The following is a 56,765-nucleotide window of genomic DNA, read 5'->3' as shown; positions in this document are numbered from 1 at the left end:
TCGAGATGCTAAAATATCAATATCTAAAACAAACAGAATCATACAGCTGGCACTTCAATGCTCTTTCAGCCGTCCAAAGCTTCGCTTTGGCATACGGCGTGAGGTTATTATAGTGCAAAATTCAAGATGCTAAAATATCAATATCTAAAACAAACGGAATCATACAGCTGGCACTTCAATGCTCTTTCAGCCGTCCAAAGCTTTGCTTTGGCATACGGCGTGAGGTTATTATAGCATATCAGGGGCAAATATTCCATATTTTCACGGAAATGTTCATAATTTATTTAACATACAAAAAGCGGCGCAAAATGCAGGTAATCACAGGAAATAAGGTGTAGCTCAATGCCCTGATACTCCCCTGTTACCGCCCTGCGGGATGCCTGCGTACCGTGAATGTGGCCAAAATAGCATTTTGAAATTCCGCGGTCTAATAAAATCTGCAATATCTCTTTACAAACCATTCCGTCATAAACGGGCGGGTAATGCAAAAAAACAATTGGTGTAAGCCCTTGTGCGACAGCGTGGTTAATTGAGGTAATTAACCTGCCTGCCTCCCGATTCACAATTTTAATGTCTTCATCGGTCGCCGCATTATAAAGCCAACCCCGTGTACCACAAATTCCATATTTGCCAACTGCATAAGAATCATTATGGATGATGTGTAGCGAATGAAAGCCCTTTTCGGCTAGATAGGTATCAATTTTATTTCTGGTACTCCACCAGTAATCATGATTGCCCTTTAAAAGCAGCTTTGTGCCCGGCAGAGAATGTAAAAAGGAAAAATCCTTTTCTGTTTCTTCCAGCTTCATTGCCCATGAAATATCGCCGGCAATGACTACTGTATCTTCCGGTTTCACAATGCTGCGCCAGTTTTCCTCCAGCCTCTCAACATAATTGTGCCAGCCCTCAAAAACATCCATCGGCTTATTGGTGCCAAGAGAAAGGTGCAGGTCGGCAATCGCATACAATGCCATGTGCTACCTCGTTTCTATTCTTTAGGCTTTTGGCTCAAGCCCAGCCATTTGTAGAACAACCTGGGGCATTTGCGCAACCTCGCAGCAATTCTGGAAACGTATTGTTTTTTCCTGAAGCTGAGCAATTGGCGCAGGCGCAACCGTGCTGGTAAGAGAAGAAAGCTGCTGAACCTTAGCAAAGTCATCCTCTTCCTGCTTTTGTGCTGGTGCCACTGCCTCGAGCACACTATCTGCAAACTTATAAGGGCTTGCAGTTGAAACAATTACTGTGGGAGTAGACTTGTCCCCAGTGGCCTTTACATACTGCTCATATACATCGGACGCCACAGCAGTGTGAGGGTCACAAAGATAATTCTTACTCAGGAACATTTCGTAGATTGTTTTCTGTGTCTGAGCATCATCACAGCAACCGGAGAAAAACAGGTCTTTCAGTACGGCAGTCAACTCAGAACCAACGGAATAGCGGCCTGTGGTGTTCAGTTCAGTCATCCAACTTGCGACCTGGTCAGAGTTGCAGCCGGTTAAGTCAAACAGCAGGCGCTCCAAGTTGCTGGACACCAAAATATCCATAGATGGAGAGATTGTTGTATAGAATTTACGGTTGCGGTCATAAACACCGGTGCTTAAAAATTCAGTCAGTACATTATTAGAGTTTGAGGCACAAATTAGCTTCCCAATCGGCAAACCCATTTTTTTTGCATAATATGCAGCTAAAATATTACCAAAATTGCCGGTAGGCACTACAATATTCAAGGGTTGACCCATTTCTAACATGCGTTGCTCTGCGGCATCGCAGTACGCAGAAAAATAATAAACTATCTGCGGTAGCAGGCGGCCCCAGTTAATGGAGTTTGCACTGGAGAACAGCATACCGTTGTCTTCCAGCTCTTTACGAATTTCAGGATTGGTAAAGATGCGTTTTACGCCAGTTTGTGCATCATCAAAATTACCCTCGATTGCGCAGACAGCAACGTTTTCACCTTCCTGTGTATTCATTTGGCGCTGCTGCATTGCACTAACGCCCTTATCTGGATAAAACACCAGAATTTTGGTGTCGGGAACATCACGGAAGCCTTCCAAAGCCGCCTTCCCTGTATCGCCAGAGGTGGCAACAAGAATAACCGCTGTTTTATCACATTTTGTCTTTTTTAAAGAACGCGTGAGCAAATGCGGCAATAGCTGTAAAGCCATATCTTTAAAAGCACAGGTTGGCCCGTGCCATAGCTCTAGAAAAGCCTGGTTGCTGCCTGCAATACGGTGAAGCGGAGCTGCACCACCAGGGAATTTTTGTTCAGAGTACGCACTCTCTACACATTCCTTAATTTCTTCTACTGTAAATTCCGGTAAGAAATCGGCAACGATATGTGCGGCACGCTCTGTGTAGCTTTTTTTGCAAAGCTGCTTTAAATCGTCAGCGGAATAGGACGGAAGGCTCTCTGGAACAAACAGTCCTCCATTTTCCGAAATTCCCTGAACAATCGCCTGTGCGGCGGAAAGTGATTCTGCTTTGTTTCTGGTGCATTTATACTGCAAGGTGATTCCCCCTTTTTGTTCGTTCCTTGCCCTATTTTATAATAAAACGTTCGGTGTGTCAAAGAATATTCAAAAATTGAGATGTGTAAAAAACACATAAGCTATTTTGAGCGCAAAGTCTCTCTTTTCCATACAAAAACGAGGGAGAAATCAAGTGATTTCTCGGAGAATTATGCAAAACGCCCTTGCGCTTCAAATGCGTTTTCAATATATTCCAAAGAAAACGCAGCACCTTCCCCTGCTGTTCGCACTACAGCAACGTCAAACCGAGGTTGCAAATATGTTTCGTTCTGCGATAGAAATTGCAAGGCAGTGGAAATGATTTTTCGTTGTTTAGAGGCAGATACCGCTTCTTGCGGAACACCAACGCAACGCTTTCCGCGGGTTTTTACCTCAACAAATATCAAAAAGCTACCGTTCTGCGCAATAATGTCGATCTCGCCGAAGCGGGAACGATAATTTCGGCACAGAATTCGGCAGCCTCGTTTTTCCAACTCATCTGCAACATATTGCTCACCCAGTTTACCAGAGTGATTATCCAACCAAACCCTCTCCCAGTATCTTTTTCAAGAAGCTTTTGCGGTGAACTGCGCAATAACCATGTTTGAGCAAGAGCTCTCTATGTAGTGCAGTTCCGTAGCCTTTGTGTTTTTTAAATTGATATTCCGGGTAAATTTGGTCAAGCTCCAACATCACACGGTCTCGGCTAACCTTTGCTAAGATAGAAGCTGCGGCAATGCTTGCGCTGAGGGAATCCCCTTTGATAATGAGCGAGGTTTCCACCGGAAGCCGAGGGTCGCGGTTACCGTCTACCAGTGCACAGTCTGACGCAAGAGATAAACCGGAAAAGGCACGGTTCATAGCTAGAAAGGTTGCTTGCAATATATTAATTTCGTCGATTTCCTGTTCCGTTGCAAAGGCGATGGAATACGAGAGAGCTTGCTGCTGAATTTGGTCAAACAACAACTCCCTCTTTTTCTCGCTTAACTTTTTAGAATCGTTAAGCCCATCAATTTCACAATGGTTCGGTAATATAACTGCGGCAGCAAACACCGGCCCTGCTAAAGGCCCCCTGCCTGCTTCATCAATACCACAAACAGCAGTAAATCCTTTTTGCTGTGCTTCATTCTCATAAGAAAACCAGTTCGTCATTTCTGCACCTGCTCCAAAGTAACTCGACCTAGCTTTGCTCCACGGAATTCATCGAGCACCATAATAGCGGCACGCTCCATGTCGACCTCTCCACCAGAGATAAGCATTCCTCGCTTTTTACCAATTAAGCTGAGGATTTCGTACCCCTTCATACCAGTAAAATCCACTTCTTGCAGCTTATAGCGTTCCTTGAGTGGTGCGGGGTAAGATACCGTAAGCACCTCTAACAAACGGGCAGCCAGATTTTCAGTGTCGACTACATCGTCCTTTACAGCGCCGGTAAAGGCCAAACGTTCACCTACGAGTGGGTCTTCAAATTTAGGCCAGAGAACACCGGGAGTATCTAAAAGCTCAAAGCCGCCGCCCAGTGTAAACCACTGGTTATTTCGGGTAACACCCGGTCTATCCTCTACATTGGCTTTTCCCCCGCGGGAAAGCTTATTGATAAAGGAAGATTTACCTACGTTCGGCACTCCAACAACCATAACACGAATGGGTCGCCCAACCATTCCCTTTGCTCGCCAAGAAGCAATGCGCTCCGAAAGCTCATCACGCACCAGCGGGAAAAAGGCTTTTAAGTTTTTGCCGGAACGGCTGTCTAATGCAACTGCTGAAATTCCCTTCGACTGGTAGAAGCGGATCCAGCGCTCGGTCTGCGCGGGATCCGCTAAATCGGATTTATTCATTAAAATAACCCGCGGCTTGTTTTGAATCAAGCTGTCCAACACAGGGTTCCTGCTGCTAACTGGAACGCGGGCATCAATCATCTCCGCTGCAATATCTACCAGCTTAAGGCTTTTTTCAATTTGTCGTTTTGTTCGGGTCATGTGACCCGGATACCAATGAACTGATTGTGGCTCGCTCATGATCCAATCCTTCCAAACCGGGGCACCGGAAACAGAATCATTTCCGCTTTCCCCAAAATATAACGTTCATCTACCATGCCAACTGCTTCAAAACGGCTGTCTTCTGAAACCTCTCGGTTATCACCAAGAACAAAAATATGGCCTGCCGGAACAGTTTGCGGAAATTGAAGCAAAGATTCCGAGGTCATGGGCTCATGAGTAATCCCGCTTTCAATATACGAAGACTCGTCAATCTCTTTACCGTCAACAATTACATTGCCCGAAATATAGTCAATATCAACCGTTTGTCCCGGTAACGCAATCACACGCTTTACAATTGGCTTTGTTAAACCGATGGTTCGTTTTAACACCACCACATCGCCTTGTTTGGGCTGATAAAAATAGCTGGAAACCACAATTCGGTCTCCGCTAAAAAGATTCGGCAGCATAGAGGTTCCATCCACCGTAACTACTCGAAACAGAAAAGTGAACAGAATCACCACAGCGACCAGAGCCATCACCAGAGAATCTACCCACTCAAAGCAACTTACCGTAAAGGCACTGGGGTGAGGAGACGGATCATTCGGGTTCAGGTTACCTTGTTGCAGCTCTGATTGCTCAAGGACGTTGTTATCTTCTTCTTGCAACGCACGAACGCCTCCTTTTGATGAATAGCAAAAAAGGGACAATCAATGTCCCTTTTTCACCATGGAAAGCAATGCAAAGTTTTCTTCGCACGCTTTTCAAAGACCAAATATAATGGGAGCCATTTTCGCTATTAGCGAATCTGCTCTTTAACCTTTGCAGCCTTACCAACTCTATCGCGTAGGTAGTACAGCTTCGCACGGCGTACACGACCCTTACGAACAATGGTAACATCCTTCACGTTGGGGGAATGGATCGGGAAAACTCTCTCCACACCTACACCATAGGATACGCGTCTAACAGTAAAGGTTTCAGCAATACCGCTGCCTTTACGGGCAATTACAGTACCTTCAAACAGCTGAATTCTCTCTCTTTCACCTTCACGAATATTAACGCTGACCTTAACGGTATCGCCGATACCAAACTTCGGCAGTTCTGCTTTTGCAGATTCTTGAGAAATTAATTTTAAAGCATCCATTCTTTTTCCTCCTAATATATCAGACATTCATGCTATGCAGAGGACTGTCCGCTTCAATGTCACGGTTTCCCGGGCATTGAACCCCGCCGGAAAGGCCAACGGTATCCAAATGCCCATATATCATACCATATCCAACTAAAAACTGCAATAATATTTTTAAATATTCTAAATTAAAAGAAAGTAACTTTCATTCATCCTAAAACGGAGCTATTCTTCCCTATTTTTCATCTTTCGTAATCAAAATAAAACGAAAGTTTACTTATGGTATTTACCGTTATTATTGATTTGAAAAGCGCGGTAAATTTGTTCACAAAGCATCACTCTGGCCAATTGGTGCGGAAAGGTCATTGGGGACATGGAGAGGCGAAGAGCACTTTTTTCTTTCACTTCATCCGAAAGCCCACACGAGCTACCAATGATAAACGTAAACGCACTGGTTCCTGTTACGGCACGCCGTTCCAGTTCAGCTGCAAGCTGTGGCGATGAAAGAAGCTTGCCCTCAATGCACAAAGAGATAATTGCACCCTGCGCCAGAGAAAGTAAGTGCTCCCCTTCTTTTTTTAATGCCGCCTGAATCAACGCGTCAGATGGAGAATCGGGCAAACGTTCCTCCGCAATTTCTGTAATTGTAAAATGGCAAAACGCACCCAACCGTTTTGCGTATTCTTCACATGCGGACTGTAAATATTTTTCTTTCAGTTTGCCCACACACAATAATTGAATGGTTACCATATATTCTCCTGAAAATAAAAGACTAGAACAAGATGACTTTCCCGGTATGATTTTCTCTAGATGCAACCATCAATTCAAAATCGACTTGTTCCTCTAAGCCAGCCATTTTTAACGCGCACAAAGCGCTTTGGTATGCAATGTCTGGCGTATTGTTCTCTGCACTCAAATGAGCCAGCACAAAGCGCGTGGTTCCCATGCCTGCTAAATGAGGAAGTATTTGAGAGCAAACCTCATTTGAGAGATGTCCTACATCAGAGAGAATACGGCGCTTTAAATAATAAGGATAGGGGCCGTTTTGCAGCATTCTCACATCGTGGTTTGATTCCAGTACTACCAGATTACTGGTTTCTAACTCCTGACATACTTCGTCGGATATGTACCCTAAATCGGTTGCAAGGGTAAACGTTCTGTCGTCAGCGGTTTGAATACGGTACCCGGTTCCTTCGGCACAGTCGTGTGAAATTGGGAAAGGGCGAATCAGCATTTCAGCGCATTCCATTCCCCTCTCTTCCACAACACAGCAAGTCATCTTTGCCGTTATTTCTCCCGAATCCTCCAAAGCTTGAAGTGTTCCGGCGGATGCGTAAACCGGTATTTGATTTTTTTCGGTAAACACACGAAGCCCTTTTACATGGTCAATATGCTCATGAGTTATAAAAATGCCTTTAATTGCGGAAGTGGAGATTTCACAGCTTTCCAGCATTTTCGTAATTTGCCGAGCACTTCGGCCAATGTCAATTAACACACCAGCGTCGCGGCTTCCTACATAAAAACTATTTCCGCTGCTACCACTGAACAGCGGGCAAAACCTTGCCATAGCATGCTCCTTTAATGAACAGTAAAATGGTTCAGGCCGGCCAAACAAACCGGAGCCTGAACCTTTCGTGTTTATTACATTGATTAAACGGCCTGCGCCACGGAAGGATCCGGAACATGAACACGCTTAATGTCTGCACCAAGGGCTAAAAGCTTCTCTTCCACATCTTCATACCCTCGTTCAATATGCTGAATATCTTCAATTTGGCTTACGCCATGTGCACACAAGGCGGCAATTAGCATAGCTGCGCCGGCACGCAAATCCGTAGCTCTTACTGGCGCCGCATTCAGGTTCTCAACACCTTCAATCACAGCCAGCTTACCATCAACAGAAATTTGGGCGCCCATTCGCTTTAGCTCTTCCACATAGCGGAAGCGGTTATCCCAAACACTTTCATTCACAATACTGGTACCGTGCGCAATAGAAAGCACAACGGCGATTTGAGGCTGCATATCAGTCGGGAAGCCCGGGTGGGGCATTGTTTTAATATTGCAGCGGTTCAACGGTTGGTCACGGCTTATGCGAATGGAATCGTCGAATTCCTCCACACATACACCCATTTCCTCCAGTTTGGCGGAAATGGATTCTAAGTGCTTGGGAATTACGTTTTTAATGAGCACGTCGCCGCCGGTCGCAGCAGCGGCAGCCATATAGGTGCCTGCCTCAATTTGATCAGGAATAATAGAGTAGGTTGTCCCTCTAAGATGCTCTACCCCATAAATTTTAATCACATCTGTGCCCGCACCACGCACATCGGCGCCCATGGAGTTTAAAAAGTTAGCCAAATCAACAATATGAGGCTCTTTGGCAGCGTTTTCAATTACAGTCGTACCTTTGGCCCGTACGGCCGCCAGCATAATATTCACCGTCGCACCGACCGAAACTACGTCCATGTAAATGTTGTTGCCAACAAGCTCTTTCGCAGTTACGTCAACCATTCCGCCCTCAAGTGTATAGGTCGCACCTAAAGCCGCAAACCCTTTTAAATGTTGATCAATAGGCCGAACACCAAAATCACACCCACCAGGCATACTAACAACGGCATGGCGAAAACGGCCAAGCAAAGCGCCTAACAGGTAATAAGAACCACGAATATGCCTTGCAAGCTCATAGGAAGCAACGCAGGAATGAATGGACCTCGGGTCAATCTCAATTGTTGAGGAATTAATCTTTCGTATTTTAGCACCCATGTCGTATAAAATACGGGTGATTGCAGTCACATCTGTTATATTTGGAACATTTTCAATTCTACAAACATCATCCGCCATAATGGCAGCTGGAATAATTGCGATAGCAGCATTTTTAGCGCCACTTATAGTTACTTCACCAGTCAGCCGATTGCCACCGGTAATTACATATTTATCCAACGCGGCACGCTCCAATCATTATAATAACAAATAGTATTGTCATGAAACTTTAAGGATAATTAAAATATTGTAATAACAAAAAATGTTTTTTAAAAGTCATCAATAAATGGATTATATTGCCAAATAAAAAACGGAGAAAATTAAAAAAACTCGCCTTAAAAAGATTCTTGCATAGCTATTTTGTACTTCTAAGATGATAATACACCAAGGAAAAAAAGTCAATAAAATCGCTAAATTAATCGATTACAAGCATGTAATAAAAAAGGCATTTCGTTTACATGCGAAATGCCTTTTTTTTACATTAGCGGCTCACATACAGCATAGGATTCACTTTTTGTCCATTTTTGATAACCTCAAAATGCAAATGTGCTCCGGTAGAATCTCCTGTGCTGCCAATTAAAGCAATCGGTTGACCCTTAGAAACTCTTTGCCCTGAAGATACCAAAATTTTGCTGGTATGGCCATATAGAGTTGATACTCCGTTGCCGTGGTTAATTTGCAGGTGATACCCATACCCACTGGAACTAAACTTCACATAGGTGACTACGCCGCCATCTGCCGCTACAATTGTTTTACCGTAAGAATTACCACCAGAAATATCAATACCAGTGTGCATTCTGCCCCAACGGTAAGCAAAGTAGCTGGTAATATTACGAATAGAAGGTACCGGCCACATAAGCGACCCGCTGCTTTCACCAGAACCACTATACTGCGGCCTTTTCTTTGTGCCTGTAACAATCTTCTTATCAATCGCCTCAGTTACCACACGCCTGCTGAGAGTGGAGCGACTGGTTTCAATTCCGTTAATATAGGTAACCTCTTCGGTTACTTCCTGCACGCCTTCTTGCCCCTGCGTTACAATCTTAGAATAATCTGTGTATTGGCTATCGTCCTTCTCTGTAACGGTTTTATACGGCAAAGAGGTTGTCCTGCTTAATTTTTTAATCACTTTTACATGCAGCAATGATTGCGGAGTTTGAACATTGAGCTTCATCCCGATTTTCAAACTATCGCCAACCTGGTTATTGTTTAAGCGATTGAGTTCCGATAAGGTTAAATTATACTGCCTTGCAATAGAAGTTGCAGTATCCCCTTGTTTTACGGTATAAACAGCTGCTGTTTGCTGGGAACCGGTAAGTTTATGCGACATATTTTCAGCCGTGATAATACTGGCGGTTGGGAAAAGACCATTAATCGTCTCAACGTCTTCCGCAAAAGAGACCTTTGCAGCTTGGTCGCCCGATTTTGCAGTGTTAAGGATATTTTGCAGAAGATACGTCATATCTGCACTGCTCTTTACAGCCCCTATCAATTCGCCATCCACATATAAGCCACTGCCTTCTTCAATAATTCCATTGGAATGCTGAATTAAGCGATCGCACAGTGTACTGGCTGCGTAAAAGCCGCCGCTGTCCATCGCAGTTAAAATAAATGTGGGGGTAATTTTTAAATTAGCAGTAGAAACGGCATTGTATACCATACGCTGGTTTACCATTTCCGTTGCTTTTTCAAATACAGACTCGTCCTTAATTGTTGCAATCTGTTTGCCTTCGTAGCTGAGCACCAAACCGTAATCTTGATGGTTATAATAGTTAATGGTACCCAAAAGTAAAAAAACAGAGCAAACCGGTGCGGCAATATTCAGTACAGACATCACAAATTTTTTGCGTATTACAAAGTGAAGACCTGCGTGCTGTAGCCGCCCGATTGCACCCTGTAACGTTAAATCTTTCGAAAGCTCTTTTAAATGCTCTCCATCTTTTCGAAAATTATCCTGAAACAGGTGTATTTCTTTTTTTAATCGATTCAGTTGTTTGCCGATTGTTTTTGCATAAATAATCCCTGCTAATTCTACGGCAGGTGTAACAAAGCGGACAAACCTTCTGCGCAGTCTTTTTAAAATCCGGACAGACTGAATCCCGGTGATATATAACATACGGCAGCCAGCGGCGCCGTACCCCTGTATCGAATCTCGATGAAGGGATAGTTGTTGCATTCCGTCAGTCCTTCCTTTCGCACAAGGAAATTGGTTACAATTTTGTAATGAACTTATACTATGATAATATAAATTTTGAAAATATGCAACCTTTTGGAAGGAATTTACAATTTGGTAAAGTTTTCTGACTACTTGGAACGAATCTTAGCCCATTAAACTGGATAAGCCAACTTTTGTTCCGTCCAATTTTTAATCACAGGCAAAAAGGCTGCAACTTCCTCTTTTGCCTCCTTCAAGTCATGCTCCAAATAATTACCACACTCAATGGAGGTGCAGCCGGGCACATCGCCTGTAAAATCAGCGATTTTTTGGAATATCTCCTGTATAAGAGCAATGGCATCCGATTGCTTCATATCTCTTACTAAGAAATAAAAGCCGGTACGGCAGCCCATGGGTCCAAAATATATAATCTGGTCGCGAAAGGAGGAATTACGAACCATGGTAGCAAACAAATGCTCGATTGTGTGCATGGCCGGGTTTGATAAAAACGGCGGTACATTTGGTTTGCGAAAGCGAATATCGTACGTGGTAATATCTCCATCTACCCTAGAAAGATAAATTCCGGGTGTTAAAATATCGTGATTAATTTGAAAGCTTGCGATTTTATCCATATGAAATCCCTCGAATCAAAAGATTTTTTATAATAGTGCTGTCTGTTGGGGTTTACTTATTTTACTATTTTACCGTTTTCCCATACCCTTTGCAAGTATCCTTTATTTAAAGCGGTAATGCGGTCGGTCTTCTCCAAAGAACCAATAACGAATCCAGTCATCCAGTATGATTCCCACGGAAGAAAGCAGGAACCATACAATACTGCTTTTTAGGCTAATTTGACCCCAAAGCTGAAAATGAAGCTTTGAGTAATCCCAAACCTGCCAACCCAACCACAGGTTGACGATACAGCCAGTGAAGAACTCTAAAACCGTAATGATAATTGCTGAGATTAGCATTTGCAGCGGAAGTGGCATCTCCCAAGGAACAACTTCATTGATTAGTCCACACAATACAAAGCAAAGGCCACCAAGTAAAAACATACTCCAATGCGAATAACCTCTCCAGAACACCTCGAGCCAAAAATAGATTAGTCCGCCAACCAAAAAAAGCAAGAACCCTTTTCCCCATCCCTTCATTCATATCCCTCCTATTGCAGATATATTCCGTACGGCAACACAATATGAAAGGTGAGGATTATGAATAACCTGGCAAAAATGCGGAAATCTACCTAAAAGAAGAGACCTTACTAAATATGGTCTTTCAGAATGATTCATGGAGGACAAAAGATGTTTCAGTCAAACAACCCCGAGGTTAACAGCTACTTTGCTTCACTTCCTCATTTTATTCAGGAAGCCATCACACAGTCCAGCGTGGAGATTCAATCGTTAGAGGATTTGAAAAAGATTGCATGCAATTTGCAAGCAAAAGCAGACCAAACAAATTCCTAATACTGCGTCTCAAAGAAGAATATAGAAAGAACCCGGCAGAAAAATCTGCCGGGTTCTTTCTATATTCTAAATTATAATACCTTCGATAAAAAGTCTTGCAAACGTGGGTGCTTGGGGTTCGCAAAGAACTCCTGTGGAGTTGCTTCCTCCAAAACTTGCCCTTGGTCCATAAACAAGATGCGTGTAGCCACTTCTCTGGCAAAGCCCATTTCATGTGTGACAACAATCATCGTCATCCCCTCTTCGGCAAGCTGCTTCATAACCTGCAAAACTTCACCGACCATTTCGGGGTCTAGCGCTGAGGTTGGTTCATCAAACAGCATCACCTTCGGCGACATTGCCAGCGAACGTACAATCGCAATACGCTGCTTTTGTCCGCCGGATAGCTGAGCCGGGTACGCATTTGCTTTATCCGCAAGGCCAACTCTTTCTAGAAGCTGTATGGCAATCTCGTTTGCCTCATCCTGCGATTTCAGCTTCAACGAAACCGGCGCAAGCGTAATATTTTGCAATATGGTTAGATGCGGGAATAAATTAAAGTGCTGAAACACCATTCCCATCTTCTGGCGCAAAAGATTAATGTTGCACTTCGGGTTCGTAATTTCTTCCTCTTCAAACCAAATTTCACCGGAGGTAGGCTTTTCTAATAGGTTTAGGCAACGTAAAAAGGTGCTTTTTCCCGAACCGGAAGGGCCAACGATAACAACCTTTTCACCCTTTTCAATGGTTTGTGTTATTCCCTTTAGAACCGGCAAATCACCGCGAGAGGTGTGAAACGTTTTTTCTAAGTTTTTAACGGATATCACTTGCACTCAGCCTCCTTTCCAACAGTGTAAGGAATCTGGTCAATATCATAACTATCACCAGGTAAACACCTGCAACAGTTAATAACGGCATGTACGCGTCGTAGGTAATACTACGAATCACGTCGCCCCCTTTGGTTAAATCCTGCACACCAATGTAACCGGCGACGGAGGTTTCTTTCAGCAAAGAAATAAACTCATTAAAAATAGCAGGAGCCACATTTTTTAATGCTTGCGGGAAGACAATTTTAATCATGGTGGTTCGTTGATTTAGTCCGAGGGAACGCCCGGCCTCAATTTGCCCCTTGTCAACCGATTGTATACCGCTGCGTATAACCTCTGCCACATACGCACCGGAATTGATACCGAATGCAATTACAGCCGCCACCAATTTATCCGCAGATTGATAAATAATATAATAGGTAATTAAAAGCTGAACCACAACTGGTGTTCCGCGAATCACCGTTAGGTAAACGCTGCAGATTGCATTTAAAATGCGAAACTTTTTCTTATCATTGTTATGTGATACACGTATGAGTGCAACCAAGGTACCCAAAACAATACCAATCATTACTGCAAAAAGAGTAATAAGGAGGGTGTTCCCCAAACCGGTTACAATGTATTTATAACGGTTTTTCTCAATAAAGGCATCGTAAAATTGCTGACCCACAGACAAGTACAAATTCTGGAGTGTCTGAACAATATTTAGTCCAGATAAAAAGGGTGGATTTAGGATGAAATCTCCCATAGCTACCTCCTTAAAAAGTAGGAAAAGGCAAAGTTGGGCAGCGGGGAAACCCGCTACCCAGCTTAATAAAACAGATATTTCTCTGTATTATTCTTTTGCCAGATATTTATCAAAAATCTTCTGCAGCTCGCCGCTGTCTTTCATTTCTTTCAGAGTGGTGTTAATTAAATCAACCATCTCTTTATTTCCCTTTTTCACGGCAATCGCATACTGCTCCTGTGTGAGCATATCGTCGAGCTTCGCAATTTTATCTGCATTTTTCGAAACATATTTTTGTGCTGGAAAATCGTCGATAACAACTGCGTCAATTCTGCCGGCAATCAAATCCGAAACAGCATCCATTCCCTTGTTGTAACGCTCAACAGAAGCAACCTTAATTTCACTGGAACCGTCTTCATTGGTGCAGTATTTGTCACCAGTGGTGCCGGTTTGAACGCCAACCTTTTTGCCATCGAGGTCTTTGGGCTGTTTAATCTCTCCACCCTTTTTCACGATGACGGCCTGACTCGCATCGAAATAGTTATCAGAGAAATCAACATTCTTTCTTCTGGTATCATCTGCTGTCATACCGGCGGCAACAAAATCTGCTTTGCCGGAGGTGATTTCAGGAATCAAAGAATCAAACGCAACATCGTTTACATTGAGTTTAACGCCAAGCTTATCGGCAATCTTCTTAGAAATTTCAATATCAATACCAACAATGCTATCGCCATCCTTATACTCGAAGGGCTCAAACTCTGCATTGGTAGACATTGTGATAAAGCCATTCTTCTTAATCGCGTCTAAAGAATCTGCACTGCCGTTCGCTGTGCTCGAGTTACCGCCGTTGCCACCGCCGCCGCATGCGGACATTGAAAGCATTGATGCGGCTGCAAGACAGACCGCTAAAAACTTAACTGATTTTTTCATGGTTCCATCCCTCTTTTATTTCATTTAATAAAGTTTACAATGAATTATTATGAATGTATTATATCGCATAATTATACATAAATCAAGTGTAGAAATGGATAAACAATATTTTTGTCATTTATAGATAACGTATAATTTAATTCATAAATCATTTTTTATGCAATAGACACATCCAGCTCTTTCAGCAGCAGAACAAAATCCTCTGGAACAGGGGCTTGCAGTAGGACTGTTTTACCGGTGACCGGGTGTATAAATAAAGCTGACTGACAATGGAGTGCTTGTCTCTTTATTTTATCTAAGTGCCCTCCATATAAATCATCCCCCGCAAGAGGATGAAAAATACTGGACAAATGAACCCGAATTTGATGAGTTCGGCCGGTTTCTATACGAATTTTCAAAAAAGTGAACTCATTATTTCCTTCCATGCTCTCCCAATGCGTTACCGCAGTTTCACCATTTGAAGAAACCGCCCGCTTTATTTTACTGCCGGGTGCAAGTGTAATTAGTGTGCTCACCGTACCGCACCCTTGTAGAGCACCCTCGCACACAGCGATGTATTCTTTTTGTATATTATGGGACAAAGCTGCCGCAATATAGGAATTTTTTGCAATAATCACTACTCCAGATGTATTTTTATCCAGTCTATATACAGGGCGAAATCGCAAAATCTCACCTTTTTTACTCCAATGAAAGGCAACGGCATTGGAAAGTGTGCCGAAGTCTGACCCCGGTACTGGATACATTGCCATTCCGGCAGGCTTATTTACCGCCAACAGATAATCGTCTTCATATAGAATTGAGATAGGGACTTCTTGTGCAATTGGAGTTTCTTCATCTTCCGGCAAATGCAGAGTTACTTTATCCCCAGAGTGCAATATCGTAATTGCCGTAGCGTGTTCTTCGTTGACACAAAGCCCATTCTCTACGCGCTTTAGCTTTACCAAAAGGCGTGCGGAAACACAGCATTTCCCACGCAAAAAGCCTTTTAGTCGGCAACCATCGTATTCTGCTGGAACGATAAAGGTTAGTGTATGCACTCTTTTTCTCCCCTTATACAAAAAGCGGCAGCCGAAGCCGCCGCTCTCTAAAATTAGTCCTGTTATTCTTTCACTTCTACTGTCCAATCAAAGGTATCTGGCAGCTTGCCCCACTGAATACCGGTCATGGTATCGTACAAACGCTGAGACAGCGGTCCAATTTCTCCGCCGTTGAACTGCATAATCATATCTCCCCATTTCAGGTGACCAATGGGAGAAATTACTGCTGCCGTACCAGTACCAAACGCTTCTTTCAGCTTACCTTGCTTCGAAGCCTCTGCAACTTCCTCAATCGAGAGGCGGCGTTCCGTAACATTCATCCCCCATGATTTTAAAATCTCAATGGCAGACATACGGGTAACACCAGACAAAATAGAGCCTTGCAGAGCAGGGGTAACGACTTCATCCCCAATCTGGAAGAAGACGTTCATCGTACCAACCTCTTCTATGTATTTACGCTCTACACCGTCAAGCCACAGAACCTGTGTGTAGTTTTGCTTTTCTGCTTCATCCTGTGCTTTTAAAGAAGCCGCATAGTTACCGGCTGTTTTGGCAAAGCCCATGCCGCCCTTTACTGCGCGCACATAACCGTCTTCCACATAAATTTTTACGGGATTTAAGCCTTCGGGATAATACGCCCCAACTGGCGAACAAATTACCATAAACATGAGGTGGTGTGCCGGGTGAACACCAACAACCGGGTCAACACCAATGATAAACGGGCGAATGTATAAAGAAGTGCCGGGTGCAGTGGGTACCCAGTCACGATCTACTGAAACCAGTTTTTTAATTGCTTCAACCGCAAATTCTTCATCAATGGCCGGAATGCACAGACGGTCATTCGAAACATTCAAACGCGCCATGTTTTTGTCTGGCCGAAACAGTAAAATGCGGTCGTCATCGCTGCGGTAAGCCTTCATTCCCTCAAAAACGGATTGCCCATAATGCAGGCACATGGCAGAAGGCTCCAAACTCAGGGGAGCATATGGTACAATTCTGGGATCGTGCCAACCCTGACCAAGAGTATAGTCCATAATAAACATATGGTCCGTAAAAATTCGGCCGAATCCCAATTTGGTTTCATCCGCAGGCTTGGCCTTTGGGTTTTGAGTTTGTTCCACTCTGATTTGCATAATTAGCCCTCCTGATTTTTATCACTTTAACACATTGTAGCATCATTTTTTTGTAAATTCAAGGCAATAAGCGGGTACAAGCAAACAGAAAAATACACAAAATATCAGATATGACTACGCAAGCCTTTGGGATATCGATTTTTCAGCCTGCCGGAGGAGCACTTTCCAAAGCCAGCTACAACGCCATCAACCGCCACCCCCGTATACCCTTTCCGTGCAGAATCCACCTCAAGCTCTTCCCCATGTAGGTATGCCCGTATTTCAGCAGAATGGGACGAAAAATCGACGATTTGGCGAAGCTCCTGCGGTAAAGAAGCTAAAAATAAAGCATGTGCCGGCTCTATTCTGCCCTTTAATATTTCACCCAGCATCACGCCCGCACGAATTACACCAAGACCAGACAACGCTGGAGTAAGCTGTGGAGCAATTAAAATAGAGCTGCCACTTTGAATGAAGAAGCCTTTAATCGGAACCTGAAAGATTTGGTCATAGAGAGCTTTTACATCATGCTCCGCCGCAAATTTTGTAAAAGGATAGTCGGTAACATAGCATACGGTGGGAGATATTTTTCTCATTTTCGCAACAAAATGCCCATCTCCCCCATCCATTGGGAAAATACGCCTAGCCTGCGGCATTTCAATACCGGGCCTGCCAAATGAAACGCCGGAATCTTCGAGAACAAAATTTGGATGACGCTCCAAAAAAGCCTTGACCGTATCTTCATTTTCCTCCGAGGAAAAGGTACAAGTAGAGTATACAAGGATACCATTCTCTTTTAAGGCATGAGCGGCACTGTCTAAGATGAGACCTTGGCGAACCGCACAGGTTTTTACATGCTCTTCGCTCCAGTCCTGCACGGCCTGCGCGTCGCGACGGAACATGCCTTCACCGGAACAAGGAGCATCTACCAAGATACGGTCAAAATACCCTGCTAATTTTTCACACAGTGTTTCGGGGTGGCAGGAGGAAATAACAGCATTCGAAACACCCATGCGTTCCATATTGGAAAGAAGCACCGTCGCGCGGGAACGAACGACCTCGTTTGACCAAAGGAGCCCTTTTCCATTCAGCAAAGCCGCAATCTGTGTGGATTTCCCTCCAGGGGCGGCGCACAAATCCAATATCTTTTCTCCGGGTTGCGGATTTAGGATAGTGACAGCCGAAGCCGCTGAAGGCTCTTGGGAATAGAACGCTCCCGCATGGTGAAGTGGAATACCACCGGGCTTTCCTGCTGCTTCTGGTATTTGGTACGAATAGGGAGAAAACGGACTTAATTCAATATTAAAATCGAGTCCATTTTTTAATTTTTTTTCATCACATTTTACAGGATTTAGCCGGATGCCACGTATGGATGGTTGTTCCATACATTCTAAGAAATCTGTGTATTCTGCACCGAGCATCGCCTGCATGCGGTTTAAAAATGCGGAAGGGTATTCGTTCATAAAACAGGTCAGCTCCCAAAGATTGTTTGTATATTTTAATTGGAATGGAAAACAATAATCGCGAAGGGGGTGAAACAATTGGATAAGAATTATGAGAAAAAGATGGATAAGGTTCAGAATTCCAGCAGCAACTGCAATTCTCAGAACAGCACCAATAAGACAAGCAATTCTACTCAGAACAAGACCAGCAACAGCACACAGCAGAAGAAGGACTCTTCTTCCTACAGTAACTCTCATAAAAGCGATAGCTACAGCAATGTAGAGAACAACAATAACTACCGCTAAAATACAGTAAACATTTTAGAGCAGACTGTTTTGACGAATGGCAAAACAGTCTGCTCTTCTTTTTATAAGTAAGCACTACTTGAATCGGCTTTCTTATTGTGTACTATTAAAGAGGTACTGCTGTTGTTTTTCGAAACAATAAAATGAACTTTGCCACTCGTGCCATAGAGCAGGCTATAAGATAGCGAAAGACCACCGGCCATGCCAGTAGATTTTGATTGAAACGCTTTATAAAAGGAAAACTACTCATTTTCCTTTTTTTTATTGATAAGATGATCTTTCAGCGTTTTATCCGCTTTTTTAATTTCACGGAAGCCCTGCCCGGTAATCTGCCCGGCTTCCCCAATTATAATAAAGGCTTGGTTGTCCATAGAACGAATCAAGTTCGTTATTTTGCTCACTTCATAACGGCGAACCGCACACAAAAGCACTTCACTGTTGTTGTTGCTGTAAACACCTCTGGATTTTAACGCAGTTACACCACGTCCCATTTCAGAAAGAATTTTAGCAGCGATCTCGTTATTTTTTTCAGACATGATGAAGAGCATTTTTCCGGTACCGGCATCCGCACCGTATAAAATAGTATCAATCAGCCGGGTAGAGACAAAAACCGTTATAAACGCATATAGTGCACTTTCCAAACTGCGGTAAACAAAACCAGAAAGTAAAATCACCATTGCATCTACACCCATCATCAGCTGACCCATTGATAAACTGTGTAGTCTTTTCTCTAACAAACGGGCAATTAAGTCTGTGCCGCCCGTGGTAGCTCCACGCAGCAGCACAAGAGATAAACCTATGCCCTCCAGCACGCCGCCAAAAATAGCAGCTAGCATATGGTCACCTTCGTATACCGGGAGAACGGTAGAAAGCGCATCGATTGTAATGGAACACAGCAGTGTAGCCAGGATCGTCTTGCCGACAATACGGTAGCCAAGCTCCCAAATTGCCCACAAAAAAACCGGAAGGTTTATGACAAACAGCATAGTACCAATTGGCGTACCAACCAGGTAATTGAGCACTGTTGCAAGACCGGTAATTCCACCCGGAGCAATGTGATTTGGCGCGGTAAAACAGTTTACCGAGACCGAAAACAAAACTGCCCCAATTAGAAAATACAGGATATCCACTATTACAATTTGATTACGCTTTTTTACTCCCATTAGAAAGCACCCTCATTCTTCACAAATCAAGGCAAAAAACTGGCGCAAGCGCGCCAGCTCCCCTTTCAGATACAAATAACCAAACAAGGTTTCAAGCGCAGTTGCGGCATGGTAATCGGCAGGGCTAGAATTTTTGGGAACATGTGATACTTTTGCATTCCGTCCCCGGCGAAAAACAGCCTCCTCCTCTTCCGTAAAAAGAGGTGCCAGCTTTTGCGCCGCCTGTGCCTGTGAACTGCAACACACCTGTGCAACCGCACTTTTATGCAGAGTGTTCACCGGGCAGTTTGCACGGCAAACCAATCGTTCCCGCACAAACAACTCAAAAACGCCATCGCCTATAAATGCCAGAGTTAAGGGACTAAGCTGGCGAGGATTGCATTCTGCTTCTAAAAAGCGTTCCACAAAATCGCCCCCTTATTCAACAAAGTCAAATTCCAAGTCGTACATGCTTACTGTATCGCCTTCTTCGGCACCTGCCTCACGCAAAGCATCGATAACGCCAGAGGTAATCAGCACGCGCTGGAAATACTGCAAGGACTCGTAGTCATCAAAATTAACAGAACGCAACAGCTGGAGCAGCCATTCACCTTCCACTACAAATACGCCCTCTTGATTCGTAACCGTGAATTTATCCATTTGCTCTGGGTTCACCTCAGGCAACGGCACGGGGTCAGGCTCATAACGAAGAACCGGAGGCAGCTTCGAGAGCTTTTCTTGAATGCTCTTTAAGAGAGGATCTACACCATGGCGGATTGCAGCCATGATTGGGAAGAACTCATAGCCCTGCTCCTCCACAAAACGACGAAAATCTTCCACTTGCTCATCTGTTGCAAGGTCACATTTGTTCCCTGCCACAAGCATGGGGCGCTCTGAAAGCTCACCGTTGAACTTTTTGAGTTCACGGTTAATAATCTCAAAATCTTCTTTGGGGTCGCGGCCTTCACTACCGGCAATATCTACCACATGTACTAACAGGCGGCAGCGGTCAACATGGCGCAAAAATTGATGCCCAAGCCCGGCACCTTCTCCAGCGCCTTCAATTAGACCGGGTATGTCTGCCATAACAAAGGATTGTCCTTCCCCAAGGAACACAACACCCAAAACGGGGGTTATGGTAGTAAAATGGTAATTTGCAATGTTCGGTTTTGCCTCGCTCACAACAGAAACGAGCGTTGATTTGCCCACATTTGGGAAACCAACCAGACCAACATCTGCCAAAAGCTTTAATTCAAGCTGTACATCAAACGCTTCGCCCGGCTGACCCGGCTTTGCAAAGCGTGGGGTTTGGCGAGTAGGAGTGGCAAAATGGGTATTGCCCCAACCGCCTTTTCCTCCACGAGCAATTACCTGCGGCTCGTCCGAAGATAAATCGGCTAGCAAGCGCCCGGTTTCAATATCGCGTACCAAAGTACCCTGGGGTACACGAATAATTAGGTCGGGTGCACCTCTGCCAAAGCAGCGCTTTCCCATTCCGTTCTGCCCGTTTTCAGCAATGTACTTGCGTTTATAGCGGAAATCTGCCAAAGTAGAAAGATTTTTATCTACCTGAAACACTACATTTCCGCCACGGCCGCCATCGCCGCCGTCCGGCCCGCCGGCCGCAACATATTTTTCTCTGTAAAAGCTTACGGCACCGTCGCCGCCGTCGCCAGCCTTTATTTTAACTTTCGCTATATCTACAAACATATGGTTTCCGGCTCCTTCTACTATTCTCCCATAAACAACAATCTCATTTTTGTTCTTTTGCCTGATAGAACAAGAACAAGCTTTCAGAACAAACATCTACTCTTTGAGGAGAACAGTAAAATAGTAAACTGCTCTCGCTTAGTATAGACATGATCATATCAAAAAATCCCGGGAAAATCCCGGGATTTTGGTTTCAGCTGTAACTGAATTACTGTTCCACAGCGTATACGCTAACCTTTTTACGGTCGCGGCCAAGTCTCTCAAATCTCACAGTACCGTCAATCAAAGCGAAGAGAGAGTCATCGGATCCTCTACCCACGTTGTTGCCGGGATGAATGTGAGTGCCACGCTGTTTGACCAAAATATTGCCGGCCAAAACAAACTGACCATCTGCACGTTTTGCACCAAGGCGTTTAGACTCGGAATCACGGCCGTTCTTTGTGGAACCGCCGCCCTTCTTATGCGCGAAAAGCTGAATATTTATCTTTAACATAGCTTTACACCTCCGTATAATTTATACTGATATTGTCTGGGTATTGCTCCTGCAAGCCCACCAAATGGAGCTTGAGTCCTTGCAGCAAGTTCCGGCACAAAAAAACCGCCTTTTCAGGAACCTGAAGTGACATGCTACCTTCTGAAACCGTTAAGTCAGCCCTAACATTAACTACATCGGTAATTGCATTTGCCACTAAATACGCTGCGGATGAAACCGCTGCGCACAGAATGTCGGATCCTTCCTCCGCTAAGCCGGAATGCCCCGTCATCTGAAATCCCAAAAGCTCGCCGTCCGGCTGCTGCAAAAATAAAACCTGAATCATCATTAAGCGTTAATGGCTTCGATCTGCACCTTGGTGTAGGGCTGACGATGACCCATCTTGCGCTTTACGCTTTTCTTCGGCTTGTAAGTGAAAACGGTAATTTTTCTCTGCTTGCCGTTTTTCAAAACTTTGCCGGTTACAGTAGCACCATCCACAAAGGGAGCGCCCACTTTCAGGCCTTCTTCGCCGCCAAGAGCAACAACTTTAAATTCAACGGTGGCGTCCTGCTCGGCTGTAAGCTTTTCGATATAGATGACATCGCCATACTGTACCTTATACTGCTTGCCGCCGGTCTCAATAACTGCATACATAAATAGAGTATCCTGCCTTTTTTTCAATCTCGCTATCTCAGGCGGATCAAACGATCACTTGAAATGCCCGTAATATGCGGCCTAACAATATTATCATATCTTGTCAATTTTGTCAACAAAATACCACTAGTTCTTTCGCACGGCTAAACGATGCGCAAAATCGGCTAAATAATCCGTTTCACCATCAAATCGAGCCAGTGCGGTTAACGCTTCATCTGTTAGCTCACGCACTGCTTTTTTAGCACCTTCAAGACCCATAAGAGAAACATAGGTGCTTTTGTCGTTTAAATCATCTACACCAACATTCTTACCCAAAAGGGTGCTGTCGCCGGTAACATCTAGAATATCGTCTACAATTTGAAACGCTAGGCCAATCGCCTTTGCATACTCTCTTGCTGCACGTATTTGTTCATTTGTTGCACCACCAATTACACAGCCCATTTCAGCAGCAGCCAAAATAAGTGCACCAGTTTTGCGTTCGTCCATAATACGCAATGTGGAGAGAGGTATTTTCTTTCCCTCGGATGCAAGGTCGATTACCTGCCCCCCTACCATACCAACTGCGCCGGCCGCACGAGCCAGCACTCCCGCCGCGGTAGCCGCTTTTAACGCCCCTGCGGTACGAATAGATTGTGGGGAAAGCATTGTCTCAAACGCTAAGGTAAGAAGGGCATCTCCCGCAAGCAGAGCCGTTGATTCCCCATAAACACGGTGGTTCGTGGGTCTGCCGCGGCGCAGCTCGTCGTCATCCATACAAGGCAGGTCATCATGAATCAAAGAATAGGTGTGAATCATTTCTACCGCACAGGCAAATGGAAGCGCCGCTGTTAAATTCCCGCCGCAAAGGCGGCAAAATTCCAGTGTTAAAATGGGGCGTATGCGTTTTCCGCCGGAAAGCAAGCTGTACTCCATGGAAGAAAACAGCTCTTGCTGCAACTCATCTCCACCCGGTATATAGCGTGATAACGCTTCCTCCAACATCTCAACATACTGCTCCTGACGCTTCATAATCATTCCTCTCGCCTTTCCTCGAACTCAGAAATGTCCTTTATTTTCTGCTCGGCATTCTGCAACTTCTCATAACAGAATGAAGCCAGCTTCGTGCCAGATTCAAACAGTTTTAAGGATTCCTCCAAGGTTGCTTCGCCACTTTCCATTCGCTCTACAATCTGCGAAAGCTCTTGCATTGCTTTTTCAAATGTTATCTCTTTTTTCATGGAGTGATTCCCTCCTGCCCAATTGGTTCTTCCATTACTTCATTTATGGTGCATGTCAATCGCCCATCCTGCACAATAAGGCTGACAGGCTCACCCGGCTGTACCTGTTTTACTGTACGAATACTTTCTCCCTTTTCATCCAGTGCAACGGTATAACCGCGTGCTAATACCCGTAGCGGACTAAACGCATGCAATGCCGCCGTTTGCTCTGCCAATTGCAGGCGTGCAGTATTTACCGACTGCTTCATCTTCCCGTTCATGCGGTCAACCATACGGTCAATTTGCATGCGGTGCATTTCAAGACCAAGGGATTTTTTCATTCGCCATGTGGAACCGGAAACATACGCCGTCAGCTCGCGCACATCTGGAACTGCAAGCTCTGCCGCCGCAGATGGTGTAGGAGCACGAAGATCTGCTACAAAATCGCAAATAGTAAAATCAGTTTCATGGCCAACTGCGGAAATAATGGGAATTTTAGAGTTCACCACTGCTCTAGCTACGATTTCTTCATTGAATGCCCATAGGTCTTCAATGGAACCACCGCCACGGCCAACAATCAAAACATCTGCGCATTGTAGGCGGTTAAAACGCTCCACAGCAGCAGCAATCTGTTCTGCCGCACCAGCGCCTTGCACCAACACTGGGCACAAAACAACCTCCGCCATTGGAAAACGCCGCCCTAAAATCTGCATGATATCTTGAACCGCGGCTCCGGTTGGGGAGGTTACCACTCCAATCGCCTTCGGGTATAAGGGCAACGCCTTTTTTCGGGAGGCATCAAATAATCCCTCAGCCGCAAGCCGTGTTTTGAGCTGTTCATAAGCGAGATTCAGTGCGCCAAGGCCATCCGGCTGCATGTCTTCCACATTCACCTGGTACTGCCCCGTTTGTTCATACACCGTAACACGGCCACGCACAATCACTTTCATACCGTCCTGCGGTAAAAAGCGTAAACGGCGGGCCTGTGTAGAAAACATCACGGCACGCACTACACACTGACTGTCTTTGAGAGAGAAATACATGTGTCCTGATTTATAATGATTTGTAAAATTCGAAATCTCACCGGATAAAAACACGGAGCTCATCATGGAATCCCCATCCAGCAAAGATTTTATATACCGATTAAGCTGAGAAACCGTAAGAACAACAGGGGTGTTCATCTTGCTCCCTCCTTAATAGCGGCAAGAATTGCCGCACCGGCCGCATTATCCGCCGAAAATGCAGGACTTGCAAATGCTGCACCATAGCACTCGGTAAGTGCTTCGCGAATAATACTGTTCGACATAACTCCGCCTGCAAACAAAACGGGAAGATTGCCATGTTCTTTCAGTAAAGAAGCGCACATGGCGTCCAGCGCAGCAAGCAAAGAGAATAAACAATAACGGGCAATTTCTTCTTTTGGCTTACTCTTCTCCAACATGGAGCGGCACTGGTTCTCTATCCCCGAAAGGGAACAATCATGCCCTTTCATAGAGGGGCGTATGTTAAACTTCGCATCACTCTGCAAAGCAAGCCGCTCCAGTTCCGGCCCTGCGGGGAAAGAAAGGCCGAGCATTACGCCTACACGGTCAACTGCCTGTCCCCCTTTTAAATCCAAGGAAGAAGCGAGCAAGCGAGTTTTTACCATATTCTCTTTATCTGGCTCTACCAAAACCGCTTCGGTGGTACCACCGGAAACATGAAATGCTAAAAAGGTTTGTTCGAACCATTCAAATCGATTTGCTGAATACAAAGCTGCCGCAATGTGGTTCTCTTGGTGTGAGCAAGTGTGTATTGGGATGCCAAGAGAATCCGCAAGAACTTTTGCTGTTCCAAGCCCTACGGTAAAGCAGGGCATGTACGAGCCTTCCGCTGTACGAGGTCGACTGGAAACACCAATTGCATGCAGTGTGTTGCGCTGCATAAGCAAAGGCTCCAAAATCTGTGGAAGCTGCTGTACATGATGAAACACCGCATCACTTTGGCGCAGACCAAGCTGACCCTCCTTTACCGGCAAAAGCCGTTTCGAGTGCTCGATGCTGCCATCTGCCTTGTAAAGTGCAGCAGATGTGGTGTAGTTGCTTGTATCAATTCCAAGAAAATTACTGTTCTTCATTTTTTTGTTCTTCTTTAGGTTCCAATTCCTTGGCGATAGAGCCAAGCACTCCGTTAATAAACGGAGCATCGTCCGCTCCACCATACTTTTTAGCTAGATCCACCGCTTCATTGATAGAAACACTAACCGGAATGCTATCTACAAATAAAATTTCGTAAATAGCTACCCGAAGTAAAGCAAAAGAAACCTTGGAGAGACGCGACATTGACCAGCCACGAATGTTCTTTTCAATTTTATCATCAATTAGCACATTGTTTTCTTGCACACCCAATGCAAGCTGTTCCGCAAATTCTGCAACACGAACCTCAGCCGATTCCACTGCGGCGTCAATAATATCGCTTATGGTAACGCGGTTTATCAGCTGCTGAAATACCAGTATGAATGCTTGCTCTCTTTCTTCCCGTCGAGTCATTTTGCCTTTGCTCATCGTTTGTCCTCCAAATAATTTCTATCACTTTTATAAAAGCCTTTTTTCATAGAATTTGTGCTTTCTTCATTTCGGCGGTGAGATATTAATAAAATAACCCTCCAAAATGTATGTGGAGGGTTAGCAAATTCGTTTTTCATTCCATTGTCAAGCTTCCGCAAACACGGCAAAAAGAGAGTCTCTCCCCTTTGCCCCGTTTTATGAAAATGAACCGCGCCACTCTTTACGAGTAGTATTATACCATGAAATTAAGCCCATGCAACTGTTTTTGCCGGAAAACTCGCTTTTATGCCCGTTTTATGAGCTGAAATTACTCTAAAAACAAAACAAAGACCGAATCTATTCGTCAGATTCGGTCCTTGTGAGTTGAATATTCTAATCGCTTACTTTGCCTCAACTATTTTAATTTTATCATAGGCAATACCAGCCTGCCCGCCAATGATATCTTTAATGGCAATTGCTTCATTGGGCAATAAACCATTGGAGCGAACCACTACACTGCATTCCGAGTTTTGCAGGAAAACAACACAGTCTGAGAAGCCTTTTGCTTTAATCAGGCTTTCAATATTGCTCTCCTGCACAATATTCTGTGCGATTACAGCAGCTTTTTCTAGCGATTCCTTTTTCACAGAATCATTGGCAGAGGCATCCTGCAATACCTTTTGCAGCATCTCTACACTTGCATCTCTGGCTTTTTGGCGAGAAAGCTTTGCCTCGGTAAAGTACTCATCCACCTTTGCAGCCGTCTCCACTGATTTGGAGGATGTAGAAGAAGCAGAAGAAGCCGGTGCCTTTGATGTGTTATCTGCCGTACTGCTACTGCCCTTGCCATTTACAAGCTGAGCCGCTCCGAGTTCTGCTTGCGAGGTTAATGTATCCGTAGCAATCAGGGGGCCCTCTCCCTGGAACACCCAATTTAAGTACACAGCCGCTCCCAGCGCAACCACCAGGGATGCAAGCACCAGCTGACGTTTACCAATACCCATAAGAAAATTCCTCCTGTTTCAAGTTTATTTTGCTTTTATCACGCACACCCGCGCAGAAGAAAGATTGAGCGCCGTAGTCACCGCGTCTATAATATCTTTCTGCACCGCCGGCTGATTTCCGCCCTCACATACAACGACTACCCCCTTCACGATCGGCTCGACCTCTGTTACTGCCAGCGCCTGTTGCGAGCCGTCGGCACCCTTCACCAGAATGTACTTGGTCTCACGGCTGTCATTTGCTTGGTTTTTCACCGTAGCGTTTGCCGCTTGATCCTGCGTGTTCTGCGAGGTCTTTTTTTCTTCTGTTGCGTATACATACTGCGTATTGCGCTCCAAAGTAACAAGCACCTTAACAGAACCCGCTCCGTTAATACTGCCGATTAGCTCGGTTAGACTTTTCTCCACCTGCTGTGAATATGCTTGCGCGGTGGTTTTCGTGGGTTCTTCCTGTGCAGGAGCATTGGTCGTCCTTGCATCTCGGTTTTGAAAAACACCCGAAAGAAAAATCATAGCAATGCCTGCAAAGCCCAGTATTAAAATAATCTTGCGCCAAACATCGTTTTCCGCGAGCTTTTGAATCCAGGAACTCTTCTCTACTCTTTCCTCTTTTTCACGAGCCATCGGCTGTCACCTCCGTTGTTAATCCCAATTCCTGCTCAAGCAGCTTTTTCGTTTCCTGTATCCTACTCAAATCCTTCTGGTCAAGGCTGACAAACACTTTAGTAATTGATATGCGGCCGTCCTCGTTTGTATCCATACTCAGAGCAACATTTTTACAAGGAATTCCCTTCTCGGCAAGAGAGGCAATTACAACGGTACGAACTGCTGCCTGTGCGGCATCTAGCGTTTGTTTGTTTACCGTATTCTGGTACTGAACATTTGGTAAAGCACTGTTTTCTTGCGCGAAGGCCTGCACATCTGCCTGCTTTGCAAGCTTACCGATTGGCACTAAAATACTGCAAATAACAAACGCACCAATCACTAAGCGCGTTACCTTCTCCATACTGCCGCTCGGCATTAAGTATTGTAAGATTCCGGCAGCCAGTGCGGCTAATACAATAACGGATGACCATTCCCGTATTCCACTCATGTTACCGAACCTCCCATCGCCAGCATCATAACCGTTGAAATCATGAGTATGACCAAGCAGCAAATGATAATGGAGAGTAAAATTTGGATTACCTTCATAGAGGAGCGAAGAAGTGTGGTAATCTCTTTTAATTCAAAAATATCCCCCGCTGCCGCACAGGCTGTGAGGGTGAGCAACCATATAAGGCACTCAATTGCCGCCGGTAGAAAAATTGCCCCCGTTGCCAATAAACCAAATGCGCCCACTCCCGATTTGAGAAGCTTCACGCAGCTCTGCACACTTCCAATTGCATCGCCGAGTGCGCCACCAACCACCGGAACAAAAGCACTTACCATAAAACGGATGGTTTTTGCACCAGCTCCGTCCGCTGCAGAGGAGACCACCGTTTGCATTGTCAACAAACCCGAAAAAATGGTCATACAAAAGGTAAGTATCCACTTCACCGTTTTACTAAATAAATCGCAAAGCCCCCCTAAGTTCATGGCAGGTGACACTGCCGAAACAACGGAAAAGGCCAAGAAAATATTAAGTAACGGGACCAAAAAAGCAGAGGCAATTACCGAGATAACATTGCCCGCACCGAGCATGAGCAAATTATATGAGCCTGCGGAGATGGGCTGCCCGCCTGCAATCATAATTCCGGTAAGAATTGGAATGCTGGCGAGTAAAAATCCGGCTGCCCCTTTTATGACAAACGCTACGTTTTGTATACAGCTTACAATAGGCTGTATCACCACGGTGCAGATGCAAAGGGTACCAATCATACCAATGACTCCACTCAAAGGCCGATCCCCAAAGCTGAGCTTCATACCATTCATTAGCGCGCAAAGAAGAATCACCGCTAAAACCGATAATAGCGCTCGCATGGGGGCATTGCTTTGCTGGCGAGCCGTTGCGCCAATCTGTTCAAATATTTTCTCAGGTGTTAGGTTTATAATACTCTGCCAATCCGGCGAAGAAATGCCAAGGCTGTCCATCCATTCCCGAGTCTCGGGCGGAAGCTCATCGGGCAAATCAGCTGCACCGCTGTTTTCGTACTGCTGGCGGTACAGCTCTTCTTGTGAGACCGACTGCGCATTAACTGGGATAGTAAAGAAGAACAGAAGTAGAAATAGGCAAAATAGTCGATAGATAATTTTTTTCACACTCTAACCTCCTATCAGCGCGAGCGCCGTAGAAGCTATTTTTTCAAACAAAGGCAGAGCCAAAAGTACTATGCACAGTTTACCTGCCAGTTCTACCTTAGAGGCCAATGCACTTTCTCCTGCATCCCGGCAAGAATCTGCCGCGAATTGAGCTAAAAAACAAATACCAAGTGTTTTGAATAAAATAATTCCATATTCCGAGGGTAATTGTGTAGCAGTGAGCAAGCTGTTAATTTGGCGTATAGCCGGAACAATGTTCGCTAAAATTTGAACCAGAATAATGACGCCCGCCGTGATGCTGACAACCACCGCATATTCTTGATTATACCGGCGCAGCATCACAGCAATGACTGCGGAGACCAAAGCGAGGCCGGCAATTCCTATCACATTCATAGCAGTTATAACCCAAAGATGGACTTGATTGTTTTAAACAGAATGTCAATCTGTTCGATCACCATCATCAAAACCACAATCAGCCCCGCTAAGGTAGTCATCATTGCCTGCTCTTCACGCCCGGAACGAATTAAAAGCTGGTTCAGTACGGCTACTATAATCCCAATCGCCGCGATTTTGAAAATCAAATCCACATCCATTTCTTCATCCTCCGTTTTAACTCAGCAGGAGTGCCGCCGCGATACCGCCAAACAGCCCCAGCATAAAATACAGCTTTGCTTTCTTGTCTTTTTCTTCTCTTGCGTGGGTAAGTGCATTGCTGATAAAGCCAATATACATTTGGCAGTGTGCAAGCTGCCCTTCGGTGTCGCTTGCGCCGAACCCCAGGCCAAAATCCCGTATGTACTCTATGTCTTGCCGGTTCAGCCCGGTGGTTAAAAGGCCGTCGTCCATGCCGTGCTTCCATGCCTGAGGGAAGCTTTCTCCCTTATGGCAGTACTCGGTGCATAGTGCAAGGAACTTCTGGCTTTTGCCGTGCTTCTCAATAATTCGTTCCACCGGCAGCCTGGAATACCGAATCTCTTCTCTGGTAAGGCAAAGAAAGGAGTAGAATGCCTCCAGCTCCCTTACCCTCGCACCCAGCTTACGCGATTCCATATAGCCCGCTAGAATACAGGCTGCCATGACCGATAGAATCCCGATTAATTTGACCAAGAAGCTCACCCACCTTGTAAATTCCTTTGATTTTTCCGGGTCTAGCCGCACAATCGAGCAGAACAACGGTGTGAAATGCCCCGGTTTCCATTAGCCGGCGAATCTGACGGCGGCGCAGCAGCTCACCGGCCTCCGCTGCATGTACGCTTACAATTAATGAAACCCCTGCATTCACTACCTCTTCTACGGCGGCAGTCTCTTTTTCACTCCCAAGCTCATCGCAAAGAATCACTTCGGGGGAAAGCGCCCGTATTGCCTGAAGAATTCCCTGGCTTTTGGGGTAGCCATCCAAAATATCGCAGCAGCAACCAAGGTCGTTTTGTGCATCTCCCCGGTACACGCCCGCCAACTCGCCGCGCTCATCAACCACTGTAATCTTTCGCGGTGGCAATGCACCGCCGCCAGCCAATTGGCGTGCTAAATCACGCAGTATGGTGGTTTTCCCCGTGGAGGGCGCCCCCGCCAGAAGAACGCCCCGCACAATCTCCTCCCCCAACAAAGCCAGAATCTCATCTGCCGCGCCAGAGATTTGCCTGGCTATACGAATATTAAATGAAGAAATATCTCTAAGGCCGGTTACTTGCCCTTCCTCCAGAACAGCCGTACCACAAACTCCTACCCTGTGCCCTCCCTTAATCGTGAGGAACCCGTTGCGAATTTCATTTTGGTGCGTATAAACAGAATAGTTGCAAAGGCAACGAAATGTTTCTTCCATATCTTCCCGGAACACAGGAATCCCATCTTCCGCCTTTCGGCTGATTCCATTCCCCGTAACAAAAAAGCTCTGAACACCGTTAAAAACAGACAGCGGCAGATTCACCCTCATGCGAATTTCTTGCACCGATTCTTGCAGATGCGCCGGCAAAGCGGCTAAAACTGGCCTAAGCCGCTGACAGACAGGCTGTATTGCGGTATCAAATGAATTGATATTTTTTAAATTCATGTTACTTGTCCTCCCTTTGTAACATAAATATGGACAAAGCGTTTCGATTAGAACCTAAAATCATTGCAATAATAGAATCGTTTGCTCTATTTTTATAGAGGCGTTTTAGGCCTCTTTCAGAGAATATATTCAGATTAAAGTGTACAAAGACAAAAGTGATATTGTATATCAGCCTTTAATCATCTATAATATGTATTAAGAATTGAGCAGAGGAGAGATTTATTATTTTGAAAAAAAGAGTTGCAATAACTGCTTTAAGCACCTTGATTCTTGTTGTTTTTTGTGGTTGTTCTGTTATTACTGCATTTTCAACGGCTACTTCCAGTCATCAAGAGTCTTCAAGCTATGAAGAACCGGCGAAACAGGAAGAGGATTCGTATCAGCTTGCCAAAGTGGAAGTTTACTCCGCAAAAGATGACCGATTAATTAAAACCATTGATGATAGCGAGCTACTCTCCAAACTCAGTGAAGAGAACGAAGTAGCGGATGATGCGGATAAATTAATGCAATCCACACCAGAAAACGGCGTTCCTTTATACAATTTTGTAGCATATAAAGTACCAGTTGCGAAAATTACGAATCAAAAAGCAGAGAAAATCTTCACAATTACTATATTTGAAAATAGTAATTTAATACGAACAGAGGTCGCCAGTGAAGCGATAAAATCTTTTCCGATTCCTTCTCAATACCTAACTTTTTATGAGGAAGTATCCAAAGAAAAAATAAACTTTTTCCTTTCTCTGGCAAAAGAACCGTAATCAAAATAGAACAAAGAAAGACCTCCCTATGTTTAATTAGGGAGGTCTTTCTTTGTTCTATTTTTAGAAATATCATTCTTCGGATTCTTTTATCATATTCAAAAAGTCTTCTTCACTTAAAATAGGGATATTTAGTTGTTGTGCTTTCGTAAGCTTACTGCCCGCATCTTCCCCTGTAATCACGTAAGCAGTTTTTTTCGAAACGGAGGATGAAGTTTTGCCACCATAACGCTCTACCAGCTCAGAAGCCTCTTGGCGAGAAAGTGTGGGAAGCGTACCGGTTAAAACAAACGTTTTACCAGCCAGCCGCAAATCCTGCGCAACACTTTGCGCTGTCATATTCACTCCTGCCTCTTGTAGGCGGGAGAGAAGGTGCACCGTACCCTCTAAAGCAAAATAAGCACGCACGCTTTTTGCCATAATCGCGCCAAAGCCTTCAATTGCCGCCAGTTCTTCTTCCGTAGCTGCAGTTAGCTTTTCCATAGTATGAAAGTGACCCGCAAGCAGCTTAGCCGCTTTGAGACCAATGTGAGGAATGCCTAAAGCATAAATCAAGCGATACAAATCATTCTGCCGGGAGCGCTCTACTGCTGCCACAAGATTTTGTGCGGATTTTTCACCCATTCGCTCCAGTTCCTTTACCTGCTCCATCGGCAGAAAATAAAGATCCGCAGGGGATGAAATCAATTGCTTTGCAACAAGCTGCTCCAATACAGCCGGGCCAAGCCCATCCATATCCATTGCGTCACGACTGGTAAAGTGAATTAAATGCCTTAATAGCTGTGCGGGACATTCCGGATTGGTACAGCGGGTAGCCGCCTCGTTATCATCCCGCACGGCAGGGCTGCCGCAAGCGGGACACTCCTGCGGAATATAGTAAGGCTCGCTGTTTTCATCATGAGAAACAACCGATACAACCTCGGGAATGATGTCGCCCGCTTTTCGGAGAATGACCGTATCGCCAATTCGAATATCCTTTTCGGCTATAAAATCTTGATTATGCAGGGTGGCGCGGCTTACCGTAGTTCCGGCGAGAGTGACCGGCTCAAACAAACCCGTAGGGGTTAGAACACCTGTTCTACCAACATTAATTTCAATATCAAGTAGCTTCGTCGGCTTTTCCTCCGGCGGGTATTTAAACGCTTGTGCCCATTTTGGGAACTTAGAGGTACTGCCAAGCCGCTGCCGTTGTGCAAAAGAATTTACCTTTACTACCGCGCCATCAATGGAGTATTCGAGGGTACCGCGCATGTCTCCAATTTCACGGATGGCATTCAGAACCTCTTGCAGAGTACCGCATATACGGTAAAATGGCGTTGAGGGGAGACCAAGCTTTTTCATATATTCTAAGGATTCATCGTGATAAGAAAGCTCTGCGCCTTGCACCTGCTGAACATTAAACAGAAAAATATCGAGCTTTCTTTTCGCAGCGATACGCGGGTCCTTCTGGCGCAGAGAGCCTGCTGCCGCATTGCGGGGATTTTTAAACGGCTTCTCCTGGTTTAGCTCCTGCTGGGCGCAAAGCTCCTCAAAAACACTGTGAGCCATATAAACCTCACCGCGAACTTCCAAGAATTCCGGTGCGTTCTTTAGGCGTTTTGGCACACTGCGAATGGTGCGAATATTTTCAGTCACATCTTCCCCTACCAAACCATCGCCGCGGGTTGAGCCACGCTCATATATGCCATTGCGGTATTCAATTGCAACGGAGAGTCCGTCAAACTTTGGTTCCACAATGTAAACGGGGTCTGGCACTACGGCACGCACACGCCGGTCGAAATCCGCCATTTCTTCCTCTGAGAAGGCATCCTGCAAGCTTTCTAGCGGAACTGTGTGAACTACCGGTGCAAACAGGTTCATTCCCTTTGCTCCTACCTTCTGAGTGGGGGAGTCTGCTGTAATCAGCTCAGGGAACTCTGCCTCCAAATCCTCAAGCTGGCGGTATAGGCGGTCATATTCGTAGTCTTCTATTTCAGGAGCATCTTGCTCATAATATCTTTGATTATGGTATTGAATTTCTTGCCGCAGTTTGGCGGCTTCTTCCTTGGCTTTTATAACATCCATTTTTTATCCTCCCAAATACAACTGCGGTACTTCGCCAACAATAACCGTTTCTGCGACTAGAACGCTGGTGGTTACATCGGTAGCGGTATGAAGACCCGGAATAAAAGAATATATTTCGGTATGTAGCTCCAAATAAATTTGGTGGCGTGTCTGGTTAATCCCTGCGGATTCAAATTTTGTTTTAAAATCTGATTCAACATTTCCCTTTAGCGTTACAACCAGGGGGATATCAGGGCCGCGCCCATGTAATAACCGGCTGCCCAGAAGGGTACCTAACGGAACCGAAGTATTGATTTTACTGGCATGCAGGTTCTTCTGTACCGTGTTGGTGATTTTGGCTTTAATCTCATTGGTTTTTGCCATATTCGTTGTTATTGTTTGCACTTTGCCTTGAGAATCTCTCTGCAAAGAGATTAGGTCCTCATAGGTTATATTATCCGCATTCAGTTCTTCCAATACACTTTCATTCATTGCCGATACCGCAGTTTGCCGGGCAGAGTTAACCGTGAGGGACTCAACCGCAGGTACTAACTGAATATCTAAGTAAACGCCCAAAGCCAATGCTCCTATTAAAAAAAACAGAAGCTTGCCTCCGGCAAAACCATTCCATTTTCTTTCACCGCGGTAAGGCGTATTTGCGGGGCAATATCTATTCCAGCGTTTCATCTTGTTTTCCCCCATTGTGCATTCGTTATATAACCTACATATCGAAACTCTTGCCTACCGATACAAAGCCAATCTTGGCTTATTTCTGAAGAGTTCCTTTATAAAGCAGTTGACTATATAATACACAGGGGATTTTCGAATGGTGAATTATTTCTGCAAAAAGGGCACAAAGAAAGCATAGCCTCTTTGTGCCCCAATTCTTTAATTTAATAATAAGGAACTTTTAATTATTCCTCGTTAGAAGAATTCTCTTCTGTCTCGGAAGCTTGCTCCTCAAGGTAAGCACGAATCGACAGGCTCACACGATGCTTGTCAAAGTCGATATCGGTAATCTTCGCATTTACCTTATCACCAGTCTTGAGCGCATCCTGCGGCTTCTCAATTCTGTGGTCAGCAATCTGAGAAATATGGATGAGACCATCAATACCAGGAATGATTCTAGCAAACGCACCGAAAGTGGTTAGGCCAACAACCTGAACCTCAACTGTGGTGCCCACGGGATAATCGTTTTTCAGAATCTCCCACGGATTGTCCTGTTCCTTCTTGTAGCCAAGAGAAATTTTGCCCTTCTCTTTATCAAGGCCCTTAATATAAACGTTGATGGTATCGCCAACATTTACAACCTCAGAGGGGTGCTTAATGCGGTTCCAAGAAAGCTCAGAAATATGAACCATACCGTCGATGCCGCCCAAATCAACAAACGCACCGTAAGCGGTAAGGGATTTTACAACACCAGTAAACTCCTTGCCCTCTTCTGCAGTCTCCCAGAACTTGTCTGCAAGCTCTTTTCTCGCGTCCTTCAAAACGGAACGAATGGAGCCAACTGCACGGCGGCGCTGGCGGTTTACTTCGATAATGCGGAACTTAACTTCTTTCTTCAGCAATGCTTCCAACGGATCATTGCGGGAGGCAGTAGCCTGAGACGCAGGGATAAATACGCGCACGCCATTGGTTACAGCGATAACACCACCCTTGATAACCTCAGTGACAACACCGGTAAGAACTGTTTCGTTTTCTTCCGCCTCGGAAATGGTCTCCCAGCCCTTAACAGCATCCAAGCGCTTTTTGGAGAGCATGATGGTGCCTTCCTGGTCGTTGGTACGCATGATAAGCAAATCAAGCTCATCACCCATTTTCACCAAATCCTCTGTTTTTGCGTTCGGATCTGCCGAAAGTTCAGACAACGGCACAAAGCCAGCCTGCTTGCGTCCAACATCTACATAGATCTCATTGGGAGCAATACCGACAACAACGCCACGTACCTTCTCATCTGTATTTAAACTTTTTAAAGACTCTTCGAGCATCTCCTCAAAGTTATATTCAGCAGACTCCTGCTCTGTGAGACCCGCGCCTTCAATAATTTCTGTCATGGTATCAAGTACCTCCTTTATTATGCTTGCGGGTGTAGAGGCACCCGCAGTAATACCGATAGAAAAGGCCTTTTTCACGGCCTGCGAAGGAATTTCCTCCGCGGTTTCAATCAAGTAAGTAGTGCAACTCTGCGCACAGACATCCCTAAGCTTGGCCGTATTAGAGCTGTGCCGCCCCCCGATAACCAGCATCAAATCCGATTTTTTAGCAAGATTTGACGCTTCGGACTGCCTTTGAACAGTTGCATTACATATTGTAGCAAAAACGTCTGCATTTGTACATACCTTTTTTAGGATTTGCAAACAATTTCCCCATTCCTCCAAGCTAAAAGTGGTTTGGGCAATCACACAAACATTCTGCTTGGAAAATTCAGGGTGTTTTTCCAGTAATTCTGTTAGTTCTCCTGCATTACGGAACACATAGGGCGGTACAGTGCAGTACCCTATTACACCCTCAATCTCAGGGTGAGAAGCATCACCGGCAATGAGCACGGTCTGCCCGGCTTCACATGCACGGGAAACGATTTTGTGAATCTTGCGAACAAATGGGCAGGTTGCATCCGCGCATGCCAGCTTCCGATTTACAATATCATCCTGAATCGATTGAGCCACTCCGTGAGAACGAATGACAATCGTTCCTCCCGTAGGAACCTCTTCCGGTGAACTTACAATTTGCACTCCACGTGAATCCAGCTCTTGCACCATTTGTGGGTTGTGAATAATTGGGCCAAGCGTATAAACTTTTTCCCCCGCATCCAACAATGAGAAAACCATTTGCACCGCTCGGTCTACTCCAAAGCAAAACCCAGCCGATTTAGCAATTTGGATTGTCATTCCGAGCTCTCCCCTTTCAGGGCTTTGGGAACAAGAGCGGGGTCTCTTAGCTCCATAATTTTATTCATAACCAAGCGACTTGCCTGGCGGTATTCTGTGCCCGAGCCTTTTTCGATTTGGAGCTGTTCGGGTGTAATCAGCGGTCCGCACACAACATCAACACGGTGAAATAGGCGCGGAATAATCCCCTTGTGCCCCGTAATGCAAACCGGAAGAATGGATGCGTTATTTTGAAAAGCCAGCATAACCGCACCGGATTTTGGCTGTAAGAAAGCACCGTCCTTGGAACGCGTACCCTCAATAAACAGGCCTACCACCTGCTCCTGCTGGAGCAGCTCCTGTGCACGGTTCAGAGCAGTAGAATCCCCTTTGCCGCGGTGTACTGCAAAAGCACCCACATTACGAAAAATCATACCTAACAACGGGTTTTTAAACAGCTCCGCTTTTGCCATAAAATTAATTTGCCGTTTCCCTACAACCGCAGTCAACAAAATGGGGTCCTTAAATGTAAGGTGATTACAGCAAACAATCACCCTGCCGGTCTTCGGCATATTCTCTATGTTATAAATGCGATATGGCATGAAAATACGAAAAAAAGCTTGTGCCACAGATTTACAAAAAACATATAATGGAGATCGTTTCACGATACTACTTCCTTTCCTAACCGCTCTGTTCGGTTCTATTGGGAGAGACGCTCGTGTATGACAGCTAGCATGCGGTCGATTGACTGCTCTAGTGTTATTCCGGTTGTATCAACCAATATGGCATCCGGTGCCTGCACCAGTGGAGCGATGGCACGGGTGGTATCCTGCTCATCCCTCTGCTTTACATCTGCTAGCACCGTATTAAAATCGGCATCGCCCTTTTCAAGCAGTTCCTTCCAGCGCCGGCGGGCTCTTTCTTCCAATGAGGCAGTAAGAAAAATCTTCACCTGCGCATTTGGTAACACCACGGTTCCAATGTCACGACCATCCATAACCACGTCATTCTGCTTTGCAAGGTTTCTCTGTAATGAGAGTAAGAACTCCCGAACCTGTGGAATAGCTGAAACCTTGGAGGAAGCCGCCGCAACCTCTGGAGTACGAATGGAATTCGACACATTTTCAGTGTCAAGAAGAACCTGCTGTTCACCCTCCACATATTGCAGAGAAACCTGCACGGAGTCCAGCCTCGAAATCACTTCTTCAGGAACCGCTGGGTTTGTCCCCTCCCGTAACATATGAAGTGCAATGGCGCGGTAAAGCGCGCCAGTATCTACATATAAATACCCCAGCCGTTGGGCAACGCGACGGGCGATTGTACTTTTCCCTGCGCCGGCCGGGCCATCAATAGCAATCGAAATCATTCAACTTCCTCCTTCACTGCCTGAGCTGCCAATCTTCCGGTAGCAAAGGCAATCTGCAAGTTAAATCCGCCGGTATAGGCGTCAACATCCAGCACTTCGCCAGCAAAATAAAGGCCGGCAAGCAATTTGGATTCCATTGTTTTGGGGTTAATTTCTTTAACATTCACACCGCCAGACGTAATGATTGCCTCATCAATTGGCCGAAACCCTTTAATATTTATTGTAAATGCCTTGAGTAGTGCGGCAAAAGAACGACGCTGCTCACGGGTAATGGCATTACACTTCGTTTCGGGATTAATGCCGGAGCGCTCCACCAAAACGGGTATCATTTTACGCGGGAGTAATGCCCCTAACGAGTTAATGAAGTCTTTATTGCTGTTCTCTTCCAAATCACGCTGCAATCTGGCATCCAGCTTTTCAAGTGAAAGAGCCGGTTTTAAATCGATTTCAATACGGTATACACCCGTTGCCATTTTGCGCATGTGACTGCTGGCACTCAGCACAACAGGACCGGAAAGGCCAAAGTGCGTAAATAACAGCTCACCAAAATCTTCATAAATGAGCTTATTCTTCTCATAAACCCTCACAGCGGCATTTTTTAGGGCAAGCCCCTGCATTTGCACGCAGTCTCCCCCTTGCTCGACCAACGGAACCAACGAAGGGCGCAAAGTTACAACGCTATGCCCCGCCTGTCGTGCCAAATGGTAGCCGTCACCCGTAGAGCCAGTGCCAGGATAAGAAGCACCACCACAGGCAACAATCACCTTTCTGGCTGAAATTACCGTTGAATCCCTTAGCTGCACACCGTGAACTCCATCATCTTCTATGAGGAGCTTTCGAGCTTCCCCATGTATTATTTTCACATGGTTTTGCTGTAAATAGTGCGTGAATGCCTCAATAACATCTGCCGCACGGTCAGATTGTGGGAACACACGCTGACCACGCTCTGTTTTTAAAGGAACGCCAAGGTTTTCAAAGAATTCCATCGTATCCTGCGACGTAAAGCGAGACACAGCACCATATAAAAAGCGTGGATTTGTCGGCACAGCGGCAATTACATCCTGCACCGTGCAATTATTGGTCAGGTTACACCTGCCCTTGCCCGTAATTCCCAGCTTTCTGCCAAGGCGAGCATTTTTTTCGATTAATATTACATTTAGACCCAGCTCTGCGGCAGTGCCCGCAGCCATTAAACCAGCTGCACCACCGCCAATAACAACAAGATCCGCCTTATTTGTTTGCGTCAACGTTTTTTTCATCCACCTTTTCATAAACACCGTATTCGTCCCAGATATTCTCTAGGCTATGCAGAATTTCGGTGACTTCTTCTTTTTTCTTCATTGTAACCATTACAATCAGCGCATTAATTAGGCTCAGCGGTGCCGCAATCGCATCTACAAATGATGCCATGTTGCTGCGGGCAAGCAGAAGATAATCTGCCGGCTCTGCAAGCGGAGAAAGAGGGCTGTCTGTAATTGCAATCACTTTAGCACCACGATTTGATGCAAAGTGCATTGCCTTTACAGCACGCTTTGAGTACCGAGGAAAGCTGATGCCAATGACCGCATCTGTTTCATTTACGTGAATCATTCTCTCAAATATCTCGGCTTCACTATTGATGTCTACCAATTGAACATTTTCAAAAATCAGGCCAAAGTAATAGGCCAAAAATGTAGCAAGAGCCAGTGAGCTTCTTGCACCTAAAATATAGATTTTGCGGGAATTCGCAATTGCATCTACCGCAGCATAAAAATCCTCTCGAGAGGTTTCTTCCAGTGTACGGCGAATCATGTCAATATCCTGATTCATTACAGACGAAAGAACATCAGAATTCCCCATATTGTTTACGGTAACTTCAATGCGCTGAACTGAGGTAAGTCTGCTGCGAATCATTTCTTGCATTGCTTGTTGCAATTCAGGGTAGCCGCTGTAACCTATCTCTGTTGCAAAGCGCACAACCGTAGATTCACTTACACCAACCGTAGCGCCCAAACGAGACGCCGTCATGTAAGCTACCTTGTCGTAGTGCTCTAAGATATATTTCGCGATCAACTTTTGCCCTTTTGAAAATTCGGGCATATTGTTGAGAATTCTGGCTGTGAGTTGACTATTCATAACCGTGTACTCCTCCACTCTTCGCCTGTGCAAAACCCGTAATTCATTTGCAGCACAGCGCAACTCTTTTATTCATATTAAGGCCTCTGCCTGCAAAAATCAAGAGAAAACTTGCAAAAGCAATGGAAAAAACCGTTTGTTTTTGCAAGACTAATAAAATTCACATGCAAAGCTCTATTTTTCAATTAAGTAGAAATCTAACGTTATCCTATTAATCGGTATCTTTGATCAATTGAATATAATCCAAAACCTTATAATCTAGCCTTTGGTACAAACGAATTGCATCTTCATTTTCTTTCGTTGCTTCTAAGCGAAAACGCTTTGCGGATGGATATTCCTGCTCTAAGTATTCAAAAAATTGACGCCCAATCCCTTTGCCTCTGCAAGCTTCATTGAGATAAAGCTCTTCAATTAATACCACCAGGCCACCAGCTTCATTGGAATACGTAAACGATAAAAGTGCATAACCAAGAGGTTTTTCATTATCATCTTCTATAATTAACGCTCGCAAAAACGGAGATTTATCAATTACGGCTTGTTGAAAGGTGATTTCGAAGTTTTTGGGGTCTACGCTATGCACCACCGCGTTCGATGAATAAAACTCATTAACCATTGATATAAAAACATTCTTATCGTTGCTTTGTAAGTCACGTATCATTTTCATTCTCCTCACGCATTCGTTATCTTCAAAAATTTGATTAAAGGATTTTGATTAAAGGATATTTAAAAAATAGAAAAGGCAAACAGCATAACCGTTCGCCCTAACTTTTATCTCATTTTTGGTTTAGCCACCGCTGAGCAAGACGATGAAAACGTTTGTAATATTCCATCACCAAACCGGATAAGGCTGTATCATACACAACAAATACGGCATTGCCAGCCGCCAAAAGTAAGAACGGCGTTGTGCTTCCAAACGCGTAAAAGCTTTCTCTGGGTATTCCCAATAAGAAAATCGCTATATAATAACCGGCTATCACAGCGAGGTTAAATACAAGTAGCTTTAAAGCCCAAGACACGATTTTAGAAAGCCGCTCAAGGTGTGCTTTTAATATAGGATAATACCCTAAAAACAAAATATAAAGTACAACTGCTTCCTTGTCTGCTGCAAAAAGCATAGAAAGCATAGCAACCACAACATAAACCGGCCATGCCCATTTTGTGCCTAGCTCAATTACAATCACCATGCAAGGCAAACTCGCCATTGCCGTTAGAGCATAAGTTGAAATAGGGATTAACCCGGTAAGAAACATACATACAACAGATAAAGCGGCTGCTATACCGCAAAACGCCACTGGGGCACTTCTGTTTAACAGCATGGGATTAAATCGCCGCCCATACATTCACAGCACGTATCTGCACAAAGCAAGCCCATGCAGGTATCGCACGAGCTACACCCGCCGGCACCATACGTTGTATTATAACCCCCGTACATTCCGCCGCGCTGGTTCATAGATTGATTGAGTGCCGCACGGTATTCCATATTATTGGGGTCAAGCTGGCAGGCACGTGTAAAGTGGTTATGTGCTTCCTCAAGCCAACCACGCTGGTATAAGATAGAACCCTTCAAAAAATACCATTCCGCATTTCTGCTGCCAAGCGGAACGCCATTCAATATCTGCTCTGCATCCGCAATGCGGCCTGCCATGATTAAATTGCGAACATCACGGTAGCTCGAGCTCTGCGGCGCACCATAGTTTTGGTAACTGCTGGAGCCTGCTGCGCCGGCAGAACCATACCCACCGGAATATTGCGCACCATTGTTCTTGTTTCGACGCTGGCTCATTACAGCATCATACGCTTCATTAATTTCTTTCATTTTTTCGCCCGCTAAGTCGGCAATAGGGCTTCCGGCGTAATTATCCGGGTGGTATTTTTTTGCCAGTTCACGGTAAGCGGCCTTAATTTGCTCGTCTGTCGCCGCAGGAGAAACTCCTAGTATTTTATAAGGATCTGACATCGCTTTTCCCCTTTTCCATTTTCAGCATAAATTCTTTTTGCATTTGCGGCAGTCCAAGACAAACGATATTTTTTAGAATGGGTGCAAACTGCTCTCCCAATTCCAAAAGATGAAATGCGGCAATCGCCTGTGAAACAGTCATGTTAAGTGCTTGATTGCAGCGTTCCGCCGCTTCCATTAATTCTTCTTGTGTGCTGTTAACCGTAAGACCATAGTCGCGAATAAACGGATTAAACGCACCTTGCTTTAAATCGCTAGTCATATCGTCAGCGGCATCCATTAAATAGACCCATCTGCCTAAATAATAACCAAACTGTTCTAGAATACGGTATTCGGTGGTCTCTGGTTTTGCTAATTGAGAAAATACACCAGAAAGCATTTTAGCGGTCGGCTCTGCACATGCGTCCAAGGGAGGAACTTCCTGCTTTTCTATGTCATCTTGAAGCTGCATGGCATCGGCAACTACCTTTTCTAAATTGGGGTAATCCTTTGCTGCTCTTCTATGTGCCCGAATAGATAACGGGTAAAGAAAAAACGCCTTGAAGCGTGACTGAATCCCTGGGTCATGCAGGTCGTCACGCAGCTTATAGTAGGTCATGATTACGGTTAATGCAGACGCGAATTTCAGTTCTGGGTACTCACCCTCGCAAAAGGGACACTTTTTCGTGGGATTAAACGAGCACCTTCCCTGTTTCATTTTGCATTGCTGCTCAGAACGCGCCATCATTAGCATTGCCAAAAACGTACCATCATAGCTTAGCGTAAATTTAGAGAAAAATCCATAGCTTTTCCCCAACTCTTTACACATCGAACAATAAATTCCTTTATATTGATCAAATTCCCGGACAAGCAGTTCGGATTTTTGAGGCTTAATATAACCGAACACAATATTCTCCTAACATTCAGCTTGTACGTTTTATTCTACTATATTTTAAGCGTATCGTTAATTAATAATCTGTAAATTTTTTCACTTCTGTCGAAAAGAGTCGATTTTTTTCTCGCTATACTTGATATTCTAGAAATTTTTTACAAAAACAATCCGAGAATTTGGCGTAAACTGATTGACAAACTCTGCCTATTCTCATATAATGAATACAATGCCCGCCAATAACGAGGGTATAATTAAACAAAACGAGGTATCTTATGTACGAAGACAAAATTTTGATTTGCAAAGACTGCGGCGCAGAATTCGAATTCACCGCCGGCGAGCAGGAGTTTTACGCGGAAAAAGGATTCACCAATGAGCCCCAGCGCTGCAAAGCTTGCCGCTCTAACCGCAAAAATTCCAGAGGGGAATCTTCTGAGAGAGCCCCCAGAGAGATGTTTACAGCTGTATGTGCATCTTGCGGCACAACCTGCAAGGTTCCGTTCCAGCCCCGCGACGAGCGTCCTGTTTTCTGCAGTGACTGCTTTGCAAACAGAAGATAACAAAAGGTTTTCGGCTTAACCTAATCGGTTGCCGGTTCCATATCGTTACTTTTCAATCTCTAGCAATAATGCGCCAAGCACGGTTTTCCGTCGCTTTGGCGCATTTCTGCGTTTATAGTACTATCCTCAAAATTCACTTCTTTATTAAAGATTCTTAATTTGAAGATACTTTTCTTCTATAAAAAAATCAAAATACAAGTTCATTCTAAGTAGGCTTATTTCTTCTTGAAGAGTTTAGCCAATATAAACCTGAAATATTGTTACCCGCTTCGCAGGCGGTTTTTATTATCCCTGAAAGGCGCGAATATTGTAAAGGGCATTGAGCACCAGCCAATTCTGTGGGAACGGCCGCATTAAATTCCAATACCCAATTCCCAGAAAACCATATTCTCTCACCAACGCGAGCTTCGCCTGAATGCTCCTGGCATCCTCAAACCATACCTCATGAAGCTCTCCACTGGTATTAGAATATTGGAAGTGAGGCGTTTGTGCTGTTTCATCGTATAATATTTCTGCGTTATTTTCCCTGGCCAAACGCACTGCTTCCACATTAGAGATGGACTGCGCCTTCGTTGTGCCACGCACATATGGCAGCGGCCAATCGTAACCGTAATTCGGCATCCCCATATAAATTTTATTGCGTGCTATCTGCGTTACTGCGTAATCCAGCACCGCGCGTATATTGGGTATGGGTGCAACTGCCATTGGCGGGCCGTAGGTATAGCCCCACTCGTAGGTCATTAGTAATACGCCGTTGGCGGCTGCACCCAGCCCTCCGTAATCGTGGCCTTGGTACAATAGACCGGGCTGGTCACTGGAGGTTTTCGGAGCTAAGGCAACAATTACCTCATACCCCTCTGGGTTCAGCTTCTGTGTCGCATTGCGAATAAAAGCCGTATACTTATCCCGATCTTCAACAAAGATAAATTCAAAATCAACATCCAATCCCTTATAATTCTTCTGCCTGAGATTGATTAAAATATTATCTAACAGACGATTTTGTACCTCCATATCATTCAGTGCACGGTGTGCAAGCTCATTGCTAAAGCCACCATCCTCCGTTAGCGTTGAGAGGTGCATCAGTGGCGCAACGCCGTATTGCAAGGCGATATTAATTAAATCCTCATCCTCGAGCGGAACTAAATCACCACTAAAGGTAAAGCCATAGGTAAACGGGGTCATGTACGTCATAAACGGCATTGTCTGCCGGAATAGAGTGCGGTCAACAAACGGATACGCATACCCGTTTACCGACATCGCCCCCAGACGCTGCTGTTCGTAAGAAATCACGAGCCGTTCCCCGGGTCTTATAATAGGAAGCGCCCCCAACTTCGTATTATTGCGATACAGTTCATTGATGGTAATTCCGTACTGTTGGGTAACGGAATATACCGTATCCCCCGCTTCCACCACGTGTACGCGGCGCGGAAACAAAATGACAATGGTTTGGCCGGGCACCAAACGATTCGGTTCGTCCAATTCGTTATACTGAATGACATCGCGCGCAGAAACACCGTACATAGCTGCGATGGAATATACTGTTTCTCCCGGCTTAACTACATGAATTGTCATTGTCAACGCTCCTCTTTCTCCGTACTATACTTGCTCACTTAGAAATTGATAAAGGCATCCCGCTAAAAATGCAGGATGCCTTAAAATATATGCTATGAAAAGAGAGGAGTATTCGTAAAACAGGGACAAAGGTTATTTTTGCCTTGCTTTGTCTCGCTCCAATGCAATTTTTAAATACTGACCGGTATACGATTTCCTAGATTTTGCTACCTGCTCCGGTGTGCCTTCCGCCACCAACGTGCCGCCGCGGTCGCCGCCTTCGGGGCCTAAATCGATAATATGGTCTGCTGTTTTAATCAAATCCAAATTATGCTCAATTACTAAAACGGTGTTTCCCGTATCCACCAGCTTTTGCAGCACATCGATCAATCGGTGAACGTCTGCAATGTGCAGGCCAGTCGTTGGTTCATCCAATATATAAATCGTGCGCCCAGTCGGCCGTTTTGAAAGCTCTGTGGCAAGCTTTACTCTTTGTGCTTCACCGCCAGAAAGGGTAGTGGCAGGCTGGCCGATTTTAATATAGCCAAGCCCTACATCATATAGAGTTTGCAGCTTTCTTTGAATTTTTGGAATACTGGAGAAGAATTCTAGCCCTTCCTCCACCGTCATTTCCAGCACATCGTATATATTTTTGCCCTTGTAACGAATCTCAAGCGTTTCACGGTTATAGCGCCTGCCCTTGCAAATATCGCACGGAACATACACATCCGGCAGAAAGTGCATTTCTATTTTTAGAATACCATCTCCTTGGCAGGCTTCGCAGCGCCCACCCTTTACGTTAAAGGAGAAACGACCAGAGTTAAAGCCCCTCAGTTTTGCGTCTTGTGTAGAAGCAAACAACTCTCGAATATCGGTAAATACACCGGTATACGTTGCGGGGTTAGAGCGCGGAGTGCGGCCAATCGGTGCCTGATTGATTTCAATTACCTTATCCAGCTCTTCTACACCCGTTATTTCTTTATGAGCGCCGGGTCTTGTTTTCGCGCCATTGAGCTGTGCCGCTAACGATTTATACAAAATCTCATTGATAAGGGAAGACTTACCCGAACCCGAAACGCCGGTAACACACACGAATTCCGCCAAGGGAATTTTCACGGTGAGATTTTTCAGGTTGTTTTGCGTAGCCCCAACGATAGTGAGCTGCTTCCCGTTGCCCTCACGGCGGTTCTCCGGCAAAGCGATTCGCTTTGCTCCGCTCAGGTACTGCCCCGTAATGGATTTTTCACAGTGAACAATCTCTTTTGCAGGGCCGTTATAAATCACGTAGCCGCCATGTACGCCCGCACCGGGGCCAATGTCTACAATATGGTCAGCTGCAAGCATCGTCTCTTCATCGTGCTCCACTACTAGAACAGTATTACCAATGTCGCGAAGATGTTTTAATGTACCGAGCAGTTTGTCGTTATCTCGCTGATGCAATCCAATACTCGGTTCATCCAAAATATAGAGAACACCCATTAGAGACGACCCGATTTGCGTTGCCAAACGAATGCGTTGGCTTTCCCCACCAGAAAGCGTACCCGCTGAACGGGCAAGCGTTAAATACTCCAAGCCAACACTCTGCAAAAAGCCCAAACGGCTCTTGATTTCTTTGAGAATTGCCTTGGCAATCATGCTCTCACGAGGAGTTAGCTCGAGCTGCTCGATAAATGCAAGTGCGTCTGAAACAGATTTTTCACAGTAATCGCTAATGTTTACGCCACCAACTGTTACGGCTAAGCTAACGGCAGACAATCGCTTTCCGTTGCATTCATCGCAAGGTATCGCACTCATATACGATTCAATTTCTTCTTTAATCCAGCTGCTTTGCGTATCGCGAAAGCGGCGTTCCAGATTATTGATTACACCTTCGAATTCAGTCTTATATTTGCCATAACCGTACTCACTCGTGCGCTCCAGCTCAATTTTCTCACCCTTAGTACCGTATAAAAGAATATCAATAATCTCAGGCGATAACTCGCCCAAGGGTGTATCGAGTGAAAAATTGTAATGCTTTGAAAGACCATTCATGTACATAGCGGCAATACTGCTGCCTTCCATTGCCCAGCCGCTGCCCTTCAGTCCGCCTTTACTGATGGAGAGTCGATTGTCTGGAATAATTAGAGCCGGATCAATTTTCATAAAAACGCCGAGACCCGTGCATTTAGGGCATGCTCCCGCCGGATTATTAAAGGAGAACATACGAGGAGTAAGCTCCTCTATACTAGCGCCATGCTCCGGGCAAGCGTAGTTCTGTGAAAAAAGCAGGTCCTCCCCGTCCACTACGCTTACAATCATCAAGCCGTCCGCCAAGGTTGCAGCGGTTTCTGCTGAATCTGCTAAGCGAGAACGAATGTCCGGCCGAATCACAAGACGGTCAACCACAATATCGATGGTGTGTTTTTTATTCTTTTCGAGCTTGATTGTCTCCGAAAGGTCATATAAAATGCCATCCACACGCACACGAACAAAGCCGCCGCGGCGAGCCGCCTCCAGCTCCTTAACATGCTCGCCCTTGCGCGCACGAATAACCGGTGCCATCACTTGAATTTTAGTACCCTCTGGCAGAGAAAGTACCTTATCTACTATTTGGTCTATCGTTTGCTGCTTAATTTCCCGCCCGCAAACCGGACAGTGTGGAATCCCAATACGTGCATACAGCAAACGGAGATAATCGTAAATTTCAGTTACTGTACCAACCGTAGAGCGGGGGTTTTTGGATGTTGTTTTTTGGTCGATAGAGATTGCAGGTGACAAGCCTTCAATATAATCTACATCTGGCTTATCTAGCTGCCCCAAAAACTGGCGGGCATACGAAGAAAGAGATTCCACATAGCGGCGCTGACCCTCTGCATAGATGGTGTCAAATGCGAGAGATGATTTACCGGAGCCGGAAAGACCCGTAAGCACGACCAATTCATCGCGAGGAATCTCAATATCTATATTTTTCAAGTTGTGTTCTCTTGCGCCTTTAACCAGAATGTTTTTTGCCGTCATACAATTTTATCCTCCGAAGCCTGATGAAATCAATTATTATCGGGCTGTGCTGTAATCTTGTTATTCCCTACCTACTCCTTGAGCGAAGCAAAAGGCTACTTCTTCCCAAAAAGAGCTATCATTTTCCGCTGCTAAGTTGTTTGATTTTGTCACGCAGGTACGCTGCATGCTCAAATTCTAAGAGCTTAGCGGCAGCTTTCATTTCACGAGTGAGCTTTTCAATGGTTTGCTTGCGCTCTGCCGCACTCATGCGCTTACCTTTTTTCTCCTTCCCATCTTCCTTGTGGGATGAGATTTCCAATATATCCGAAACACTCTTAATAATGGTTTTCGGAGTAATATGGTGCTCTTCATTGTACTTTTTCTGCAACTCACGGCGGCGTTGGGTCTCACGTATTGCATTTTCCATAGCGGGTGTTACAGAATCCGCATACATAATAACCTGACCCTCAGCATTACGAGCCGCGCGGCCAATAATCTGAATTAAGGAGCGTTCGGAACGCAAAAAGCCTTGCTTATCTGCGTCCAATATAGCTACAAGTGAAACCTCCGGTAAATCGATTCCCTCTCGCAAAAGGTTAATGCCTACCAGAACATCAAATTCGCCTAGACGCAGGTCACGAATAATCTCCATACGCTCCACGGTATCAATATCGTGGTGCATATAACGCACTCGAATACCCATATTTTCAAAGTAAGCGGTTAAATCTTCCGCCATTTTCTTCGTAAGCGTAGTCACTAGAACACGCTGGTTTTTGGCGGTGCGCAGGTTTATTTCAGAGATTAGGTCGTCAATTTGCCCTTCTACCGGCTTTACAATGACCTCAGGGTCAACGAGGCCGGTGGGGCGAATCACCTGCTCAACGATTTGTGCCGATTTTTGCAGCTCCAAATCACCTGGCGTGGCACTCACAAAAACTGCTTGGTTCACACGCTCATAGAACTCATCAAAATTAAGCGGACGATTGTCATATGAAGACGGCAGACGGAAACCAAAATTAATCAGTGTCTCTTTTCTCGCTCGGTCTCCGGCATACATCGAGCGAACCTGCGGCAAAGAAACATGAGACTCGTCCACAAACAATAGGAAATCCTCCGGGAAATAATCGAACAGCGTAAACGGAGCACTGCCCGGTTCACGGCCTGAGAGGACACGAGAATAGTTTTCAATGCCTTTACAGAAGCCAATTTCCTGAAGCATTTCTACATCATACAGCGTGCGCTCCCGAATTCGCTGTGCCTCAATGAGCTTACCCTCAGACTCAAAGAGCTTTACCCGCTCCTGCATTTCTTCTTCAAGCTGCTGCACAGCAACCATCATTTTCTCGCGGGGCACAATATAGTGCGAAGCGGGATAAATCGCAACGTGCTTTAGAAATGCCTTTAACTCACCGGTTAGTGCGTTTATTTCTGTAATACGTTCAATTTCGTCACCAAAGAACTCCACACGAATTGCGTTTTCATTGGACTGAACCGGAAAAATCTCAACAACATCCCCATGTACCCGAAACTTATTACGAACAAAGTTCACGTCGTTTCGTTCGTATTGCAGCTCTACCAGCTTTTTTAAAAGCTCATCCCGATTTTTCTGCATTCCCGGGCGAAGTGAAATAACCATCGTGTGGTAATCAATTGGGTTACCGAGGCTATATATGCAAGAAACACTCGCCACGATGATAACGTCGCGGCGCTCTGCCAACGCAGAGGTCGCCGAGTGGCGAAGCTTATCAATTTCATCGTTAATTGCAGAATCCTTTTCAATGTACGTATCTGTGGTGGGAATATAGGCCTCCGGCTGATAATAGTCATAATAGCTAACAAAATACTCTACCGCGTTTTCGGGGAAGAACTCCCGAAACTCCGAGCAGAGCTGTGCCGCCAATGTTTTATTGTGTGCTAAAACCAGTGTTGGCCGATTTACCTTTGCAATTACATTCGCCATGGTAAATGTTTTACCCGAACCAGTAACACCAAGGAGTGTTTGCTCCTTGTCCCCTTTATTAAGCCCCTCCACCAATTGCTCAATGGCACGCGGCTGATCACCAGTGGGCTGATATTTTGAAACCAGCTTAAAATCCATGCTTCCCCTCCCCATCGCAGTTTTTCACTCTATTTTACCACAGAAGAAGTCAATACCGTAAGATTCACTTCTTTCCATATATGGAAAATCTATTTTTATCATAATAGTACATTTGTTCGTTTTTGTCAACAGCCGCAACCTCATTCTAAATGTCCTACTTTTCTATAATAAATTAAATAGATGAGCTATTAAGGCCACCCTCAAATACAAATTTGCCGTGTTCTTGGTCAAATGTAACCCAAACTTCCAGACCCAAATAATCGTCTACGGGCATCCTTGCAGAGTTGGGAGAGTTGTACCCTAAAAAGCGAGTCAGCACATAACCGCTAATTTGATTATCTTCACCAAATAATTCCACTTCTCCCACATACCACTCTCCTGTCATTTCGCACCTGCGGGGGAACATATCTTCATCATCATTGCAAACGCTCTCATCCGATAAGTATTGCGCAATTTCATGGGCTACAATCCTCATGATTTCTTCTTCATGCTCAACATAAAGGGATTCTATTTCACGAGTTGAAAATTGCATTCGTGGCTGCAGTTTATTTTCGTAGTTGGGGTAATCCCCTTCTTTATTTGGATGTGGCATGAAAATTTGTTTTAGATTCCAGTTCATGGTATCCTCCTTATTTTTGGATTTCATGGATAGCAAAAGGGTTATCGCAATAGCGACAACCCTTTACTCGTTCATAATACCTTAGAAAGGCTCCATAATATCTTTTAGAATACCCAAATGGGAAAGCGAAACATAGTCTTGGTCACCAAAAATAATATGGTCACGCAGAGGCACATTCACCGCCTGTAATGCGTGGAACACCGAGATGGTAGATTCAATATCTCCCCGTGAGGGAACCGGGTTCCCACTGGGGTGATTGTGAGACATTATCGCGGCACTTGCATTGTAGCGCACTGCCAATTCAACTATACGCCGCACATAAACCGGCACCGTGCTCACCGTGCCTTCGTTTACCACCTCACAAGAAAGCAAACGGCACTGGCTGTCAAGCAAAAGGAGTACCACTACCTCATTCTGTCGGCCAATGTACTTTCTTCGCAAAATTTCCGCAGCCTGCTCTACCTCGAATACACGAACCTTTTCTTTGTGGCAGTCTTCATAATACGCGCGGCATAACTCAGGAATCAGCTTAATTAGATGAGCAGATACCTTACCCACCCCCGCAACACGAAGCAGCTCTTCGTAAGGCGCGTGAAACACACCGGATAAAGAGCCAAAACGGTCGATTAAGCGATGCGCCAGCTCGTTTGTGTCTCCTCTACGGAAGGCAAAAAAGAGGAGCATCTCTAAAATCTCGTGAGAGGCAAAGCCATCAATTCCATCTTTTAAGAACCGCTCCTGTACCCGTTTTCGGTGTCCCTCATGAATCGCCTCGGATTTTTCAGGAATGCGTTCCGTTTTCAATCGCACTCCGCCTTTCTAAAAGGAATGGGGTATTGTGCCTGTGGCTTATACCTTACGGCTGCCGGGCTTGACCAGCTCCAGCTTACCCTCTTTGCAAATAGGGCAGTCTTCCGGCTCCCACGATTCAACCTCAAGAGAGATAACGGAGCGGAACGGTACACCAAAATCAATTTTTCCGCCGGTTCTGTCTACAATAGAACCAACGCCAACCAAATCGCCACCCGCTGCGCGAACCAGCTCAATAACCTCACGAACGGAGCCACCTGTGGTAACTACATCCTCTACTATTAAAATCTTCTGTCCGGGGGTAATTGCAAAGCCACGGCGAAGTGTCATTGCTCCGTCTTCTCTTTCAGCAAAAAAGTTTTCACATTTCAGCGCACGGCTAACCTCGTAAGCCATTTGCACCGCACCCATAGCAGGGCCGATGACTACCTCAACACCATCATTCGCAAAATGCTCTGCCAACGCACCGCAAAGCTCCTCACTATATTTGGTATTGCGGAACACCTTTGCACATTGCAGGTAACGGTTACTGTGGCGGCCAGAGGTAAGGCGAAAATGCCCCTCCAAAAGAACGTTGGCTTCTTTTAAAACTTCGAGAACTCTTTCTTGTGTAATCATCGATTTGCTGTCCCCTTTTTTTCATATCCACTGCGTTGTGCCTTTTGATAACACTGCTTTTTTCTAAATACTAATTATCGTCAGTTTATCTTCATTCGCACGAATTTTAGGCAGTATCTCTAAAAAAAGATTATACCATAGAATCGTAAAAAAACATACCTATCAACTGGTTCAAATAAGGCAAAGAGCAGTTCTTGATTACTGTGCAAAACAATGCGAATTTAAAGCACATTTCTCTTTTAACACAAACCGATTTTATGCTATACTAAAACAGTAAATAAGTTTAAGGGGATACCATATGAAATCCGTTACCATTGGTGATAACGACGCTGGCCAGCGTCTTGATAAATTCTTGACCAAAACCTACCGCAACCTGCCGCAGGCAATGCTTTACAAGAGTATTCGCAAAAAGGACATTAAGCTCAATGGAAAGCGATGCGATATTTCATCCCGTTTAAATGCAGGTGATGTTTTGACCATGTATTTAAAGGATGAGTTCTTTCAGCAAGAGCCGGAGGATTACGATTTTTTAAAAGCACCACTGAAGCTGAATATTCTATTTGAAGATGAAAACATTCTAATTCTGGATAAAAAGCCTGGACTGATTGTTCACCCAGATGAAAACTACCACTTTGATTCTTTAATCGCACGTGTGCAGCATTATCTTTATAACAAAGGTGAATACCGCCCGCAGGAAGAAAACAGCTTTGCGCCAGCACTTGTAAACCGAATTGACCGCAATACCGGCGGCATAGTAATGGCGGCAAAAAACGCAGAGTCTTTACGAATCTTAAATGAAAAGGTAAAGAACCGTGAGCTGAAAAAGCTGTACTTATGCATTGTGTGTGGGCGCATGAAAGAAAAATCGGCTACTTTAGAAGGCTACCTTGAGAAAAATGAAAGCCAAAACCGAGTGTACATTTCCAATCATGGTGCGCCGGGCGCAAAGAGTATTCGTACCCGCTACCGCGTACTAGAGGAGCGAGCCTCTTACAGCCTGTTGGAGATTGACCTGCTCACCGGGCGTACTCACCAAATCCGGGCGCATATGGCATCCATTGGGCACCCCTTGGCGGGAGACGGCAAATACGGAACAAACCGTGAGAACAAAAAAACTGGGTTTCCCTATCAGGCACTTTACTCCTACAAGCTAAAGTTCGAGTTTTCTACCCCGGCAGGAATTTTAGATTACTTGAACCAACGAGAATTTGAGGCAAAAGAAATCTGGTTTTTAAAGGACTTTTATTCATTTTAAATCACTTACTTTAGGAAGAAGGGGTATGAGATGGTAGGCACTATTCGCACTTGGAGGTTAAGCGACGCAGCCGATTTGGCCGCTGCACTAAACAACCCGAATATATTAAAAAACCTGCGGGATGGTCTGCCCTACCCTTACACACTTGCCGATGCGGAAAACTACATTCGCGCCATGCTCGGCGCTGAACCGGGCAGCCAATATGCCTTTACCGTTGATGTAAACGGCAAAGCAGTTGGTAGCATCGCCGTGTTCCGGCAGGCGAACATTCATTTTCGCACTGCGGAGCTAGGGTATTACATTGCAGAGCCTTACTGGGGGCAGGGGATTGGTACAAAAGCCGTGCAGCAAACCTGCAACTATGTATTTGAGAATAGTGATATTCTCCGTATTTTTGCCGAACCATTTGCCTATAACACTGCCTCCTGTCGTATACTCCAAAAAGCCGGTTTTACTCTGGAGGGCATTCTTCGAAAAAATGCTATTAAAAACGGAGAAGTACTAGATATGAAACTCTATTCCCTTATTCGAGAATAAAAAAGCCAAAAGGCATTGCCGATAGATTCGGCAATGCCTTTTATTTTAGCTCCTGCTCAAGATTATCAAACTCTTTTGCACTGAAAAATTCCCCTAAAGTAATGTTCAAACCGTCACAAAGCATTTTAATAGTAAGAATTTTTGGGTTCTGACTTTTTCCATACAAAATATTTTTAAGCGAAGATGGCGGAAGAGCAGAAATATTAGCCAGTTTATTAATGGATATATTCTTTTCTTCACTAAGTTGCAGAATACGGTTACGAATCGCTTCTGTTGTAGTCATTGCGTTCACTCCTGTATTTATTACTTATCTTAAGAATATAAAAAAACACTTGAAAAAATAGGCTACGCATGCTACTATTAGGCTATTGGTAGCCTAATTATGTATGGAAGGATAAAAAAAGATGTTTATTCGTCAGCTTTATCAAGACCAATATGATTTTATGCTGCACTATTTGCAGCAACAAGGTTCATTCCACCCCCTTGGATGCCAGCTATGAAGTAACCGTTCCAGTGGATGATTGTGAATACCGGCTTCGTTTACAGCCAGGCAGCAAAAGAAAAGTCGCCGTTTTACAAGCCGTTCGAATACAAACCCAACCGGGCGAGCCGCACTTTCAGCTTATTACGGATAATCTTAAGCTTGCATGCCTGCTGGAGCTGCTATTATTCGAACAAAAATCTGCTAAAAAAGAACAAAAGACCTGTCATCACGAAAAAGGATGACAGGTCTTTTGGGCTATATCTTAGAAATAATCACTTGCAGTAATCAAGTTATACCTCAAAAATTGAATTTGCACACGGGAAACACTGCAAAATACAAAACCGTTAACTTCGCATATTCGGGTATACGATTCCACGGATAATAAGGCTACGACGTGTACGAAAATAAACGAGATGTTAAATGAATGGGAGTGAACTCTTTCAAAAACTTCAACTTAATACACAAAGGTCATGCTTTTCGAATGACATATGACACAATTCTACTTTGAATCATTGCTACCAATAGGCATTTCGTGCTCTCTGTTTACCGGTTGGCATATAAACACCTCTTCACACTGGAACATATACTGAACCATGAAACTGAAATGAATAGTAAGGAGACTTGCGAAATGTCTTTGTATTCTGACAGCCTTGTATATTGCTGCCACCCTTTGGTCTACATTTGCGACAGAAGTAACAAAAGAATCGCAGTAGTAGATATTGCTGACGAAAAACAGACCATGCAAATTTCTTGCGGTGAAGATTCAGATCCATATGGTATTGCCATGAGCCCGAACAGCAGTTGTGCTTATGTGGCTAATTACATTTCTAAAACCATTCAGAAGCTGGATTTAACCCATGAAAACAAGATGGATACCAAAAAGCTCTCACATTCCCCAAAAGCGTTGGCTGTTTCCCCCTGCGGCAGCTTTCTCTATGTCGTGTTTGATACAAATCCGGTGTTACTGGTAATGGATGCCCATACCTTGGAGGAGGTTTCCTCCATATCACTCCCTGCTCCTGCATCTAGCGTGACTGTTGTACCAAACGGCAGAACCGCTTATTTAACCTTACCCTCTCTTGACCAAACCGCAGCTGTGGATTTGCAGTCTCATGCTGTTATTCATCTGCTGAAATCCGGTAGTTCACCCAATCATATTGTCTCGGCTCGTACAGTGCCAACTGTGCTTGAAGCCGGGCAAGAGAGCGACAGCCTAATTTTGATTGATACGTATAATAATGTGGCAAAAGAAGAGGTTCGCTTAGACTCCGCCCCGAGTGGAATCGCCTTTATTAACGGGGAGCAACATTGCCTTATTTCCCTGAAAAACGAAAACAAGGCAGCTGTCGTTGATTTATACAGCAAAAAAGTTACTAGCCGCATTCCAGTAGGTTCTCTTCCCGGTTCAGTAGCTGCAAGTAAGGCATACCCTCTTGCAGTAGTATGCAACGAGGGGGATTCCACACTATCGATTATTAACACAAATACGGCGGCAGTTACCGCTACGGTAACCATTGGCGGCACCGCAGCAGGAGCGGTGATGGTTGGTTAATTTATACTGCTTTCATGATAACCCTCTAAAAATAGATGATATATTATAAAAGCTCGCGGTAAAACAGATACCGTGAGCTTTTGGTTTGATTCATTTTATAAGGATTCACAGCGACAAATTTTATATCTTATGTGTTTTTATCTACCTGATGGAACTGCTTTAGATTGCCTGTTTTTAGCTCACGTCTGCTGAGCTCATCCTCAATCTCTTCCCATGATATTTCTTCATTTACCATGAGGACGGTAAGGTGATACAACAGGTCTGAAAGCTCTAGCACCGTTTCTTTTTTATCTCCATTTTTAGCGGCGATGATGACCTCACTGCATTCTTCACCACATTTTTTTAGAATCTTATCAAGCCCTTTTTCAAATAAGTAGCGAGTATAAGACCCCTCTG

65 protein-coding genes (1 of these 65 cut by a window edge) are annotated in these 56,765 nt (G+C 44.9%); 8 read left to right on the top strand and 57 right to left on the bottom strand.

The genetic code is table 11. From position 1 onward, the window contains the following. Positions 1–284: 284 nt before the first annotated feature. From CAN90_RS08175 to CAN90_RS08115, 13 genes are all read right to left on the bottom strand, one after another. On the bottom strand, positions 285–974 hold the full coding sequence (locus CAN90_RS08175; protein WP_085833349.1) for a metallophosphoesterase: 690 nt from the start codon (positions 972–974) through the stop codon (positions 285–287). Between the two features lie 21 nt (positions 975–995). Next, positions 996–2,507 (bottom strand): threonine synthase, encoded by a 1,512-nt coding sequence (thrC, locus tag CAN90_RS08170; RefSeq protein WP_085833348.1) that lies wholly within the window; start codon positions 2,505–2,507, stop codon positions 996–998. A 170-nt stretch (positions 2,508–2,677) separates the two neighbouring features. Continuing rightward, positions 2,678–3,049: a YraN family protein gene (locus CAN90_RS08165; protein ID WP_085833347.1), complete on the bottom strand. Its 372-nt coding sequence runs from the start codon at positions 3,047–3,049 to the stop codon at positions 2,678–2,680. Beyond that, positions 3,042–3,659: a ribonuclease HII gene (locus tag CAN90_RS08160; protein ID WP_085833346.1), complete on the bottom strand. Its 618-nt coding sequence runs from the start codon at positions 3,657–3,659 to the stop codon at positions 3,042–3,044. Before CAN90_RS08160 ends, CAN90_RS08165 begins: the two co-directional genes overlap by 8 nt. Next, a complete protein-coding gene (gene ylqF, locus CAN90_RS08155; protein ID WP_085833345.1) occupies positions 3,656–4,525 on the bottom strand; it encodes a ribosome biogenesis GTPase YlqF in 870 nt (289 codons plus the stop codon). The genes CAN90_RS08160 and ylqF overlap by 4 nt, the downstream gene beginning before the upstream one ends. Next, on the bottom strand, positions 4,522–5,151 hold the full coding sequence (lepB, locus tag CAN90_RS08150; RefSeq protein WP_085833344.1) for a signal peptidase I: 630 nt from the start codon (positions 5,149–5,151) through the stop codon (positions 4,522–4,524). The genes ylqF and lepB overlap by 4 nt, the downstream gene beginning before the upstream one ends. Positions 5,152–5,282: 131 nt before the next feature. Further along, a complete protein-coding gene (gene rplS, locus CAN90_RS08145) occupies positions 5,283–5,627 on the bottom strand; it encodes a 50S ribosomal protein L19 (protein ID WP_085833343.1) in 345 nt (114 codons plus the stop codon). Positions 5,628–5,882: 255 nt separating this feature from the next. Next, a complete protein-coding gene (gene rlmH, locus CAN90_RS08140) occupies positions 5,883–6,359 on the bottom strand; it encodes a 23S rRNA (pseudouridine(1915)-N(3))-methyltransferase RlmH (RefSeq protein WP_085833342.1) in 477 nt (158 codons plus the stop codon). A 22-nt stretch (positions 6,360–6,381) separates the two neighbouring features. Continuing rightward, the gene (locus CAN90_RS08135; protein ID WP_085833341.1) at positions 6,382–7,176 is read right to left on the bottom strand and encodes an MBL fold metallo-hydrolase; all 795 of its coding nucleotides are present in this window, start codon (positions 7,174–7,176) and stop codon (positions 6,382–6,384) included. A gap of 83 nt (positions 7,177–7,259) precedes the next feature. Beyond that, positions 7,260–8,543 (bottom strand): UDP-N-acetylglucosamine 1-carboxyvinyltransferase, encoded by a 1,284-nt coding sequence (locus CAN90_RS08130; protein WP_085833340.1) that lies wholly within the window; start codon positions 8,541–8,543, stop codon positions 7,260–7,262. A gap of 301 nt (positions 8,544–8,844) precedes the next feature. Further along, positions 8,845–10,539: a LysM peptidoglycan-binding domain-containing M23 family metallopeptidase gene (locus tag CAN90_RS08125; RefSeq protein WP_085833339.1), complete on the bottom strand. Its 1,695-nt coding sequence runs from the start codon at positions 10,537–10,539 to the stop codon at positions 8,845–8,847. Positions 10,540–10,691: 152 nt separating this feature from the next. After that, entirely contained in the window at positions 10,692–11,150 is a 459-nt protein-coding gene (locus CAN90_RS08120) for an S-ribosylhomocysteine lyase (protein ID WP_085833338.1), read from the bottom strand. A gap of 102 nt (positions 11,151–11,252) precedes the next feature. Then, complete coding sequence (locus CAN90_RS08115; protein WP_085833337.1) at positions 11,253–11,669, bottom strand: putative ABC transporter permease; 417 nt, start codon at positions 11,667–11,669, stop codon at positions 11,253–11,255. Between the two features lie 150 nt (positions 11,670–11,819). Between CAN90_RS08115 and CAN90_RS13720 the strand changes: the two genes are divergently transcribed. Beyond that, positions 11,820–11,981 (top strand): hypothetical protein, encoded by a 162-nt coding sequence (locus CAN90_RS13720; protein WP_187138321.1) that lies wholly within the window; start codon positions 11,820–11,822, stop codon positions 11,979–11,981. Between the two features lie 71 nt (positions 11,982–12,052). Here the strand turns inward: CAN90_RS13720 and CAN90_RS08110 are convergent, their stop codons facing one another. The 6 genes from CAN90_RS08110 to CAN90_RS08085 form a co-directional block, all read right to left on the bottom strand. Next, positions 12,053–12,787, bottom strand: coding sequence for an amino acid ABC transporter ATP-binding protein (locus CAN90_RS08110; RefSeq protein ID WP_085833336.1), 735 nt, complete (start codon positions 12,785–12,787; stop codon positions 12,053–12,055). Then, positions 12,774–13,532, bottom strand: coding sequence for an amino acid ABC transporter permease (locus CAN90_RS08105; protein WP_085833335.1), 759 nt, complete (start codon positions 13,530–13,532; stop codon positions 12,774–12,776). Before CAN90_RS08105 ends, CAN90_RS08110 begins: the two co-directional genes overlap by 14 nt. 87 nt (positions 13,533–13,619) lie before the next feature. Continuing rightward, a complete protein-coding gene (locus tag CAN90_RS08100; RefSeq protein ID WP_085833334.1) occupies positions 13,620–14,441 on the bottom strand; it encodes a transporter substrate-binding domain-containing protein in 822 nt (273 codons plus the stop codon). A gap of 155 nt (positions 14,442–14,596) precedes the next feature. Continuing rightward, positions 14,597–15,478, bottom strand: a complete 882-nt coding sequence (locus tag CAN90_RS08095; protein ID WP_085833333.1) for an RluA family pseudouridine synthase — start codon at positions 15,476–15,478, stop codon at positions 14,597–14,599. Between the two features lie 62 nt (positions 15,479–15,540). Then, entirely contained in the window at positions 15,541–16,611 is a 1,071-nt protein-coding gene (locus CAN90_RS08090) for a branched-chain amino acid aminotransferase (RefSeq protein ID WP_085833332.1), read from the bottom strand. Between the two features lie 104 nt (positions 16,612–16,715). Next, positions 16,716–18,053: an RsmB/NOP family class I SAM-dependent RNA methyltransferase gene (locus CAN90_RS08085; RefSeq protein ID WP_085833331.1), complete on the bottom strand. Its 1,338-nt coding sequence runs from the start codon at positions 18,051–18,053 to the stop codon at positions 16,716–16,718. 78 nt (positions 18,054–18,131) lie between these two features. On the opposite strand from CAN90_RS08085, the gene CAN90_RS08080 reads away from it, so the two are divergent. Next, positions 18,132–18,338: a hypothetical protein gene (locus tag CAN90_RS08080; protein WP_085833330.1), complete on the top strand. Its 207-nt coding sequence runs from the start codon at positions 18,132–18,134 to the stop codon at positions 18,336–18,338. A 242-nt stretch (positions 18,339–18,580) separates the two neighbouring features. On the opposite strand, the gene CAN90_RS08075 is transcribed toward CAN90_RS08080, so the two are convergent. The 19 genes from CAN90_RS08075 to CAN90_RS07985 all read right to left on the bottom strand — a co-directional run bounded on the left by CAN90_RS08075 (position 18,581) and on the right by CAN90_RS07985 (position 31,329). Continuing rightward, entirely contained in the window at positions 18,581–19,501 is a 921-nt protein-coding gene (locus CAN90_RS08075; protein WP_085833329.1) for a YitT family protein, read from the bottom strand. A gap of 12 nt (positions 19,502–19,513) precedes the next feature. Beyond that, positions 19,514–19,906, bottom strand: coding sequence for a Mini-ribonuclease 3 (locus CAN90_RS08070; protein ID WP_085833328.1), 393 nt, complete (start codon positions 19,904–19,906; stop codon positions 19,514–19,516). 12 nt (positions 19,907–19,918) lie between these two features. Then, entirely contained in the window at positions 19,919–21,190 is a 1,272-nt protein-coding gene (gene obgE, locus CAN90_RS08065; protein WP_085833327.1) for a GTPase ObgE, read from the bottom strand. A 208-nt stretch (positions 21,191–21,398) separates the two neighbouring features. Further along, on the bottom strand, positions 21,399–21,683 hold the full coding sequence (gene rpmA, locus CAN90_RS08060; protein ID WP_085833326.1) for a 50S ribosomal protein L27: 285 nt from the start codon (positions 21,681–21,683) through the stop codon (positions 21,399–21,401). Positions 21,684–21,687: 4 nt separating this feature from the next. Beyond that, entirely contained in the window at positions 21,688–22,011 is a 324-nt protein-coding gene (locus tag CAN90_RS08055) for a ribosomal-processing cysteine protease Prp (RefSeq protein ID WP_242953605.1), read from the bottom strand. Next, positions 22,011–22,319 carry a 50S ribosomal protein L21 gene (gene rplU / locus CAN90_RS08050; RefSeq protein WP_085833325.1) on the bottom strand — a complete coding sequence of 103 codons (309 nt, stop codon included), beginning with the start codon at positions 22,317–22,319 and terminating at the stop codon, positions 22,011–22,013. The genes CAN90_RS08055 and rplU overlap by 1 nt, the downstream gene beginning before the upstream one ends. A gap of 126 nt (positions 22,320–22,445) precedes the next feature. Then, positions 22,446–23,333 (bottom strand): polyprenyl synthetase family protein, encoded by an 888-nt coding sequence (locus tag CAN90_RS08045; protein ID WP_085833324.1) that lies wholly within the window; start codon positions 23,331–23,333, stop codon positions 22,446–22,448. Continuing rightward, positions 23,330–23,536, bottom strand: a complete 207-nt coding sequence (xseB, locus tag CAN90_RS08040; protein ID WP_085833323.1) for an exodeoxyribonuclease VII small subunit — start codon at positions 23,534–23,536, stop codon at positions 23,330–23,332. Before xseB ends, CAN90_RS08045 begins: the two co-directional genes overlap by 4 nt. Beyond that, complete coding sequence (xseA, locus tag CAN90_RS08035) at positions 23,533–24,696, bottom strand: exodeoxyribonuclease VII large subunit (protein ID WP_085833322.1); 1,164 nt, start codon at positions 24,694–24,696, stop codon at positions 23,533–23,535. The genes xseB and xseA overlap by 4 nt, the downstream gene beginning before the upstream one ends. Continuing rightward, positions 24,693–25,631: a Kae1-like domain-containing protein gene (locus CAN90_RS08030; RefSeq protein ID WP_085833321.1), complete on the bottom strand. Its 939-nt coding sequence runs from the start codon at positions 25,629–25,631 to the stop codon at positions 24,693–24,695. The genes xseA and CAN90_RS08030 overlap by 4 nt, the downstream gene beginning before the upstream one ends. Beyond that, on the bottom strand, positions 25,618–26,058 hold the full coding sequence (nusB, locus tag CAN90_RS08025) for a transcription antitermination factor NusB (protein ID WP_085833320.1): 441 nt from the start codon (positions 26,056–26,058) through the stop codon (positions 25,618–25,620). The genes CAN90_RS08030 and nusB overlap by 14 nt, the downstream gene beginning before the upstream one ends. 383 nt (positions 26,059–26,441) lie before the next feature. Beyond that, complete coding sequence (locus tag CAN90_RS08020; RefSeq protein WP_085833319.1) at positions 26,442–27,044, bottom strand: SpoIIIAH-like family protein; 603 nt, start codon at positions 27,042–27,044, stop codon at positions 26,442–26,444. Between the two features lie 24 nt (positions 27,045–27,068). Continuing rightward, positions 27,069–27,665, bottom strand: coding sequence for a stage III sporulation protein AG (locus tag CAN90_RS08015; RefSeq protein ID WP_085833318.1), 597 nt, complete (start codon positions 27,663–27,665; stop codon positions 27,069–27,071). Further along, a complete protein-coding gene (locus tag CAN90_RS08010) occupies positions 27,655–28,134 on the bottom strand; it encodes a stage III sporulation protein AF (RefSeq protein ID WP_085833317.1) in 480 nt (159 codons plus the stop codon). Before CAN90_RS08010 ends, CAN90_RS08015 begins: the two co-directional genes overlap by 11 nt. Next, complete coding sequence (locus tag CAN90_RS08005) at positions 28,131–29,279, bottom strand: stage III sporulation protein AE (RefSeq protein ID WP_085833316.1); 1,149 nt, start codon at positions 29,277–29,279, stop codon at positions 28,131–28,133. Before CAN90_RS08005 ends, CAN90_RS08010 begins: the two co-directional genes overlap by 4 nt. Before the next feature lie 3 nt (positions 29,280–29,282). Beyond that, complete coding sequence (locus CAN90_RS08000) at positions 29,283–29,672, bottom strand: SpoIIIAC/SpoIIIAD family protein (RefSeq protein ID WP_085833315.1); 390 nt, start codon at positions 29,670–29,672, stop codon at positions 29,283–29,285. A gap of 5 nt (positions 29,673–29,677) precedes the next feature. Beyond that, a complete protein-coding gene (gene spoIIIAC, locus CAN90_RS07995) occupies positions 29,678–29,872 on the bottom strand; it encodes a stage III sporulation protein AC (RefSeq protein WP_009064075.1) in 195 nt (64 codons plus the stop codon). A 16-nt stretch (positions 29,873–29,888) separates the two neighbouring features. Continuing rightward, positions 29,889–30,386: a stage III sporulation protein AB gene (locus CAN90_RS07990; RefSeq protein ID WP_242953604.1), complete on the bottom strand. Its 498-nt coding sequence runs from the start codon at positions 30,384–30,386 to the stop codon at positions 29,889–29,891. Then, entirely contained in the window at positions 30,316–31,329 is a 1,014-nt protein-coding gene (locus CAN90_RS07985; protein WP_085833313.1) for a stage III sporulation protein AA, read from the bottom strand. Before CAN90_RS07985 ends, CAN90_RS07990 begins: the two co-directional genes overlap by 71 nt. 227 nt (positions 31,330–31,556) lie before the next feature. On the opposite strand from CAN90_RS07985, the gene CAN90_RS07980 reads away from it, so the two are divergent. Continuing rightward, positions 31,557–32,087 (top strand): hypothetical protein, encoded by a 531-nt coding sequence (locus CAN90_RS07980; RefSeq protein WP_085833312.1) that lies wholly within the window; start codon positions 31,557–31,559, stop codon positions 32,085–32,087. A gap of 72 nt (positions 32,088–32,159) precedes the next feature. Here CAN90_RS07980 and ligA read toward each other — a convergent pair whose 3' ends face one another. From ligA to CAN90_RS07925, 11 genes are all read right to left on the bottom strand, one after another. Then, positions 32,160–34,151, bottom strand: a complete 1,992-nt coding sequence (ligA, locus tag CAN90_RS07975; protein ID WP_085833311.1) for an NAD-dependent DNA ligase LigA — start codon at positions 34,149–34,151, stop codon at positions 32,160–32,162. 3 nt (positions 34,152–34,154) lie between these two features. Next, positions 34,155–34,817 carry a sporulation protein YunB gene (gene yunB, locus CAN90_RS07970; RefSeq protein WP_085833310.1) on the bottom strand — a complete coding sequence of 221 codons (663 nt, stop codon included), beginning with the start codon at positions 34,815–34,817 and terminating at the stop codon, positions 34,155–34,157. 227 nt (positions 34,818–35,044) lie between these two features. Next, positions 35,045–37,021 (bottom strand): bifunctional 4-hydroxy-3-methylbut-2-enyl diphosphate reductase/30S ribosomal protein S1, encoded by a 1,977-nt coding sequence (locus CAN90_RS07965; RefSeq protein WP_085833309.1) that lies wholly within the window; start codon positions 37,019–37,021, stop codon positions 35,045–35,047. Next, positions 37,018–37,665, bottom strand: coding sequence for a lysophospholipid acyltransferase family protein (locus tag CAN90_RS07960; RefSeq protein WP_085833308.1), 648 nt, complete (start codon positions 37,663–37,665; stop codon positions 37,018–37,020). Before CAN90_RS07960 ends, CAN90_RS07965 begins: the two co-directional genes overlap by 4 nt. A 35-nt stretch (positions 37,666–37,700) precedes the next feature. Further along, positions 37,701–38,366 carry a (d)CMP kinase gene (cmk, locus tag CAN90_RS07955; protein WP_085833307.1) on the bottom strand — a complete coding sequence of 222 codons (666 nt, stop codon included), beginning with the start codon at positions 38,364–38,366 and terminating at the stop codon, positions 37,701–37,703. Beyond that, positions 38,363–39,613: a BaiN/RdsA family NAD(P)/FAD-dependent oxidoreductase gene (locus tag CAN90_RS07950; protein WP_085834319.1), complete on the bottom strand. Its 1,251-nt coding sequence runs from the start codon at positions 39,611–39,613 to the stop codon at positions 38,363–38,365. The genes cmk and CAN90_RS07950 overlap by 4 nt, the downstream gene beginning before the upstream one ends. Then, a complete protein-coding gene (locus CAN90_RS07945) occupies positions 39,597–40,481 on the bottom strand; it encodes a MurR/RpiR family transcriptional regulator (protein WP_085833306.1) in 885 nt (294 codons plus the stop codon). Before CAN90_RS07945 ends, CAN90_RS07950 begins: the two co-directional genes overlap by 17 nt. A 211-nt stretch (positions 40,482–40,692) precedes the next feature. Beyond that, positions 40,693–41,139, bottom strand: coding sequence for a GNAT family N-acetyltransferase (locus CAN90_RS07940; protein ID WP_085833305.1), 447 nt, complete (start codon positions 41,137–41,139; stop codon positions 40,693–40,695). 115 nt (positions 41,140–41,254) lie between these two features. After that, the gene (locus tag CAN90_RS07935; protein ID WP_085833304.1) at positions 41,255–41,797 is read right to left on the bottom strand and encodes a YybS family protein; all 543 of its coding nucleotides are present in this window, start codon (positions 41,795–41,797) and stop codon (positions 41,255–41,257) included. After that, the gene (locus CAN90_RS07930; protein ID WP_085833303.1) at positions 41,788–42,438 is read right to left on the bottom strand and encodes a J domain-containing protein; all 651 of its coding nucleotides are present in this window, start codon (positions 42,436–42,438) and stop codon (positions 41,788–41,790) included. The genes CAN90_RS07935 and CAN90_RS07930 overlap by 10 nt, the downstream gene beginning before the upstream one ends. Continuing rightward, positions 42,422–43,324 (bottom strand): DUF5685 family protein, encoded by a 903-nt coding sequence (locus CAN90_RS07925; protein WP_085833302.1) that lies wholly within the window; start codon positions 43,322–43,324, stop codon positions 42,422–42,424. The genes CAN90_RS07930 and CAN90_RS07925 overlap by 17 nt, the downstream gene beginning before the upstream one ends. A gap of 257 nt (positions 43,325–43,581) precedes the next feature. Here CAN90_RS07925 and CAN90_RS07920 point away from each other — a divergent pair, with 257 nt between their 5' ends. Further along, positions 43,582–43,866, top strand: coding sequence for a zinc-ribbon domain containing protein (locus tag CAN90_RS07920; RefSeq protein ID WP_085833301.1), 285 nt, complete (start codon positions 43,582–43,584; stop codon positions 43,864–43,866). Positions 43,867–44,151: 285 nt separating this feature from the next. Here the strand turns inward: CAN90_RS07920 and CAN90_RS07915 are convergent, their stop codons facing one another. The 6 genes from CAN90_RS07915 to pyrE all read right to left on the bottom strand — a co-directional run bounded on the left by CAN90_RS07915 (position 44,152) and on the right by pyrE (position 52,541). After that, positions 44,152–45,438: a glycosyl hydrolase family 18 protein gene (locus tag CAN90_RS07915; RefSeq protein WP_085833300.1), complete on the bottom strand. Its 1,287-nt coding sequence runs from the start codon at positions 45,436–45,438 to the stop codon at positions 44,152–44,154. 132 nt (positions 45,439–45,570) lie between these two features. Next, positions 45,571–48,414, bottom strand: a complete 2,844-nt coding sequence (uvrA, locus tag CAN90_RS07910; RefSeq protein WP_085833299.1) for an excinuclease ABC subunit UvrA — start codon at positions 48,412–48,414, stop codon at positions 45,571–45,573. A gap of 118 nt (positions 48,415–48,532) precedes the next feature. After that, a complete protein-coding gene (uvrB, locus tag CAN90_RS07905; protein ID WP_085833298.1) occupies positions 48,533–50,494 on the bottom strand; it encodes an excinuclease ABC subunit UvrB in 1,962 nt (653 codons plus the stop codon). A gap of 172 nt (positions 50,495–50,666) precedes the next feature. Further along, positions 50,667–51,113, bottom strand: coding sequence for a hypothetical protein (locus CAN90_RS07900; protein WP_085833297.1), 447 nt, complete (start codon positions 51,111–51,113; stop codon positions 50,667–50,669). A gap of 81 nt (positions 51,114–51,194) precedes the next feature. Continuing rightward, complete coding sequence (locus CAN90_RS07895) at positions 51,195–51,923, bottom strand: JAB domain-containing protein (protein WP_242953603.1); 729 nt, start codon at positions 51,921–51,923, stop codon at positions 51,195–51,197. A 39-nt stretch (positions 51,924–51,962) separates the two neighbouring features. Continuing rightward, positions 51,963–52,541, bottom strand: coding sequence for an orotate phosphoribosyltransferase (gene pyrE / locus CAN90_RS07890; RefSeq protein WP_085833295.1), 579 nt, complete (start codon positions 52,539–52,541; stop codon positions 51,963–51,965). A gap of 298 nt (positions 52,542–52,839) precedes the next feature. Between pyrE and CAN90_RS07885 the strand changes: the two genes are divergently transcribed. Next, positions 52,840–53,796, top strand: a complete 957-nt coding sequence (locus tag CAN90_RS07885) for an RluA family pseudouridine synthase (protein ID WP_085833294.1) — start codon at positions 52,840–52,842, stop codon at positions 53,794–53,796. Positions 53,797–53,826: 30 nt separating this feature from the next. After that, positions 53,827–54,333 carry a GNAT family N-acetyltransferase gene (locus CAN90_RS07880; protein ID WP_085833293.1) on the top strand — a complete coding sequence of 169 codons (507 nt, stop codon included), beginning with the start codon at positions 53,827–53,829 and terminating at the stop codon, positions 54,331–54,333. 40 nt (positions 54,334–54,373) lie between these two features. On the opposite strand, the gene CAN90_RS07875 is transcribed toward CAN90_RS07880, so the two are convergent. Next, positions 54,374–54,616 carry a helix-turn-helix domain-containing protein gene (locus CAN90_RS07875; protein ID WP_085833292.1) on the bottom strand — a complete coding sequence of 81 codons (243 nt, stop codon included), beginning with the start codon at positions 54,614–54,616 and terminating at the stop codon, positions 54,374–54,376. Between the two features lie 152 nt (positions 54,617–54,768). On the opposite strand from CAN90_RS07875, the gene CAN90_RS07870 reads away from it, so the two are divergent. Next, the gene (locus CAN90_RS07870; protein WP_242953602.1) at positions 54,769–55,059 is read left to right on the top strand and encodes a hypothetical protein; all 291 of its coding nucleotides are present in this window, start codon (positions 54,769–54,771) and stop codon (positions 55,057–55,059) included. A 386-nt stretch (positions 55,060–55,445) separates the two neighbouring features. Continuing rightward, entirely contained in the window at positions 55,446–56,369 is a 924-nt protein-coding gene (locus CAN90_RS07865) for a YncE family protein (RefSeq protein ID WP_085833291.1), read from the top strand. A 127-nt stretch (positions 56,370–56,496) separates the two neighbouring features. Here the strand turns inward: CAN90_RS07865 and hisE are convergent, their stop codons facing one another. Further along, positions 56,497–56,765 carry the 3' portion of a phosphoribosyl-ATP diphosphatase gene (hisE, locus tag CAN90_RS07860; protein ID WP_085833290.1) on the bottom strand. Its footprint extends 55 nt past the window's final position, so the window shows 269 of its 324 coding nt (coding positions 56–324); its start codon lies beyond the right edge, outside the window; the stop codon is at positions 56,497–56,499.

The sequence above is a fragment of the Clostridium merdae genome (assembly GCF_900176635.1).
Lineage (GTDB): Bacteria > Bacillota > Clostridia > Oscillospirales > Acutalibacteraceae > Faecalispora > Faecalispora merdae.
This window is presented reverse-complemented; position numbering and strand designations above follow the sequence as displayed.

Excerpts from the sequence above, each read along its gene's own strand:
- CAN90_RS08175 (WP_085833349.1), bottom strand. The coding sequence starts at position 974 with ATGGCATTGTATGCGATTGCCGACCTGCACCTTTCTCTTGGCACCAAT.
- CAN90_RS08160 (WP_085833346.1), bottom strand. The coding sequence starts at position 3,659 with ATGACGAACTGGTTTTCTTATGAGAATGAAGCACAGCAAAAAGGATTT.
- ylqF (WP_085833345.1), bottom strand. The coding sequence starts at position 4,525 with ATGAGCGAGCCACAATCAGTTCATTGGTATCCGGGTCACATGACCCGA.
- rplS (WP_085833343.1), bottom strand. The coding sequence starts at position 5,627 with ATGGATGCTTTAAAATTAATTTCTCAAGAATCTGCAAAAGCAGAACTG.
- rlmH (WP_085833342.1), bottom strand. The coding sequence starts at position 6,359 with ATGGTAACCATTCAATTATTGTGTGTGGGCAAACTGAAAGAAAAATAT.
- CAN90_RS08135 (WP_085833341.1), bottom strand. The coding sequence starts at position 7,176 with ATGGCAAGGTTTTGCCCGCTGTTCAGTGGTAGCAGCGGAAATAGTTTT.
- CAN90_RS08125 (WP_085833339.1), bottom strand. The coding sequence starts at position 10,539 with ATGCAACAACTATCCCTTCATCGAGATTCGATACAGGGGTACGGCGCC.
- CAN90_RS08120 (WP_085833338.1), bottom strand. The coding sequence starts at position 11,150 with ATGGATAAAATCGCAAGCTTTCAAATTAATCACGATATTTTAACACCC.
- CAN90_RS08115 (WP_085833337.1), bottom strand. The coding sequence starts at position 11,669 with ATGAAGGGATGGGGAAAAGGGTTCTTGCTTTTTTTGGTTGGCGGACTA.
- CAN90_RS13720 (WP_187138321.1), top strand. The coding sequence starts at position 11,820 with ATGTTTCAGTCAAACAACCCCGAGGTTAACAGCTACTTTGCTTCACTT.
- CAN90_RS08105 (WP_085833335.1), bottom strand. The coding sequence starts at position 13,532 with ATGGGAGATTTCATCCTAAATCCACCCTTTTTATCTGGACTAAATATT.
- CAN90_RS08100 (WP_085833334.1), bottom strand. The coding sequence starts at position 14,441 with ATGAAAAAATCAGTTAAGTTTTTAGCGGTCTGTCTTGCAGCCGCATCA.
- CAN90_RS08090 (WP_085833332.1), bottom strand. The coding sequence starts at position 16,611 with ATGCAAATCAGAGTGGAACAAACTCAAAACCCAAAGGCCAAGCCTGCG.
- CAN90_RS08085 (WP_085833331.1), bottom strand. The coding sequence starts at position 18,053 with ATGAACGAATACCCTTCCGCATTTTTAAACCGCATGCAGGCGATGCTC.
- CAN90_RS08075 (WP_085833329.1), bottom strand. The coding sequence starts at position 19,501 with ATGGGAGTAAAAAAGCGTAATCAAATTGTAATAGTGGATATCCTGTAT.
- obgE (WP_085833327.1), bottom strand. The coding sequence starts at position 21,190 with ATGTTTGTAGATATAGCGAAAGTTAAAATAAAGGCTGGCGACGGCGGC.
- rpmA (WP_085833326.1), bottom strand. The coding sequence starts at position 21,683 with ATGTTAAAGATAAATATTCAGCTTTTCGCGCATAAGAAGGGCGGCGGT.
- CAN90_RS08055 (WP_242953605.1), bottom strand. The coding sequence starts at position 22,011 with ATGATGATTCAGGTTTTATTTTTGCAGCAGCCGGACGGCGAGCTTTTG.
- rplU (WP_085833325.1), bottom strand. The coding sequence starts at position 22,319 with ATGTATGCAGTTATTGAGACCGGCGGCAAGCAGTATAAGGTACAGTAT.
- CAN90_RS08045 (WP_085833324.1), bottom strand. The coding sequence starts at position 23,333 with ATGATTATGAAGCGTCAGGAGCAGTATGTTGAGATGTTGGAGGAAGCG.
- xseB (WP_085833323.1), bottom strand. The coding sequence starts at position 23,536 with ATGAAAAAAGAGATAACATTTGAAAAAGCAATGCAAGAGCTTTCGCAG.
- xseA (WP_085833322.1), bottom strand. The coding sequence starts at position 24,696 with ATGAACACCCCTGTTGTTCTTACGGTTTCTCAGCTTAATCGGTATATA.
- CAN90_RS08030 (WP_085833321.1), bottom strand. The coding sequence starts at position 25,631 with ATGAAGAACAGTAATTTTCTTGGAATTGATACAAGCAACTACACCACA.
- nusB (WP_085833320.1), bottom strand. The coding sequence starts at position 26,058 with ATGAGCAAAGGCAAAATGACTCGACGGGAAGAAAGAGAGCAAGCATTC.
- CAN90_RS08020 (WP_085833319.1), bottom strand. The coding sequence starts at position 27,044 with ATGGGTATTGGTAAACGTCAGCTGGTGCTTGCATCCCTGGTGGTTGCG.
- CAN90_RS08015 (WP_085833318.1), bottom strand. The coding sequence starts at position 27,665 with ATGGCTCGTGAAAAAGAGGAAAGAGTAGAGAAGAGTTCCTGGATTCAA.
- CAN90_RS08010 (WP_085833317.1), bottom strand. The coding sequence starts at position 28,134 with ATGAGTGGAATACGGGAATGGTCATCCGTTATTGTATTAGCCGCACTG.
- CAN90_RS08000 (WP_085833315.1), bottom strand. The coding sequence starts at position 29,672 with ATGAATGTGATAGGAATTGCCGGCCTCGCTTTGGTCTCCGCAGTCATT.
- spoIIIAC (WP_009064075.1), bottom strand. The coding sequence starts at position 29,872 with ATGGATGTGGATTTGATTTTCAAAATCGCGGCGATTGGGATTATAGTA.
- CAN90_RS07985 (WP_085833313.1), bottom strand. The coding sequence starts at position 31,329 with ATGAATTTAAAAAATATCAATTCATTTGATACCGCAATACAGCCTGTC.
- ligA (WP_085833311.1), bottom strand. The coding sequence starts at position 34,151 with ATGGATGTTATAAAAGCCAAGGAAGAAGCCGCCAAACTGCGGCAAGAA.
- yunB (WP_085833310.1), bottom strand. The coding sequence starts at position 34,817 with ATGAAACGCTGGAATAGATATTGCCCCGCAAATACGCCTTACCGCGGT.
- CAN90_RS07965 (WP_085833309.1), bottom strand. The coding sequence starts at position 37,021 with ATGACAATCCAAATTGCTAAATCGGCTGGGTTTTGCTTTGGAGTAGAC.
- cmk (WP_085833307.1), bottom strand. The coding sequence starts at position 38,366 with ATGATTTCGATTGCTATTGATGGCCCGGCCGGCGCAGGGAAAAGTACA.
- CAN90_RS07945 (WP_085833306.1), bottom strand. The coding sequence starts at position 40,481 with ATGAATAGTCAACTCACAGCCAGAATTCTCAACAATATGCCCGAATTT.
- CAN90_RS07940 (WP_085833305.1), bottom strand. The coding sequence starts at position 41,139 with ATGATACGTGACTTACAAAGCAACGATAAGAATGTTTTTATATCAATG.
- CAN90_RS07935 (WP_085833304.1), bottom strand. The coding sequence starts at position 41,797 with ATGCTGTTAAACAGAAGTGCCCCAGTGGCGTTTTGCGGTATAGCAGCC.
- CAN90_RS07930 (WP_085833303.1), bottom strand. The coding sequence starts at position 42,438 with ATGTCAGATCCTTATAAAATACTAGGAGTTTCTCCTGCGGCGACAGAC.
- CAN90_RS07920 (WP_085833301.1), top strand. The coding sequence starts at position 43,582 with ATGTACGAAGACAAAATTTTGATTTGCAAAGACTGCGGCGCAGAATTC.
- CAN90_RS07915 (WP_085833300.1), bottom strand. The coding sequence starts at position 45,438 with ATGACAATTCATGTAGTTAAGCCGGGAGAAACAGTATATTCCATCGCA.
- uvrA (WP_085833299.1), bottom strand. The coding sequence starts at position 48,414 with ATGACGGCAAAAAACATTCTGGTTAAAGGCGCAAGAGAACACAACTTG.
- uvrB (WP_085833298.1), bottom strand. The coding sequence starts at position 50,494 with ATGGATTTTAAGCTGGTTTCAAAATATCAGCCCACTGGTGATCAGCCG.
- CAN90_RS07900 (WP_085833297.1), bottom strand. The coding sequence starts at position 51,113 with ATGAACTGGAATCTAAAACAAATTTTCATGCCACATCCAAATAAAGAA.
- pyrE (WP_085833295.1), bottom strand. The coding sequence starts at position 52,541 with ATGATTACACAAGAAAGAGTTCTCGAAGTTTTAAAAGAAGCCAACGTT.
- CAN90_RS07885 (WP_085833294.1), top strand. The coding sequence starts at position 52,840 with ATGAAATCCGTTACCATTGGTGATAACGACGCTGGCCAGCGTCTTGAT.
- CAN90_RS07880 (WP_085833293.1), top strand. The coding sequence starts at position 53,827 with ATGGTAGGCACTATTCGCACTTGGAGGTTAAGCGACGCAGCCGATTTG.
- CAN90_RS07875 (WP_085833292.1), bottom strand. The coding sequence starts at position 54,616 with ATGACTACAACAGAAGCGATTCGTAACCGTATTCTGCAACTTAGTGAA.
- CAN90_RS07870 (WP_242953602.1), top strand. The coding sequence starts at position 54,769 with ATGATTTTATGCTGCACTATTTGCAGCAACAAGGTTCATTCCACCCCC.
- CAN90_RS07865 (WP_085833291.1), top strand. The coding sequence starts at position 55,446 with ATGTCTTTGTATTCTGACAGCCTTGTATATTGCTGCCACCCTTTGGTC.